The sequence below is a fragment of the Streptomyces hazeniae genome (genome assembly GCF_031845485.1).
GTDB lineage: Bacteria > Actinomycetota > Actinomycetes > Streptomycetales > Streptomycetaceae > Streptomyces > Streptomyces hazeniae.
Map to the genome: position 1 here is coordinate 1 of NZ_JAVREQ010000019.1, position 55913 is coordinate 55913.

At 73.3% G+C, this 55913-nt stretch carries 52 protein-coding genes and 2 pseudogenes (1 of these 54 running past the window's edge); 25 read left to right on the top strand and 29 right to left on the bottom strand.

Annotated features, from left to right (window positions below; translation table 11 throughout):
- Nucleotides 1-366, bottom strand: a pseudogene (locus RM572_RS19825) (transposase); the annotation flags it as partial.
- A 56-nt stretch (nucleotides 367-422) separates the two neighbouring features.
- Here RM572_RS19825 and RM572_RS19830 point away from each other — a divergent pair.
- The 6 genes from RM572_RS19830 (at nucleotide 423) to RM572_RS19855 (ending at nucleotide 8897) form a co-directional block, all read left to right on the top strand.
- A complete protein-coding gene (locus RM572_RS19830) occupies nucleotides 423-755 on the top strand; it encodes a hypothetical protein (RefSeq protein ID WP_311674711.1) in 333 nt (110 codons plus the stop codon).
- Entirely contained in the window at nucleotides 755-1825 is a 1071-nt protein-coding gene (locus RM572_RS19835; protein ID WP_311674712.1) for a WXG100 family type VII secretion target, read from the top strand. The genes RM572_RS19830 and RM572_RS19835 overlap by 1 nt, the downstream gene beginning before the upstream one ends.
- Complete coding sequence (locus RM572_RS19840; protein ID WP_311674713.1) at nucleotides 1822-3216, top strand: hypothetical protein; 1395 nt, start codon at nucleotides 1822-1824, stop codon at nucleotides 3214-3216. Before RM572_RS19835 ends, RM572_RS19840 begins: the two co-directional genes overlap by 4 nt.
- Entirely contained in the window at nucleotides 3213-5168 is a 1956-nt protein-coding gene (locus tag RM572_RS19845) for an ATP-binding protein (protein ID WP_311674714.1), read from the top strand. Before RM572_RS19840 ends, RM572_RS19845 begins: the two co-directional genes overlap by 4 nt.
- A 240-nt stretch (nucleotides 5169-5408) precedes the next feature.
- Nucleotides 5409-7340, top strand: coding sequence for an anthranilate synthase family protein (locus RM572_RS19850; RefSeq protein WP_311674715.1), 1932 nt, complete (start codon nucleotides 5409-5411; stop codon nucleotides 7338-7340).
- Between the two features lie 222 nt (nucleotides 7341-7562).
- On the top strand, nucleotides 7563-8897 hold the full coding sequence (locus tag RM572_RS19855; protein ID WP_311674716.1) for a hypothetical protein: 1335 nt from the start codon (nucleotides 7563-7565) through the stop codon (nucleotides 8895-8897).
- 21 nt (nucleotides 8898-8918) lie between these two features.
- Here RM572_RS19855 and RM572_RS19860 read toward each other — a convergent pair.
- The 6 genes and pseudogenes from RM572_RS19860 to RM572_RS19885 form a co-directional block, all read right to left on the bottom strand.
- Nucleotides 8919-9044 (bottom strand): annotated as a pseudogene (locus RM572_RS19860) (6-phosphofructokinase); the annotation flags it as partial.
- A 143-nt stretch (nucleotides 9045-9187) separates the two neighbouring features.
- Entirely contained in the window at nucleotides 9188-10258 is a 1071-nt protein-coding gene (locus RM572_RS19865; RefSeq protein WP_311674717.1) for a DUF5925 domain-containing protein, read from the bottom strand.
- Between the two features lie 248 nt (nucleotides 10259-10506).
- The gene (locus RM572_RS19870; RefSeq protein ID WP_311674718.1) at nucleotides 10507-11535 is read right to left on the bottom strand and encodes a 6-phosphofructokinase; all 1029 of its coding nucleotides are present in this window, start codon (nucleotides 11533-11535) and stop codon (nucleotides 10507-10509) included.
- 184 nt (nucleotides 11536-11719) lie between these two features.
- Nucleotides 11720-12406, bottom strand: a complete 687-nt coding sequence (locus RM572_RS19875) for a response regulator transcription factor (protein WP_311674719.1) — start codon at nucleotides 12404-12406, stop codon at nucleotides 11720-11722.
- The gene (macS, locus tag RM572_RS19880; protein ID WP_311674828.1) at nucleotides 12399-13589 is read right to left on the bottom strand and encodes a MacS family sensor histidine kinase; all 1191 of its coding nucleotides are present in this window, start codon (nucleotides 13587-13589) and stop codon (nucleotides 12399-12401) included. Before macS ends, RM572_RS19875 begins: the two co-directional genes overlap by 8 nt.
- Nucleotides 13590-13629: 40 nt before the next feature.
- Nucleotides 13630-14502 carry a lysophospholipid acyltransferase family protein gene (locus RM572_RS19885; protein ID WP_311674720.1) on the bottom strand — a complete coding sequence of 291 codons (873 nt, stop codon included), beginning with the start codon at nucleotides 14500-14502 and terminating at the stop codon, nucleotides 13630-13632.
- A 187-nt stretch (nucleotides 14503-14689) separates the two neighbouring features.
- Here RM572_RS19885 and RM572_RS19890 point away from each other — a divergent pair, with 187 nt between their 5' ends.
- Both RM572_RS19890 and RM572_RS19895 read left to right on the top strand, forming a co-directional pair.
- Nucleotides 14690-15460: an alpha/beta hydrolase gene (locus RM572_RS19890; protein WP_311674721.1), complete on the top strand. Its 771-nt coding sequence runs from the start codon at nucleotides 14690-14692 to the stop codon at nucleotides 15458-15460.
- On the top strand, nucleotides 15447-16016 hold the full coding sequence (locus tag RM572_RS19895; RefSeq protein WP_311674722.1) for a hypothetical protein: 570 nt from the start codon (nucleotides 15447-15449) through the stop codon (nucleotides 16014-16016). The genes RM572_RS19890 and RM572_RS19895 overlap by 14 nt, the downstream gene beginning before the upstream one ends.
- A gap of 299 nt (nucleotides 16017-16315) precedes the next feature.
- On the opposite strand, the gene RM572_RS19900 is transcribed toward RM572_RS19895, so the two are convergent.
- The 6 genes from RM572_RS19900 to RM572_RS19925 form a co-directional block, all read right to left on the bottom strand.
- Nucleotides 16316-17143 (bottom strand): endonuclease/exonuclease/phosphatase family protein, encoded by an 828-nt coding sequence (locus RM572_RS19900; RefSeq protein WP_311674723.1) that lies wholly within the window; start codon nucleotides 17141-17143, stop codon nucleotides 16316-16318.
- Between the two features lie 33 nt (nucleotides 17144-17176).
- The gene (locus RM572_RS19905) at nucleotides 17177-18118 is read right to left on the bottom strand and encodes an ROK family glucokinase (protein ID WP_311674724.1); all 942 of its coding nucleotides are present in this window, start codon (nucleotides 18116-18118) and stop codon (nucleotides 17177-17179) included.
- A gap of 129 nt (nucleotides 18119-18247) precedes the next feature.
- A complete protein-coding gene (locus RM572_RS19910; RefSeq protein WP_311674725.1) occupies nucleotides 18248-18814 on the bottom strand; it encodes a DUF5304 family protein in 567 nt (188 codons plus the stop codon).
- 60 nt (nucleotides 18815-18874) lie between these two features.
- Nucleotides 18875-20242 (bottom strand): ArsA family ATPase, encoded by a 1368-nt coding sequence (locus tag RM572_RS19915; protein WP_311674726.1) that lies wholly within the window; start codon nucleotides 20240-20242, stop codon nucleotides 18875-18877.
- On the bottom strand, nucleotides 20239-20685 hold the full coding sequence (locus tag RM572_RS19920; protein ID WP_311674727.1) for an SRPBCC family protein: 447 nt from the start codon (nucleotides 20683-20685) through the stop codon (nucleotides 20239-20241). Before RM572_RS19920 ends, RM572_RS19915 begins: the two co-directional genes overlap by 4 nt.
- Nucleotides 20686-20771: 86 nt before the next feature.
- Nucleotides 20772-21533 carry a metallophosphoesterase family protein gene (locus tag RM572_RS19925; protein ID WP_311674728.1) on the bottom strand — a complete coding sequence of 254 codons (762 nt, stop codon included), beginning with the start codon at nucleotides 21531-21533 and terminating at the stop codon, nucleotides 20772-20774.
- Nucleotides 21534-21712: 179 nt separating this feature from the next.
- On the opposite strand from RM572_RS19925, the gene RM572_RS19930 reads away from it, so the two are divergent.
- The 5 genes from RM572_RS19930 (at nucleotide 21713) to RM572_RS19950 (ending at nucleotide 27860) form a co-directional block, all read left to right on the top strand.
- Nucleotides 21713-23113 (top strand): GNAT family N-acetyltransferase, encoded by a 1401-nt coding sequence (locus RM572_RS19930; protein ID WP_311674729.1) that lies wholly within the window; start codon nucleotides 21713-21715, stop codon nucleotides 23111-23113.
- Nucleotides 23114-23412: 299 nt separating this feature from the next.
- On the top strand, nucleotides 23413-25221 hold the full coding sequence (locus RM572_RS19935; protein ID WP_311674730.1) for an AMP-dependent synthetase/ligase: 1809 nt from the start codon (nucleotides 23413-23415) through the stop codon (nucleotides 25219-25221).
- A gap of 118 nt (nucleotides 25222-25339) precedes the next feature.
- The gene (locus RM572_RS19940; protein WP_027762581.1) at nucleotides 25340-26689 is read left to right on the top strand and encodes a class II 3-deoxy-7-phosphoheptulonate synthase; all 1350 of its coding nucleotides are present in this window, start codon (nucleotides 25340-25342) and stop codon (nucleotides 26687-26689) included.
- Between the two features lie 192 nt (nucleotides 26690-26881).
- Entirely contained in the window at nucleotides 26882-27193 is a 312-nt protein-coding gene (locus RM572_RS19945) for a (2Fe-2S)-binding protein (RefSeq protein ID WP_311674731.1), read from the top strand.
- Nucleotides 27194-27437: 244 nt separating this feature from the next.
- Nucleotides 27438-27860, top strand: coding sequence for a DUF7144 family membrane protein (locus RM572_RS19950; protein WP_051307794.1), 423 nt, complete (start codon nucleotides 27438-27440; stop codon nucleotides 27858-27860).
- Nucleotides 27861-27908: 48 nt separating this feature from the next.
- Here the strand turns inward: RM572_RS19950 and bfr are convergent, their stop codons facing one another.
- A complete protein-coding gene (gene bfr / locus RM572_RS19955) occupies nucleotides 27909-28391 on the bottom strand; it encodes a bacterioferritin (protein ID WP_027762578.1) in 483 nt (160 codons plus the stop codon).
- A gap of 172 nt (nucleotides 28392-28563) precedes the next feature.
- Here bfr and RM572_RS19960 point away from each other — a divergent pair, with 172 nt between their 5' ends.
- Together RM572_RS19960 and RM572_RS19965 are read left to right on the top strand one after the other, a co-directional pair.
- On the top strand, nucleotides 28564-29187 hold the full coding sequence (locus RM572_RS19960) for a sulfite oxidase-like oxidoreductase (RefSeq protein WP_311674732.1): 624 nt from the start codon (nucleotides 28564-28566) through the stop codon (nucleotides 29185-29187).
- A 70-nt stretch (nucleotides 29188-29257) separates the two neighbouring features.
- Complete coding sequence (locus RM572_RS19965) at nucleotides 29258-30115, top strand: alpha/beta fold hydrolase (protein ID WP_311674733.1); 858 nt, start codon at nucleotides 29258-29260, stop codon at nucleotides 30113-30115.
- 37 nt (nucleotides 30116-30152) lie between these two features.
- On the opposite strand, the gene RM572_RS19970 is transcribed toward RM572_RS19965, so the two are convergent.
- Nucleotides 30153-30602 (bottom strand): MarR family winged helix-turn-helix transcriptional regulator, encoded by a 450-nt coding sequence (locus RM572_RS19970; protein WP_311674734.1) that lies wholly within the window; start codon nucleotides 30600-30602, stop codon nucleotides 30153-30155.
- A gap of 185 nt (nucleotides 30603-30787) precedes the next feature.
- Between RM572_RS19970 and RM572_RS19975 the strand changes: the two genes are divergently transcribed.
- The gene (locus RM572_RS19975) at nucleotides 30788-31108 is read left to right on the top strand and encodes a DMT family transporter (RefSeq protein WP_311674735.1); all 321 of its coding nucleotides are present in this window, start codon (nucleotides 30788-30790) and stop codon (nucleotides 31106-31108) included.
- A 47-nt stretch (nucleotides 31109-31155) separates the two neighbouring features.
- Nucleotides 31156-31557, top strand: a complete 402-nt coding sequence (locus tag RM572_RS19980) for a DMT family transporter (protein ID WP_311674736.1) — start codon at nucleotides 31156-31158, stop codon at nucleotides 31555-31557.
- A 72-nt stretch (nucleotides 31558-31629) separates the two neighbouring features.
- On the opposite strand, the gene RM572_RS19985 is transcribed toward RM572_RS19980, so the two are convergent.
- The 7 genes from RM572_RS19985 to thiO form a co-directional block, all read right to left on the bottom strand.
- Nucleotides 31630-32079: a DUF4396 domain-containing protein gene (locus RM572_RS19985; RefSeq protein WP_311674737.1), complete on the bottom strand. Its 450-nt coding sequence runs from the start codon at nucleotides 32077-32079 to the stop codon at nucleotides 31630-31632.
- Between the two features lie 53 nt (nucleotides 32080-32132).
- Nucleotides 32133-33005: a deoxyribonuclease IV gene (locus RM572_RS19990; RefSeq protein WP_311674738.1), complete on the bottom strand. Its 873-nt coding sequence runs from the start codon at nucleotides 33003-33005 to the stop codon at nucleotides 32133-32135.
- Between the two features lie 44 nt (nucleotides 33006-33049).
- The gene (locus RM572_RS19995) at nucleotides 33050-33823 is read right to left on the bottom strand and encodes a transglycosylase SLT domain-containing protein (RefSeq protein WP_311674739.1); all 774 of its coding nucleotides are present in this window, start codon (nucleotides 33821-33823) and stop codon (nucleotides 33050-33052) included.
- Between the two features lie 371 nt (nucleotides 33824-34194).
- The gene (gene pknB, locus RM572_RS20000) at nucleotides 34195-36114 is read right to left on the bottom strand and encodes a Stk1 family PASTA domain-containing Ser/Thr kinase (RefSeq protein WP_311674740.1); all 1920 of its coding nucleotides are present in this window, start codon (nucleotides 36112-36114) and stop codon (nucleotides 34195-34197) included.
- Nucleotides 36115-36284: 170 nt separating this feature from the next.
- Nucleotides 36285-37115, bottom strand: a complete 831-nt coding sequence (locus RM572_RS20005) for a thiazole synthase (protein WP_311674741.1) — start codon at nucleotides 37113-37115, stop codon at nucleotides 36285-36287.
- A gap of 2 nt (nucleotides 37116-37117) precedes the next feature.
- Nucleotides 37118-37342 (bottom strand): sulfur carrier protein ThiS, encoded by a 225-nt coding sequence (gene thiS / locus RM572_RS20010; RefSeq protein WP_311674742.1) that lies wholly within the window; start codon nucleotides 37340-37342, stop codon nucleotides 37118-37120.
- Nucleotides 37339-38508: a glycine oxidase ThiO gene (thiO, locus tag RM572_RS20015; RefSeq protein ID WP_311674743.1), complete on the bottom strand. Its 1170-nt coding sequence runs from the start codon at nucleotides 38506-38508 to the stop codon at nucleotides 37339-37341. Before thiO ends, thiS begins: the two co-directional genes overlap by 4 nt.
- A gap of 259 nt (nucleotides 38509-38767) precedes the next feature.
- Here thiO and RM572_RS20020 point away from each other — a divergent pair, with 259 nt between their 5' ends.
- From RM572_RS20020 to RM572_RS20040, 5 genes are all read left to right on the top strand, one after another.
- Nucleotides 38768-39952 (top strand): NAD(P)/FAD-dependent oxidoreductase, encoded by a 1185-nt coding sequence (locus RM572_RS20020; protein WP_311674829.1) that lies wholly within the window; start codon nucleotides 38768-38770, stop codon nucleotides 39950-39952.
- 33 nt (nucleotides 39953-39985) lie between these two features.
- A complete protein-coding gene (locus tag RM572_RS20025) occupies nucleotides 39986-40351 on the top strand; it encodes an Rv2175c family DNA-binding protein (RefSeq protein WP_311674744.1) in 366 nt (121 codons plus the stop codon).
- Nucleotides 40352-40515: 164 nt separating this feature from the next.
- Nucleotides 40516-41202: a thiamine phosphate synthase gene (gene thiE / locus RM572_RS20030; protein WP_311674745.1), complete on the top strand. Its 687-nt coding sequence runs from the start codon at nucleotides 40516-40518 to the stop codon at nucleotides 41200-41202.
- Between the two features lie 63 nt (nucleotides 41203-41265).
- Nucleotides 41266-42174, top strand: a complete 909-nt coding sequence (gene metF / locus RM572_RS20035) for a methylenetetrahydrofolate reductase [NAD(P)H] (RefSeq protein ID WP_027762562.1) — start codon at nucleotides 41266-41268, stop codon at nucleotides 42172-42174.
- Nucleotides 42175-42248: 74 nt separating this feature from the next.
- The gene (locus RM572_RS20040; RefSeq protein ID WP_311674746.1) at nucleotides 42249-43304 is read left to right on the top strand and encodes a hypothetical protein; all 1056 of its coding nucleotides are present in this window, start codon (nucleotides 42249-42251) and stop codon (nucleotides 43302-43304) included.
- Nucleotides 43305-43400: 96 nt separating this feature from the next.
- On the opposite strand, the gene RM572_RS20045 is transcribed toward RM572_RS20040, so the two are convergent.
- The 4 genes from RM572_RS20045 to RM572_RS20060 all read right to left on the bottom strand — a co-directional run bounded on the left by RM572_RS20045 (nucleotide 43401) and on the right by RM572_RS20060 (nucleotide 48648).
- On the bottom strand, nucleotides 43401-44786 hold the full coding sequence (locus tag RM572_RS20045) for a phytoene desaturase family protein (RefSeq protein WP_311674747.1): 1386 nt from the start codon (nucleotides 44784-44786) through the stop codon (nucleotides 43401-43403).
- A gap of 292 nt (nucleotides 44787-45078) precedes the next feature.
- Nucleotides 45079-45693 (bottom strand): TetR/AcrR family transcriptional regulator, encoded by a 615-nt coding sequence (locus RM572_RS20050; RefSeq protein ID WP_311674748.1) that lies wholly within the window; start codon nucleotides 45691-45693, stop codon nucleotides 45079-45081.
- 52 nt (nucleotides 45694-45745) lie between these two features.
- The gene (locus RM572_RS20055) at nucleotides 45746-47941 is read right to left on the bottom strand and encodes a YhgE/Pip domain-containing protein (RefSeq protein ID WP_311674749.1); all 2196 of its coding nucleotides are present in this window, start codon (nucleotides 47939-47941) and stop codon (nucleotides 45746-45748) included.
- On the bottom strand, nucleotides 47941-48648 hold the full coding sequence (locus RM572_RS20060; protein WP_311674750.1) for an ATP-binding cassette domain-containing protein: 708 nt from the start codon (nucleotides 48646-48648) through the stop codon (nucleotides 47941-47943). The genes RM572_RS20055 and RM572_RS20060 overlap by 1 nt, the downstream gene beginning before the upstream one ends.
- Nucleotides 48649-48865: 217 nt before the next feature.
- Between RM572_RS20060 and RM572_RS20065 the strand changes: the two genes are divergently transcribed.
- From RM572_RS20065 to RM572_RS20075, 3 genes are all read left to right on the top strand, one after another.
- Nucleotides 48866-49342, top strand: a complete 477-nt coding sequence (locus RM572_RS20065) for an SAV_6107 family HEPN domain-containing protein (protein ID WP_311674751.1) — start codon at nucleotides 48866-48868, stop codon at nucleotides 49340-49342.
- Nucleotides 49343-49716: 374 nt separating this feature from the next.
- Entirely contained in the window at nucleotides 49717-50478 is a 762-nt protein-coding gene (locus RM572_RS20070; protein ID WP_311674752.1) for a methyltransferase, read from the top strand.
- A gap of 245 nt (nucleotides 50479-50723) precedes the next feature.
- Complete coding sequence (locus RM572_RS20075) at nucleotides 50724-51137, top strand: DUF3040 domain-containing protein (protein ID WP_311674753.1); 414 nt, start codon at nucleotides 50724-50726, stop codon at nucleotides 51135-51137.
- A 207-nt stretch (nucleotides 51138-51344) separates the two neighbouring features.
- Here the strand turns inward: RM572_RS20075 and RM572_RS20080 are convergent, their stop codons facing one another.
- The 3 genes in view from RM572_RS20080 to RM572_RS20090 are tightly spaced (each overlapping or abutting the next) and all read right to left on the bottom strand, a layout consistent with a single transcriptional unit that may run on beyond the window.
- Nucleotides 51345-53720, bottom strand: a complete 2376-nt coding sequence (locus RM572_RS20080; protein WP_311674754.1) for a transglutaminase TgpA family protein — start codon at nucleotides 53718-53720, stop codon at nucleotides 51345-51347.
- Entirely contained in the window at nucleotides 53717-55045 is a 1329-nt protein-coding gene (locus RM572_RS20085; protein ID WP_311674755.1) for a DUF58 domain-containing protein, read from the bottom strand. The genes RM572_RS20080 and RM572_RS20085 overlap by 4 nt, the downstream gene beginning before the upstream one ends.
- Nucleotides 55045-55913: the 3' portion of an AAA family ATPase gene (locus RM572_RS20090; protein WP_311674756.1), read on the bottom strand. The gene runs 151 nt beyond the window's last position; 869 of the gene's 1020 nt are visible here — the last part of the coding sequence; its start codon lies beyond the right edge, outside the window; it ends in the stop codon at nucleotides 55045-55047. The genes RM572_RS20085 and RM572_RS20090 overlap by 1 nt, the downstream gene beginning before the upstream one ends.

Below are 55913 nucleotides of genomic sequence, written 5' to 3' on the forward strand. Positions count from 1 at the left end.
GCTCGACACCGAACACCTGCTTGAACTCGTCGATGAAGGCTACGAGCGCCTGTGTGGCCGGTCGAGCTCGGCCGCGAAGAAAGCCGATGCGGCCTTGAGGATCTCGTTCGCCCTCTTCAGCTCGGCGTTCTCGGTCTTGAGTCGCTTGATCTCGGCGGCTTCTTCAGAAGTGACCCCCGGTCGCTGGCCGGCGTCGACCTGGGCTTTCCGGACCCAGGTCCGCACGGTCTCCGCCGCACCGATTCCGAGCTTTGCGGCGACCGCTTTCATCGCGGCCCACTCGGTCGGGTAGTTCGGGCGGACCTCCGCGACCATGCGGACCGCACGCTCACGAAGCTCGGGAGGGTAGGGGGACGGACGGGTCATGACTCGATCCTCTCAGGGAATCGAGCCTCCATCAGACCCGGAACGGTTCACACTACATGGCTGATGAGGCGTACTACGCAGACGGAGCCGGTCGCAGTCTGGCCAAGAAGTTCGAGACTCAGGCGTACGATCTGCGCGCCTTTCTCAAGGAGTTCGAGACCAAGACGGGCGAGGAGGCCATCACCGATGGCTTCGGCGTTCTGACCGAATCCGACGAGATCAACAAGGCCTACATCGGGTACTCGGACACTGCCGCTGATGCCGTCAAGTTCATTCACGAGTATCTGGATCAAATAGCCGACTCACTCCGCAAAGTCAACGAGAACACCGAGGTCAACGACGAGGGCATGGCCGCCCTGTTCGGGAAGAAGAACGCGGGGGAGGCCTGATGTCCGGAAACGAGTCCGCTGCCGAGGAGCTGGTCGAACTCGGCATCGAGTTGGTCAACCCCGGTGGCAGGCCCGATGTTCTGCGCGACGCCGCCAAGGCGTGGCGCAAGCTGCAGAAAGACCTCGCCGGCGACGAAGGAATCCTCAAGGCGCTCGAGCGGGACGTCGAGAATACTGTCGGGAACACGTGGCGTGGCGAGGCGGCCGACGCGTTCAAGCTTCACTTCCAGGAGTTCAAGAGTGCCGTGGCGGACTCGGTCGACGAGTTCGATGAGGTCGCCGACGGACTCGACGAAGCAGCCGACGCGATCGAGAAGTGCAACGACGAGATCCATCAGATCTATCTCGAGATAGGCGTCACCGCTGCCGTCGGAGTGGCGACATCGTTCTTCTCCTTCGGCCTCACGGGTGCGGCCGCGGCCGCCAACATCACCCGCCTCGCCGCGCAGGCGGTCCGCATCGCAGGGCGTCTGGGCACACTGCTGCAGAGGATCGCGGCGATCTTCCGCAGGCTTTCCAGCCTGAACAAGGTCCAGAGCACTCTCAAGGGGCTGAAGGGCCTCAAGGACTTCGTCAAGAGCAGCAAACATTTGACTAATCTTGCTGTCAATGCGGGAGCAAATACGGCCGGTAATGTCGTCGCCACGGCCGTGGCCAACGGAGGGAGGATGTCTCCCAAGGATTTTGCGGATGCCGCTTGGCAAGGGGTCGCCGCTTCCGCGTTCGGCACGGGGATCGGCATAAAAATCGGGGGTATGGTGAGCAAGCCCGGTTTGAGCGCCGTCACCGAAGGCGTCGTCGGGAATGTTGCCGGAGGGGCGGGCGTCGACCTCATCAAGTACGGCTCAGGTCAGGACCTGTCAGTGAGGGACTGGGCGTACAACGCACTCGGCAACACCATCGGAGGCGTGGCAGGCGGAGGAATGACCCATGGTGCCAACCAACTCTCGGGCCCCCGGTCGAGCGACAACCCTCACATGGCCTTCGAGGGAATCCTCGGAGGAGTGGCACTGGGAACCGGTGGAGTGGCGAAAGATAAAATCAGGGCGCTGGAGGAGGACTTCGGATGAACACTGGTTCTCGTGCGGTCGCGATGTGGCTGACACTCGCAGCCTTTGGGTTCATCGCAGTGTTCGTGGTGATGTCGGAGCGTTTCTCGGCTGCGACACCGCGCTGGGATCTGATCGCGTGCTTCGCCGTGACAGCAGTCGGCGTGGTCGGATGCCTGGTGACGGTGCGCGGAAAGAGGTTCACTGCTTTCGGCGGAATCGGGTCACTGCCCTGGTGGCCCGACCTGCGTGCTGTGTGGAGGGGGTTGTTCGTACCGGTTTCGCTGATGACGCTTGTGTACTTCGTGGGCGGTATCGTCAACGTGTCGCCTGCCGCCTTGCGGATGGTTGAAGAGGGGCACGTCATCGCGACCGTGGAGGTCGACGACGTCCTGTCGAGCGAGCGTGAACGCGGCAGCCGAGGGGAGAGGTACTACAGCGTCAGAGTGAGAGCTTCGGTGCCCTACAACGACGGCGACACAACCAGGGTTTGGGAGTTCGATTCCCGTCAACGAGTCGAGGCGGGCGACGAGGTCTGGGCGCTGTACGCACCTTCGAGGCCGGATCTGGGAGCCTTCCTGGAAGAGGACCGTGGACAGCTGGAACAGAAGGCTGGAGGGCCACCGGCAAACATTCCCTATATGATCCTGACGATCTTTTCCGCCTTGCTCGTGGCTGCTCTCGCCTACAGTGCTCCCGGGTTGCCGCGACACGTCAGACGGGCGCTTCGGGAAGGACGTGTCCGGCGCATGTCTGTACGGCCGACCGGCGGCACAGCAGTCATGTTCGCGAGTGATTCTGCGAACCGCAACAGGAAGGGTCGGAACGACGAGCCCGAACTGAAGCCGACTCCCTGTCTGTTGCTGTGCGGGCCCGCAGGTGAACGTATCAGGGCGGTGGTCGGCAAGGGCATCGATCCGATCGCTGCGGCCAAGGCCCTGGAGGATCGGCACGACCACACTCCGGTGACAATTCACTGGATTGCGTCCGGCGAGGGTGCGGGCAAGGGAGTGCTGCTTTGGGGGCGCCACTACCTGCGCTGTCGGAGTGTTACCGATGCAGACGGTGAATCGCTCCTCACGGATGGGGAATCGGCCCTGCGCGTCGCTGGGCAGCGGAGGCCGCGGGAGGTTCGTCGGGTCCCGGAGTGGCGGTCCGACCTGCACGTTGTCGGATTCGGCTGGACGCTCTTCATCCTTCTGCTTCTCGGTGTCATCGCGTTCGGTGTCGGCCTCATCGCGACCATAGTTCTTGCCTGCATCGTCGCACTGGCCGGGCTCGTCGTTCTGTACGGCGCTTCAGCGGAACGTGCTGCCGAGTTGTCCAAACTGATTCCCGAGTCGCGGGATGAGGATTCCGGACACGCTTCGGACGAGGGTCCCCCGTCGTCCGCCGGGGAGGGGGCACGGTGAACGATGCGACAGAGCGAAGGGAGGGGTACACGCCCCATCCCTACGTCGGGGGTCGCGACGCGGTGCTGCGTCTGCTGGCCGAATGGGGCGCCGCCCGTCCCGAGGTGCCCCGCAACGTGGTGCTGACGGGTACCCCGGGGACGGGACGGACGCGGTTGATCGCGGGGTTCGTAGCGCTGTGCGATGACGAGCTCCGACGCCGCCTGCCCCTGGACGAGATGGATCCGGCGCTCGTCCCGCCGGTGCCGCCTGTTCCTCCGCTGCTGCCCCAGCCCGGCAGGCTGACGGTGGAGGATTTTCCGCTGATGGTGGCGAGTGCGCTCGGCCTCGAGACGCTCTCTGAAGGCGAAGCGGGAATGGAGGAGCTCGGGGCAGCCCTGAACGCGTCGAGTGAACCGGTGACCATCGTCGTACCGGAGATAGAGCGCGCTGATCGCCGCGCTGCGCGCGGAGCCGAGCGGCTCGTGAACGACGTGCTCAACCCCCTGGCCCGTACGGAGAACGTGCGGTTGCTCCTGGACCTCCCCAGGGATTTCGTTCACCCGCTGACCCGCGATCTCGCCGACGACGCCGTCCTGGTGCTCGACCTGGACCACCCACAGTGGTGGGAGACGGAGGGTCTCGCTGCGCAGGTCGAGGCTGCTCTCGACCCCCGGTCCGGAGCGCCGGAGCTGCCCTTCAGCAGGGACAGCACCGCGAGGGCCGCGGTGGCACAGGCGATCGCCGGGCGAGCGGGTAACAACGTGCTCGTCATGGACCTCGTGGTGAGAAGTCTCTTCGCCGCCCCCGAAGGTTTCGACGCGGCAGACCACGGGGCACTGCCCCGAACTGTGGACGAGGCTCTCACGTGGCATGCCGAGCGCGTCGGGCTCGACCCGGGGACCCTCCGCACCGCCCTGACCCCGCTGGCTCTCAGTACCGCCGACGAGTTGCCCGAGTCCCTCTGGTGCCGACTCCTGGCCGCCCTCGATGATCGGTGCGACGCCTCCGCACTGCTGGGGAGCCCGGCGCTGGAACCCTTTGTCTCCGTTCGGCGGGAGAGCGGTCGGAGGGCCGCCCGACTCGCGCTGACGCACGGCGCCATCGGCACGACAGTCCGGTCGGGCATCGAAGACATACGCGACAGACAGGCCCGCATCGCCGTGTCCTTGCTCGAGGCGGTGCCGGACCAGCAATGGGGCCGGGCCGACCCGTACGTGAGGGACCATATCGCCGACCACACGCTGGAAGCGGGTCTGCTTCCTCAGCTCCTGACCGATCCGGCGCTGTTCGTTCATGCCGATCCGGTGCGACTCCTCGCCGCCGTCTCGGAAGTACCCGCAGAACTCCTCGGCTCCCCGGCCCGCACCTATCTGCGGATCGCGCCGCTCCTCGCCGGAAACGGTGTGTCGGTGCCCGTCCGGGCGGCGCTTCTGGACATGGCGTTCGTCCAGGACGGTCTGCACGAGTACGGGCATGCCGTCCGCCGACTCGGTATCGACCTACCGTGGCAGACCTTGTGGTCCCTGCACCTCCCCTGCGTCCGGGGTGTCTCCGCCGCTACCCTCACTCCGCCCGAAGACCCCGACGGGCGTACTCCGGGCCTCCCGGCGCCGGCCGCCGCCCTGGTGGTCCCCGCCGGAACCGCAGGAGCCCTCCCCCTCGAAGAGGGCAGCGAGGTGGGCCTCCTGGTGCACGACCTCAACCGCCCGGCCCTGCTCGACGACGCGGAGCTCGACCGCCTTACGTTGGCCTCCGGGGAGGCGCGCGCTGCGGCCCCCTTGGCACTGGACCCTCGTCCGCAGGCGATCGAGATCTGGGACCGCGTTGAGGGGCGCGTCGTCACCACCTTCCCCACGGAGCAGTCACTCGTGGACGTCGACCTCTCGCCGGAAGGCGTGCTGCTGGTGGCCACCGAGAGCTCGGTGACGGCTGTCAGTATCCGGCGCGGGCCGAGCCTGGCCCCCCTGTAGTGCGGGTCGTCCGCGTGCATCGGGTACCGGTGTCAGGGCAGGCGGGCGGCGGGGGTGTGTCGTAGGGTGACGGCATGCACGCGCAGCCCGCGATGAACTGGTGGTGGACCGCTCACTCGGCGGCCCACTGACTGCGCGCGCACCACACAGACGACGCGAAGGCCGCCCGAGGGGCGGCCTTCGGCGTGTCCGGCACGACCGGCTCGCGGCCGTTCCCTCCACAGCCCGGAAGGGAACACCGTGAACACCAGCGCCACCCACCTCGTCACCCGGCTCACGGCCGACGACGCTCCGCCGTTCGCCCTGCTCCGCAGGAGAGCCCCGGGGCGGGACCACGACACCGTCGAAGTCCTTGTCGGAGGGGTCCGCGAGGCCGGACGCCTCGCGCAGCTGCCCGACCGCTGCCTCGCACTCGTGCCGTTCCGGCAGATCGCCGAGCGCGGCTACGACGCCGTGGACGACGGCACGCCCCTGTCGGTGCTGGTGGCCGACGAGCAGCACGAGCTGCCCCTGACGGACGTGCTCGCGGCGCTGCCGCGTCACCGCGTCGCCGTGCGGGACGGCGCCTTCGACGTGGACGACGGCGCCTACGCGGACACCGTGCGCCGGGTGCTGCACGACGAGATCGCGACGGGGGAGGGTGCGAACTTCGTCGTACGGCGGACCTACCGTGCCGGGATCGACGGGTTCGGCCGTACGGACGCGCTGGCCCTGTTCCGCCGGATGCTCGCGCACGAGCGCGGCGCGTACTGGACTTTCGTGGTGCACACGGGCGACCGGGTGCTGATCGGGGCGAGCCCGGAGGCCCACGTGCGGATGTCCGGCGGGACGGTGGTGATGAACCCGATCAGCGGCACGTACCGTTATCCGCCCGCCGGACCGAGTGTGGACGGGTTGCTCGACTTCCTCGCCGACCGCAAGGAGACGGAGGAGCTGTCGATGGTCGTCGACGAGGAGCTCAAGATGATGAGCGTCGTCTGCGACCGCGGGGGAGTGGTCGTCGGGCCACGGCTCAAGGAGATGGCGCACCTGGCGCACACCGAGTACGAACTCCGGGGCCGCAGCACCCGGGACGTGCGCGAGGTGCTGCGCGAGACGATGTTCGCCGCGACCGTCACCGGCTCGCCGGTGGAGAACGCCTGCAGGGTGATCCGCCGGCACGAGCAGGGCGGCCGGGGCTACTACGCCGGTGCGCTGGCCCTGCTCGGGCACGACGCCGACGGAGGACCGACGCTCGACTCGCCCATCCTGATCCGCACCGCCGACATCGACGCGGCCACCGGCGCGCTGCGGGTGGGCGTCGGCGCGACGCTCGTCCGGGGCTCGGACCCCTCCTCCGAGGTCGCGGAGACGCACGCCAAGGCGGCCGGCGTCCTCACCGCGCTGGGCGTACGCGAGGCCCCGGCCCGGACGGCGACGGAACGGCCCCGGCTGGCCGACGACCCCCGCGTGCAGGAGGCACTCGCCGCACGGCGCACCGCGCTGGCGCCGTTCTGGCTGCGGATGCAGGAGTCGGACCGGGCGGCGAGCCGTGGCCCGGCCCTCGTCGTCGACGGCGAGGACGCCTTCACGGCGATGCTCGCTCACCTGCTGCGGACGTCCGGCCACGAGGTGACCGTGCGCCGCTACGACGCTCCCGGACTGCGAGAGGAGACGCTGCGTCACCCGGGGCCGGTCGTCCTCGGCCCCGGCCCCGGCGATCCGACGGACACCCGCGACCCGAAGATCCGGCTGCTGGGCGGCCTCGCCTGCGAGCTGCTGGACCGGCGGGCGGCCGGGGAGGGCCCGCCGGTCCTCGGCGTGTGCCTGGGCCACGAGATGCTCGCCGCCGCCCTCGGGATCGCACTCGTCCGGAAGGAACGCCCCTTCCAGGGCGCCCAGGAGACCGTCGACGTCTTCGGCACGCCGCAGACCGTCGGCTTCTACAGCTCCTTCACCGCCCGCTGCGGCGACCGCCACGCGGCCGAACTCGCCGCCCGTGGCGTCGAGATGAGCCGTGACCCCGCCACCGGGGACGTGCACGCGCTGCGCGGACCGGGGTTCGCCGGGGTGCAGTTCCACCCGGAGTCGGTGCTCACCCTCGACGGGTCCGGCATCGTCGCCGCCCTGCTGGCCGACCTGAACCCGGCCCCGGCAGAAGGCCGTTCGGAGAGCGCGGTGACCTCCCCGTAGCTCCTGACACCCGACGCCGAGCGGGGAGAGGCCGCGGGTATCTTCATCCGGCGAAGAAGCGAACGATGCCCACCGGCAGGAGATGCGGGCCGAGAACGAACGGAACGCCGCCGCTGCGCGCGGGCACGCGGACAACACCACCCTTCAGTCGGAGTTCGGATGAGTGGCGACGGGGGTGCCCCGGACCTGTACGGGCGGGGCGCCGGTATGCGGGAGGCAAGGATGAACGCGCCGGACGGCGGGGGAGAGAGCGCGGTCCGGCGGGCCGTGACGTTGGGCCGGGTGGTCGGCGCGCTCGGGACGGCGGCACTGGCCGGGCAGGCGGCGGCATGGCTCTGCGTCGGGGATCCCGCCCTGCGCTCCGCCCTCACGTGGTGGTGCGCCGGTGCCCTCGTCCTGTGCTTCGCCGCCGTGCTTCTGGTGCAGGTCTCGGCCCGGGGCACCGACGTCCGGAGCGCGTACCGGGCCGCGTGGCGCCTCGGGGTGGGGGGTGCGCCGAGTCGCCGGTGGCAGGCGGTGGTTCCCGCGCTGGTCGGCCCTGCCTACCTGGCGCTGCTGGTCGGACTCGGCGCCTCCGCACTGCAGGAGGCGGGCGACGCGGAGAAGATCTCCGCCGCGGGAGCCCGCATCGTCGCCGCGCCCGTCGAGGCCGTGGACCCGCAGGGCAAGACGGGCAAGGGGCGCTACGACGACTATCGCGCCGTCTACGACGTGCGGCTGCCGGTGAGCGGCGTCGGCGGCGCCGAGGCCGCCGACGGGCGCTCGGTCCGCGTCGAGGTGCTCAGCAGCGCGTATCTGGGTGAAGGAGACACCCTGTACGTCGCGTACGCGCCCGAGGACCTCGGACTGCGGCCGGTCGCCGACGAGGAGCGCAGTCAACTGGAACAGGAACTCGCGGGGTTGCCCCTCACCTTCCGTGCGTGGGTGGCGGTACTCGTCGCCTGGGGCGCCGGGACGCTGTGGCTCGCCTTCCGCGCGGTGCGCGGCGCCGCCGGGTTCCGGGCGGAGTCGGCCGCGGGAACGCCGGTGGCCGTGCCCGTAGCGGTCGACGGTCATGTGCAGCACGCCACCGCGCCGGACGGCCCTCCGGGCCTCCTGCTGCGCGGTGACGGTGTGGAGATGCCGTTCGAGCCGGCGGGCGGCTCCGTACGGGCCGCCGCTGCCGCCCTCCAGGGGCAGCAGGGCAGCGTGCTGTGGGAGCCGGCCGGCGAAGGCGGCGACGGCGGCGCCGACGGGAAGGCCCCGGCCGTGTTCGTCGCCGCGGAGGGCCGGCGACTGCACGGATCCGTGGCCGTGGCCAGGTGCCGCGACGTCGAGGCGCGCGGGCAGGCGCGGGCGGTGGCGTCCCAGGCCTCCGGCGGGCGTGACGTCGACTTCGGCCCCGTCTGGCCCCTCGCCACGCGTCCGGGCGTACTCGGGCTCTTCTTCCTGGCGTACGCGCTGCTCACCCCGCTGTTCGTGCTGCCGCACAGCGGCGGCTGGGGCGTCGCATGCGGCGTCGCGAGTGCCGCCGCCGTGGGCGCCGGCTTCCTCTCCCACTGGAACCGGGCGGAATAGCCGGGCGCGGCCGGCGGCCTGTCAGCCGAAGAAGACGCCGGCCTCTTCGTAGAGCGCGGGCGGCACCGTCTTGATCCGGGCCGTGGCGTCGGCCAGCGGCACCCGGACGATGTCGGTGCCGCGCAGCGCGACCATGGTGCCCCAGTCGCCCTCGTGCCCTTCCGGCGGAGTGCGGGACGGCGCTGTCGACGTGGTCGACGTCGCGGCACAGCGACGGTGCCTGCCGGACGAACAGAGCGCGTCCCCGATGATCTTGGTGCACACCACAGACCGGGTGCGATCAGCCCTCCCTAGAGAACCGGGGAAGGGCTCCTCTGCCGGCGGAGCGCGAACAGCTCGGCCAGGGTCGCGCCCTCGGGACCGACACCTTCCTCGGTACCGAGCCAGTCCGTCGCTTCCGCGCGGGTCAGGGGGGCGACATCGATTCGGGCGAGACACCGGCCGGGCCGCACGACCGCAGGGTGGAGACGTTCCAGGTCCTCGTTCGTCGTGATCCCGACCAGGATGTTGCGTCCCTGTCCCAGGAGACCGTCGGTGAGGTTCAGCAGACGGGACAGGGCCTGCCCGGCGGCGTCCTTCGCCTCCCCGCGGATCAGCTCGTCGCAGTCTTCCAGCAGCAGCATCCGCCAGCGTTCGTCGCCCGATTCGTCGTCCTTGCCCACGGCGACGCTCATCAGATAGCCGACGTCGTTGAGGAGCCGCTCCGGGTCGAGTACGCAGTCGACCTGACACCAGCCGCGCAGAGAGCGCGCCAGGGTGCGCAGGGCAGAGGTCTTGCCCGTGCCGGGCGGGCCGTGCAACAGCAGCAGGCGTCCGGTGACGTCGTCCGGGGTGATGCTCATCAGGCTGTCCAGAGCAGTGGCGACCGGGGCCGTGTAGTTGCTGCGTACGTCCTCCCAGGCGCCCGCGGCTATCCGGCGGGTGACCCGCCGGGGTCCGCGCTGCGGCGAGCTGTACCAGAAGCCCATCGCGACCTCGTCGGGCAGCGGCTCGTCCTCCTCCTCCGCGCCACAGGTGGCGGAGCCGAGCACACGCTCCGCCAACTCCTCGGCGACCGCCGTGACCGTGACGTCGGCACCGCCCCCGCCTCCCCGTGCCACCAGCACGGTCCAGCCGTCCCCCTCGGCCAGGACCTCGGTGCGTTTGCCTTCGCGTGACGAACGCAGCACGGTGGCTCCGACGGGTAGCAGCGGGAACTCCTCCCTCACGCCTCTCAGGTGGCACGTACGGGTGTGCGGCTGCTCGCCGCTGGTGAAACGTGCCAGGAGCATGGCTTTGACGGGGGAATCGCTGGAGTCGACGGTGATCACGGGAGCGGGTGTCCGGCCGGGAACGGCGATCTCCGGGTGAGAGGTCGGCATGGCACCCGATGATGCGGCATGGCGGTGGCCGGGGGAAAAGGGTTTTCCCGCGCGCGTCACGGACCTGTGCCGCCGCTCCGCGCGGGCCCAACACGCTGCGCGTCGGCGGTACAAGGACGCCACGAGGTCGTGTGCCTGCGGCGGGAAGCCGGTCAGATGCCGCAACGACGCCCACGTCCGTCAGTGCCGCCGGCGTGTCGTGGGCCGACGCAGGCGTCGCTGCGACCCCGCGTTGCAGTGGCGGCCCGTCAGCCGAAGAAGACGCCGGCCTCCTCGTAGAGCGCGGGCGGCACCGACTTGATCCGGGCCGTGGCGTCGGCCAGCGGCACCCGGACGATGTCGGTGCCGCGCAGCGCGACCATGGTGCCCCAGTCGCCCTCGTGCACGGCGTCGATCGCGTGCAGGCCGAAACGGGTGGCGAGCCAGCGGTCGAACGCGCTCGGCGTGCCGCCGCGCTGGATGTGCCCGAGCACCGTCGTGCGGGCCTCCTTCCCGGTGCGCTGCTCGATCTCCTTGGCCAGCCACTCGCCGACGCCGGACAGGCGCACGTGTCCGAAGGAGTCGAGGGAGTCGTCCTTGAGGACCATGCCGCCGTCCCTCGGGACGGCTCCCTCCGCCACCACCACGATCGGCGCGTAGCTCGCCTTGAACCGCGACCGCACCCAGCCGCACACCTCGTCCACGTCGAACGGGTGCTCCGGGATGAGGATGCAGTTGGCGCCGCCGGCCAGACCCGAGTGCAGCGCGATCCAGCCCGCGTGCCGGCCCATCACCTCCACCACCAACACCCTCATGTGCGACTCGGCCGTGGTGTGCAGCCGGTCGATGGCCTCCGTCGCCACGTGCACGGCGGTGTCGAAGCCGAAGGTGTAGTCCGTCGCCGACAGGTCGTTGTCGATCGTCTTGGGCACGCCCACGCAGCGGACGCCGTACTCGTCGGTGAGCCGGGCAGCGACCCCGAGGGTGTCCTCCCCGCCGATCGCGATCAGTCCGTCGACCTCGGCCTTCGCCAGGTTCTCCTGAATGCGGCGGACGCCGTTCTCCTGCTGGAAGGGGTTGGTGCGCGAGGAGCCCAGGATGGTCCCGCCGCGCGGCAGCGTGCCCCGCACCGCCGGAATGTCCAGCGGCATGGTGTCGCCCTCGACCACGCCGCGCCAGCCGTCCCGGAAGCCGACGAAACGGTGGTCGTACTCCTGGACGCCTTTACGGACCACGGCGCGCATGACCGCGTTCAGGCCGGGGCAGTCGCCCCCGCCGGTGAGCACTCCGACCCGCATGGGATCTCCCTTCTCCGCGTGACCTCTCCGCGTGACCGCCGACGCACAGCGGCCACGCTAGCGGTGATCCAGGTCACAACGGGATGGGGGAGCGCGACATTCCCGGCGCCGGGCGGGAAGGGGGCGCCCGCTCTCACCCGTACGAGCGACCGCGCGCGGCGCCGGGCGGGAGCGGATCGGCGGTTCAGCCGTCGTCGAGGCCGCGCTCGATCGCGTACCGCACCAGCTCCACGCGGTTGTGCAGCTGGAGCTTGCCCAGGGTGTTCTGCACGTGGTTCTGCACCGTGCGGTGCGAGATCACCAGGCGCTCCGCGATCTGCTTGTAGCTCAGCCCCTTGGCGACCAGCCGCAGCACCTCGGTCTCCCGGTCGGTGAGCTGCGGCACCCCCGGCTCGTCCCGCGCCGCGGCGGGCGGTTCGGTGGCCAGGCGGCGGTACTCGCCCAGCACCAGCCCCGCCAGGCCCGGCGTGAACACCGGGTCGCCGGCGGCGGTGCGGCGCACCGCGTCGATCAGCTCCTCGGTGCTCGCCGACTTCACCAGATAGCCGGTGGCGCCCGACTTCACGGCCTCCAGCACGTCCGCGTGCTCCCCGCTCGCCGACAGCACCAGCACCCGCAACGCCGAGTCCGGGCCGACCAGTTCACGGCAGACCTCGACACCGGGCAGCTCCGGCAGGTTCAGGTCCAGGACCAGGACGTCCGGCACGGCCGCCCGCGCCCGACGTACGGCCTGACGGCCGTCGCCCGCGGTCGCGACCACGGCGAAACCCGCCGCCTCCAGATCCCGGGCGACCGCGTCCCGCCACATCGGGTGGTCGTCGACCACCATCACCCGCAGCGGCTCCCGCTCGCCCGTCGCTTCCTCAGCCATCCTTCGGCACCCTCATCTCCACCTCGGTCCCCTGCCCCGGCACCGACACCAGTTCCGCCGTCCCGCCCAGGTCGCGGAGCCGGCCGCGGATGGACAGCGCGACGCCCATCCGGCCCTCCGCCTCGGCCGTGGCCAGACGCCCGGCCGGAATGCCCGGACCGTCGTCCCGGACGGTCACCAGCACCGCGTCCGGCTCGTCCTCCAGCAGGATCCACGTCCTCGCGTCCGCTCCGGCGTGCTGCCGCACATTGTCCAGGGCGGCACCGACAGCCGCGGCCAGTTCGCGTGCCGTCTCCGGCGCCAGCAGCACCGGGGTGCCCGGCTCGGAGAAGGTGACCAGGGCGCCGGCGTGCCGTGCGAGCAGCTTCCGCAGATCGTACGGCTCCCCCGCTTCCACGTCCCCGGCGCCGCCCGCCGCGCCGTGCGGCCCCGGCCCGGCAACGGCCTGCGCCGCGTACGCGGCCGCCGGAGCGGGCAGCGGCGGCGGGCCGCCGGAGACCAGCGCGCGCAGCGCGACCTCCTGCTCGCCCGCCAGGCGTCCCAGCTCCGCCGCCTCCCCGCCCAGCGAACTGCCGCGGCGCTGCACCATGGCCAGCACCTGGAGGACGCCGTCGTGGATGTCGCGGGCGAGCCGCTCGCGTTCGCGGGTGGCCGCCTCGATCTGGAGCGCGCGGGCCAGGGTCCGTTCGCTGGCCCGCGCGACCTCGACGACGTAGCCGATGGCGATGCTCGCGACGCACACCAGCAGCACGTTGTGCACGGTGTCGCGGGACGGTGCGCCGCGCTCGACCACATTGGCGACGCCGACCAGCACCGAGGCGCCCGCCGCCCACCGCCACCCGCCCTTGATCGCGAAGCCCAGCACCGCCCCGGCCGACCAGATGGACGGCAGCGTGTTGATGCCGCTCTCCACCCGCGCCATCGTCTCGGTGAAACGGGTCAGCACGATGCCGGTGAGCGCGATGGTCAGTTCACAGACCAGGAACGGGTAGCCGCACCGGGCGGCGGACACCGTGCGGGTGGCCGTCGCCAGCGTCCACACCACCAGCAGCGCCACGAAGCCGACCGCGAGGTACGGACGCACGTAGTGGTCGTAGGCCAGGACGCACAGGCCCGCCGCGTAGGCCGCGCTCAGCAGGCGGTAGCCCGTCAGGGCCCGCCACAGCGGCTGTTCCACCGACATCCTCGCCGGCATCCGAATCCCCCCTCGTGCACCGCGTGCGCTACGCGGCGTTCCTTCTCTCGCCGTGCTTCCCCGGCTCACCCTGCGGGTCGCGCCCGGCTCGTTCGCCCGCGGCGGGCGTGCCCTCGGGCTTCCGCTCCGGCCGGTCCGCGGCCGGTTCCGCCGTGCCGGCCGCCTGCGCCGACTCCGGTTTCCGGGTCTGCTCGGCCGCCTGCGCCTTCTGCGCCTCTGCCGCCGCCTTCGCCGCGTCCGCGATCTGCCGCTTCGCCGCCGTGGCGTAGATGTCGACGTACTCCTGGCCGGACAGCTTCCAGATCTCGTACATCACCTCGTCGGTGACGGAACGCTGGATGAACCGGTCGTTCTCCATGCCCTGGTAGCGGCTGAAGTCGAGCGGGCGGCCGATGCGGATGCCCGGCCGCATGATCTTGGGCCGGATCTGTCCGGGCGGCTGGATCTTCTCCGTGTCGATCATCGCGACCGGGATCACCGGGGCCCCGGACCGCAGCGCCACCCGCGACAGGCCGCCCGGCTTGCCGCGGTAGAGCCGCCCGTCCGGCGAGCGCGTGCCCTCAGGGTAGATGCCGAACAGCTCGCCCTTCTCCAGCACGCTCAGTCCGCTGCGGATCGCGGCCTCGCCCGCGCCGCGCACCCCGGACCGGTCGACCGGCAGCTGACCGGCGCCCTTGAAGAAGGCCGCGGTGAGCTTCCCCTTCACCCCCGGCGCCGTGAAGTACTCCGCCTTCGCGATGAAGGTGACCTTGCGGTCCAGCACCGCGGGCAGGAAGAAGGAGTCCGAGAACGACAGGTGGTTGCTCGCCAGGATCGCCGGCCCGGTCGCCGGCACGTTCTCCAGCCCTTCCACCCAGGGGCGGAAGACGAGCTTCAGCGAACTGCCGACAGACAGCTTCATCGCTCCGTAGAACACCCGAGGACCTCCTGTACCTGACGGAACCGACCATATCCCGCGCAGCCGCCGGTATCGCCGCGCGCGCTGCGGACACCGCCGCAGGCGGTGTGCTACCCGGGTCACCCCGCGCACGCGTAGGGTGGCACCGTCCGACGTCCTTCCCGCGGTGCGGTGCGAAGGGAGACCCGCGGTGCCGATCCTTCCCGGAGCCGAGCCGATCCGTCACGACGGCTCGCAGACCGGCGTCCTGCTGTGTCACGGTTTCACCGGCTCGCCGCAGTCGCTGCGTCCCTGGGCGCGCCATCTGGCGGACCGCGGATACACCGTGTCGCTGCCGCTGCTGCCCGGTCACGGCACCCGCTGGGAGGACCTCCAGGTCACCGGCTGGGAGGACTGGTACGCGACGGTCGACCGCGAGCTGCGCTCGCTGCGCGCCCGCTGCTCGGAGGTCTTCGTCTGCGGCCTGTCCATGGGCGGCGCGCTGGCGCTGCGCCTGGCCGCCAAGCACGGCGACGACGTCAGCGGCGTGGTCGTGGTCAATCCGGCGAGCACCTTCCCCCGCCTCGAGGGGTACGCGCTGCCGGTCCTGCGGCAGCTGATGCGCTCCACCCGCGGGCTGACCGACGACATCGCCAAGGAGGGTTCGCACGAGATCGGCTACAACCGGGTGCCGCTGCACGCCGCCTACTCGCTGCGGAACCTCTTCCGCCGGCTGCGCACCGAACTCCCGGAGGTCACCCAGCCGCTGCTGCTGCTGCACAGCCGCACCGACCACGTGGTGCCGCCGTCCGACTCGGCACTGATCCTCTCCCTCGTCTCCTCCACGGACGTGACCGAGACGGTGCTGGAGGACAGCTACCACGTGGCGACCCTGGACCACGACGCGGAGCGGATCTTCGCGGACACCCATGGCTTCATCTCCCGGATCTCAGCGAGGACGACGGCACGTGACGGAGCGTAAGGAGGGCGCGGGCGGTCCCGGCGAGGAGCGGGAGCCCGCACTGCCGGCCGACGAGGAGGCGGCGTGGGCGCAGATCGTCGCCGCCTACGGCGACGAGCCCGACGACCGGCCCGGCGACCGGCCCGAGGACGAGTCCGGCGAGGCGCCCGGCGGTGCGGACGAGGACCGCGACGCCCGGGACCGCGAGCGGGCGGGCGAAGCGGAGGAGTCGGAGGCCGGGCCGGCCGACCGGCCCGCTCGCAGCTTCACCGTGTACGCCGCCGGCACCGGCCCCCGCGACTGGGAGCGCCCGGACGCCGAGGACGACGACCACTTCACGCCACCGGAGCCGCCACCGCTGCCGGAGACCGACGCCACCACCAAGTTCGGGTGGCTCGGCGCGCTCGGCGGCCCCCTGCTGCTCATCGGGGCGGTGCTGTTCGACGTCTACATGTCGTGGTGGATCGTCACGCTCGGCGTCGGCGGCTTCCTCGCCGGCTTCGCCACCCTGCTGACCCGGCTCCGCGACGACCACGACGACGACCTGGGCGACCCCGGCGGCGGCGCGGTCGTCTGACCTGCGGCCCTTCCGGATCCGCCCCGGTCCGGCCCGCACGGACGATCCCGGCAGCCGCCGGGCGGCGGACGCTGCCGGTAAACGGAAGTGCGCCGCGGGCCCGTTCCCTGCGACGATGGGGCGCCCGCGGCCGGAGCAGCCGGCGCGGGCGACGGTAGGAGGGGGAACCGACCGTGCTGACCCTGTTGTTCGTCTTCACCGCGGTGGCGCTGCTCACCGGCTGGCTGGTCGCGATCGAACTGCGCCGCGAGCGTGCCCGGGCGGGCGGCGACGGCTGACCGGGCCACACCCGCCCGGCGTCAGCCGTCCGTCGACCGCCCGCCGTCCCCCAACGGGGCAAAGGCCGGTACGCGGAGCGCCGCCAGCACCGGCAGGTGGTCGGTGGCCGCCCGCAGGTCCCGTTCGGTCACGCCCGGCAGCCCCTTCGGGACGCCGCAGCCCAGCACCTCCACCTCCGGCGACGCCAGTACGGCGTCGATGCGCTGGTGTGGGTCCGACGGCGTCGAGGTGTGCTCCCCTCCCCACGGGTTCGTCGCCCAGCCGTCCTGCAGGGCGTCCGTGAGCCGGCGGAAGGCCCGGCCGCGCGGCCGTTCGTTGAGGTCGCCCGCCGCCACGGCGTACGGGGTCCGCCGCCGCATCTCGGTCAGGCGCTCCAGCAGCATGCCGGCCTGCGCGTACCGCTCGTCCTTCTGGAGGCTGAGGTGCGTGCTCAGCACGCCCAGCCGGGCGCACGGTCCTCCGGGCCGCTCCGGTCCGAAGCGGAGCCGCGCGGTGGCGAACCCGCGCCGGTGCAGCCCCGGCGTCAGCGGCAGCAGCAGGTCTTCGGCGTCCTCGACGTGGGCGCGCAGCGACGCCAGGATCATGGGCCCGGCGGCGGTCGCCCCGCCCGTGACGTGGACCAGGCCGGACTCCCGCGCCAGCCGTGCCGCGTGCTTGCGCCAGCGGAAGAAGCGCGGCGCCTCCTGCACGCACACGACGTCGGGGGCGCACGCCCGGATGACCCGGGCGAGCGCCCCCACGTCGTCCCGCAGGGAGCGGACGTTGTAGCTGAGCAGCCGCACCACGGCGGAGCCGTCCGGTTCGGTGCGCGACCCGGGCAGGTCGGCGAGTACCGAAGCAGGTGTCATACGCCGCAGCGTACGCCGTGGCGGGCCGCTCGATCAGCCCTGACGCGCCAGGTCGGCGGCGCCCACCAGGCCCGCCTCACCGCCGAGTTGGGCGGACAGCACCTGCGCGTGCGGGCGCCAGTTGCCGCCGACCAGCCAGCGGCGGAACGACTTGCGGATCGGGTCCAGCACGAGGTCCCCCTCGTCCGAGACGCCGCCGCCCACGATGAACGCGGACGGGTCGAACAGCGAGGCCAGGTCGGCCAGCCCGGCACCGGCCCAGCGCGCCAGCTCGCGGAACGCGTCGACCGCGACGGGGCAGCCCGCCCGTGCGGCCTGGCTGACGTGCCGCCCCTCGATGCCGTCCGGAGTGCCGTCGCCCAGCTTGAGCAGGATCTCGGCGTTCTCGGGAGTCGCGGCCGCCCGCTGCCGCGCGTAGCGCACCAGGGCGCGGCCGGAGGCGTACTGCTCCCAGCAGCCCTGACTGCCGCAGCCGCACAGCAAACCGTCCGGGACGACCCGGATGTGGCCGAACTCCGCCGCCACGCCGAAGCGTCCGCGGTGCAGCCGCCCGCCGATCACGATGCCGCCGCCCAGCCCGGTGCCCAGGGTGATGCACACGACGTCGTCGTGGCCCTGGCCCGCGCCGAAGCGGTACTCGCCCCAGGCCGCGGCGTTCGCGTCGTTCTCCACCACGACCGGCAGGTCGACGCGCTGCTCGACCTTGTCCTTGAGCGCCTCGTGGCGCCAGGCGATGTTGGGGGCGAAGAGGACCGTCGCGCGCTTGTCGTCGACGTACCCTGCGGCGCCGATGCCGACCGCTTCCACCGTGTGTTCCGCGCTGACCGTACGGACCGCGTCCGCGATGGCGTCGACGACGCCTTCGGCGGTGGGCGGGGTCGGAACCTTGCACGTCTCGAGGATCGAGCCCTCTTCGTCGACCACGCCGGCCGCGATCTTCGTACCGCCGATGTCGACGCCGATGGTGAGTCCCATGTGTCCCTCAGTTGTTCCGTCGATCCCCGCTGCGCACGAGGGTACCGGAGGGGTGTGTGGCGCAGCGCACGCCGCCGGGGAGTGGGACGCGGGGGGAGGGACGGGGCGGAAGGAACGGCGGGGTCGCCGTCAGTCGAGGTCGATGCGTTCCGGGCCGTCGGGGCCGTCGTCGTCCCGCCGGTCCGTCGGGCGGGTGCCCTTCGCCCCGTCCGGCCCTTCGGGGCGGTCCACGTCTCCCGGCCGGTCCGGGCCGTCGGGGCGGTCCACGCCTTCGGGCCGGAGCTCGTCGCCGCGCGGCGCGGGGGCCGCGTCCTGCGGGCGCAGGTCCGCCGACCAGCGCTGCTCCTGCCCCTGCACGGCCGCACGGTAGGCGGCCGCGATCTCGTTCCCCGCTGCCGCGAGGTGGTCGAAGATCTGCGGATTGCGCTCGACGACCGGCTCCACCACCGCACGCGCCTGCGCCAGGAACTGCTGGGCGAACCCCTGGGCGGCGAAGCCGCCCGGCGTCCCGGCGAAGGGCTTGCCGATCTCCGTGACCTTCGCGGACACGGCGTCGGCCAGCCGCCGCAGTTCCTCCGACGCGCTGACCGGCTGCGGACCGTATGCGGCACGCCGCCGCTCCCGCTCCGCGGCGAGGTCCTCCTCGCACGCCTCGGCCCAGGCGTCGGCGTCGTTCCGCTCGAAGGCATCGCTCATCGTGGGGCTCCCGTGCTGGGTCGGCTTCTTCCTCCGACGGTACCGGACCCGCCCTCCGGCTCAGCCCTGCGCGGAGTGCTCCGCGGTGCCGTCGGCACCGCGCTCCGTGGGGTCGTCGGGCCGCTCGGGCCACAGCGACGGATCCGGCTCGAACCGCACGCACAGCTCGCCGTTCTCGAACGCGGCCCCGGTCACCCGGCAGCGCCGCAGCGCCGACGGCAGGGGCAGCGTGCGCCGGTGCGGGCCGACGCCGACGACGAGTTCGTCCCCGCGCCGTACCAGCCCGAGTGCTTCCTTCCGCGCGCCCGGCAGCGGCAGCCGCCAGTGCAGCCTCCCCTCGGTGGCGCGTCTGTCCTCCACCGTGCCCGGCGCGCCGCTCTGGCCGGGGACGAACACGCCTCGGGGCGGCTCGGCGACGTCCGGCGAGCGCGCTGGGTCCGGGGAGGCCGCTGGGTCCACGGAGCCGAGGAGGTCCGCCAGCTCCGCCAGGTCCGCCGTCCCCATCGGCGCACGCCCCAGATGCGGCACCTCCCGCACCGGGAGCCCGCGCACCGGGTGCGCGCGCAACGCCTTCAGCGCGGCCTGCTGTTCACCCGACAGCGCGGCCAGGAACGGGTCGCGGGAGCGGGTCGGCAGTACCCGGTTGGCGATCACCGTGTCGCACCGCAGCCCGTACAGGGCCAGTGCGGCCCGCGCCGTGTGCAGCCGCTCCACGGCCGTGTCGCCGGGCTCGGCGACCAGCCGCACGGCCGTCCCCGGTGCCGTCAGCACCCCGGCCACGTCGGCGAGTTCGGCACGGAACCGGTCCGCCCCGGCATACAGGCCCGGCGGCGGCATCGGGACACCCGCCAGCCCGGCCAGCAGCGGGCGCAGCGCACGGGCGGCCTGCTTCTGCGGCGGCAGCAGCCGGTCGAGGTACCGCCGGACCTGGTCCGGGAGCGCGAGTGTCCGCAGAGCCCGTTCCACGGGCGGCAGATCCACCACGACGGCGTCCCACCGCGCCCGGCCCCCGGCTCCCGTCCCCTCCTGGGCCGCGGCCCGTCGCACGGCCCGCAGCACCGCGAACTCCTCCGCGCCGGGCAGGGGCGTGAGCTCGTCGTCGTCCAGCGCCTCCGCGCCGGTGAACCGCAGCAGCGTGTCGCCTCGCTCGCGCAGGAGGGCGGCCAGCGCGCGGACTTCGGCGTCCGGGTCGACACGTGCGGCCCAGAGGCCGGTGCCGGGGTCCGCCTCGGCCGGTTCCCCGGCGGCTGTCCGTGCGCCCAGCACACGTTCGAGGACCCCGTCCTCCTCGGTGCTCAGCAGCAGCGTGCGCGCGCCGCCACGCGCGGCGGCCAGCGCCGTCGCCGCCGCGACGGTGGTGCGTCCGGCGCCGCCGGTGCCCGTGACCAGCAGCAGCCGCGGACGTCCGGAGAGGCCGTCGGCACTCACGTGCCCAGCGCCTCGACCCGCTTCTTCAGCCCGTCCAGGGCGCGGTCGATGATGACCTTCTCCGCCTTGCGCTTGATCATGCCGAGCATGGGGATCTTGACGTCCACGGTCAGCTGGTACGTCACCTCGGTGCGGTCGCCGCCGGCCAACGGGTGCAGCCGGTAGGAGCCGTCCAGGGAACGCAGCATCTGCGACTTCACCAGCGACCAGTGCACCTCGTTCTCGTCGACCCAGTCGTACGCGAGGGTGTGCTCGTCTCTGATGGCCCCGGCGTCGAGGAGCAGCCGGACCTGTTCCGCCCGCCCGAGGTCGTCGGTGGAGACGACCTCCGCCTCCTTCACCTCGCCGGTCCACTCGGGGTAGCGCGCGAAGTCGGAGATCACCCCCATCACCTCGGCGGGTGCCGCCTCGATGGTGATGCTCGAGCTGGTGTGTTCGGCCATCTCCGTGGCTCCTCCGTCGTGCCGCCGCCTGTGGTGTGCGGTGGCAGGCTACCGCCCGGGAGGCGGCCGTCCGTCCGCGACGCCGGTCACCACGTCAGAACCCACGGCGTGCCCGTGGCGTTGAAGTGGCCCACGTTGACGCATTCGGTGCGGCCGATGCGCATCCGGCGGGTCAGCGGCTGGTGGACGTGTCCGAAGAGGTGGTAGCGCGGCCGGACCTCGCGCACCGCCTCCAGGAGCGCCGCGCTGCCCCGTTCGAACCGGCGGGCGACGGTGTCGTAGCACAGCTCCGGAACCTCGGGCGGAATGTGCGAGCACAGCACGTCGACCTGCCCCAGCGCCGCGACCTTGGCCGCGTACGTCTCCTCGTCGATCTCGTACGGCGTCCGCATCGGGGTGGGCAGGCCGCCGCCCACGAAGCCGAACCGGAGGCCGCCGATGTCACAGGTCTCGCCGTCCAGCACCGTCGTGCCCGGCCGGGCGTACTCCGGCCACAGCGGCGGCACGTCCACGTTGCCGTAGGTGGCGTACGTCGGGCTGGGGAAGGCGGCGAACAGCTCGGCGTACTGGCGGCGCACGGCCTCCTCGGTGGCCGCCCGACGGTCGATGCCGGACCACAGCCGGGAGGACAGCGCGCGGGCCTCCTCGAAGCGGCGCGCGGTGCGCAGCGCGACGATGCGGTCCGCGTTCTCGACGCCGAAGAGGTCGGGGAAGATGCCCCGCGCATGGTCGGCGTAGTCGAGGAAGAGGACGAGGTCCCCGAGGCAGAGCAGCGCGTCGGCGCCGTCCCCCGCCTTCGCGAGATCCGTCGCGTTGCCGTGCACGTCGCTCACCACATGGACCCGCATCCCCCCACCCTAGAGGCACCGTGGGCCACAGCCGCCGCCGTTCCACCCCGCGGCCGGAGCGTCCGGAGCACCCGGCAGAGCAGCACGGTGCCCGGGCGCGACCCTGCGGCAGCGATCGTCAACACCGGGGTAACAGGCCGTTAGCACCCCTGGCACACCGTTGCCGGAGGGTGGTGCGCATGGCAGATCCACAGCACCTCCTTCCCCCGTCCCGCGGCCACTCCGGGCTCGGCGGGCACGGCGGGCACTGGCGCCGCGACCTCGTCGAGCTGGCGGCGCTGTTCACCGCCGTGACGGTCACCGACCTCGCTGCCAAGACGATCGTCGGGGGACCGCACGGCGTCGGCCTGCTGGCCGCGTCGGCGCTGGTTCTCGTCTGCACGGCCGGCCTGCACGCATGGTGGTCGCGCCGGCGCGTGCCCGCCGGAACGGCTCCCGCCGCGCCCCCGGCCGTCGCCGACACCGCGCTGTGGCGGCTCCGGACGACCGTCCGCGAGCAGCCGGGCGCGCTCGCCGCGCTCTGCACGTCCCTGGCCGGACTGCGGGTGGACGTGCTCGCGCTGCAGACCCTGCCGCTGGGCCCGGGAGAGCCCGCGGCAGGGCCCGACGGCGGCGCGGAACGCCCGGAAGGGGCCGACCACACCGTGGACGAGCTGTTGGTGAGGGCTCCCGCCGCGGTGGACGCCCCTGAGCTGCGGCGCGCCGTGACGGCCGCCGGCGGACGGGACGTCCTGGTGGAGGAGGCCGACGCGCACGAGCTGGTCGACGGCACCACCCGGGCGCTGGAACTGGCGGCCCGCATCGCCCACGACTCGGCCGAACTCCCTCCCGCGCTGCGCCGGCTGCTGGGACGCTGCACGATCCGCGCGGAGGCCGCCGCCCCGGCGCCGGGCGGTGCGCCGTCCGAACGCCCCGGGGACCGGAACGCGTTCACACCGCGCCGCCTGCGGCTGGCCGACCCGTCCGGCGGCGTGCTCGTCGTGGAGCGGCCCCACGCTCCGTTCACGCCGGGGGAGTACGCCCGTGCCCGCGCTCTGGTGGCACTGGACCGGCGGCTCGGCAGGCGCCTCCCCGCCCAGGTGTGGCCCGCCTCCGCCCGCGACGGAGGCGAGCTGATCCTGCGCCGTGCGGACGGCCGTGACCTGCCCGCCGTGCGCGAGCTGCACGCCCGGTGCTCCCGGCAGACGCTCGCCGAGCGCTACCACGCGCCGGTGGCCGACCCCGGCCGGTACCTGGGCGGGCTGTTGTCCCCGCACGTGGGCCGGACCGTCGTGGCGCAGGACCGGTCCGGACGGACGGTGGCCGTCGGCCACCTGCTCTGGGACGGGGAGGAGACCGAGGTGGCCCTCCTGGTCGAGGACGCGTGGCAGGGGCGCGGAGTGGGCGGTGCGCTGCTGCGCAGGCTGGTGCGCATCGCCGCGGAGAGCGGGTGCGCGGACGTCTACGCCGTCACCTCCCCGGCGAACGCGGCGATGATCGCGGCGATGCGCGGCCTGGGGCTCCCCCTGACCCGGGAGGACCGTGACGGTGCGGTGGTCCTCACGGTGCGGCCGGCCGGGGCGTGGGCGTCCGCGCCCTGAACGCCGGTCGCCGGCGCGCCCGGCCGGGGTGCCCTCCCACTCCGGCCGGGCCGTTCGCTCGCTCCCACCTGCGGGATCCCTCCGGTCGTCGGCGGTGTGCACTAACCTTTCCGGCAGTGCGTCAGCATGTCCGCGTCGTGACGTGTGACGCACGGAACATCTGGCCGCGTCCCCTACCCGGACGGCCTTACCAGTGGGTAACGTCCGGGCCGTCATTCCTTCGGGAGCGCAGCGCGGTCCCGGACACACGCGGACGGGTCCGGCCGCAGGGCCCGCCCGGCGCCGACGAGGAGCAGCAGTTGCGCGAGTTCAGCCTTCCGGCCCTGTACGAGGTCCCCGCGGACGGCAACCTGACGGATCTCATCCGGCGGAACGCCGTGCAGCATCCGGACGTGGCGGTGCTGGCGCGCAAGCGGAACGGCTCCTGGGAGGACGTCACGGCGACCGCGTTCCTCGCCGAGGTGCGCGCCGCGGCCAAGGGCCTGATCGCCGCCGGCGTCCGCCCCGGCGACCGGGTCGGCCTGATGTCGCGCACGCGCTACGAGTGGACGCTCCTCGACTTCGCGGTCTGGAGCGCCGGCGCCGTCACCGTGCCGGTGTACGAGACGAGTTCACCCGAGCAGATCGCCTGGATTCTCGGCGACTCCGGGGCGCGCGCCGTCCTCGTCGAGACCGACGTGCACGAGAAGGCCGTCGCGTCGGTGCGTGAGCGCCTCACCGAACTCGAGCACCTCTGGCGCATCGAGCCCTCCGCGGACGCGCCGGGAGCGGTCGCCGCGCTCACGGCGGCGGGGGCCGAGGTGACCGACGAGGCGGTGGACAAGGCGAGTTCGACCGCGTGCGCCGACGACCCGGCCACCCTCGTCTACACCTCCGGCACCACCGGCCGGCCCAAGGGCTGCGTGCTCACCCACCGCAGCTTCTTCGCCGAGTGCGGCAACGTCGTCGAGCGGCTGCGCGCGCAGTTCGACACCGGCGAGTCCTCGGTGCTGCTCTTCCTGCCGGTGGCGCACGTCTTCGGGCGCCTGGTCGAGGTGGCCGCCGTGATGGCACCGATCAAGCTCGGTCACGTCGCCGACGTCACCACCCTCACCGACGAGCTCGCCTCCTTCCGGCCCACCATGGTCCTGGGCGTGCCGCGGGTCTTCGAGAAGGTCTACAACTCCGCCCGCGCCAAGGCGGCCGCCGACGGCAAGGGACGGATCTTCGACAAGGCGGCCGACACCGCCATCGCCTACAGCAAGGCGCTGGAGACGCCCGGCGGCCCGTCGCTCGCACTGCGGCTGCGGCACCGCCTCTTCGACAAGCTCGTCTACCGCAAGCTCCGCGCGGCCCTCGGCGGCCGCGCGACCCACGCGATCTCCGGCGGCGCCCCGCTGGGGGAACGGCTGGGCCACTTCTACCGCGGCATCGGCTTCTCCGTCCTGGAGGGCTACGGCCTCACCGAGTCCTGCGCGGCCACCGCCTTCAACCCGGCCGACCGGCAGAAGATCGGCACCGTCGGCCAGCCGCTGCCCGGCTCGGTGGTGCGCATCGCCGACGACGGCGAGGTGCTGCTGCACGGCGAGCACCTCTTCACCGGCTACTGGAACAACGAGACCGCGACCGCCGACGCGCTGTCCGACGGCTGGTTCCACACCGGCGACATCGGCACCCTGGACACCGAGGGCTACCTGACGATCACCGGCCGGAAGAAGGAGATCCTGGTCACCGCCGGCGGCAAGAACGTCGCCCCCGCCGTGATCGAGGACCGCATCCGCGCGCACGCGCTGATCGCCGAGTGCATCGTCGTCGGCGACGGCCGCCCGTTCGTCGGGGCGCTGCTGACCGTGGACGAGGAGTTCCTGCCGCGCTGGGCGCAGGAGAACGGCAGGGCCGAGCTCACCCGGGAGGCGCTGCTCGCCGACCCGGCGCTGCTGGCGGAGCTCCAGTCGGCCGTGGAGCTGGGCAACGCCGAGGTGTCCCGTGCGGAGTCGGTGCGGAAGTTCCGGGTGCTGCCCGTCCAGTTCACCGAGGAGTCCGGCCACCTCACGCCCTCCCTCAAGCTCAAGCGGAACGTGGTCGCCAAGGACTTCGCGACCGAGATCGACGACCTCTACGCGGCCTGACCCCTCCCGGCGGGGTGCGCAAGCCCCCCGCCGGGACACGTGGCGAGATCTGGTGGATCGCGTCTCATCAGCCGGTCACGGCCCCTTTCGGCCCGGTGCAGCCCTTAGGCTGGACTGCGTGACCGTGAACGCTGAGACCAGCACCTCGAACGCCACCTGGCGTGATCTTCCCGCGGCGCAGCAGCCGGAATGGCCGGACCACCAGGCTCTGCGCGACGTGATCGCCGAGCTGGAGTCCTATCCGCCGCTCGTCTTCGCCGGCGAGTGCGACCTGCTGAAGCAGCGGCTGGGCGCCGTGGCCCGGGGTGAGGCGTTTCTGCTCCAGGGCGGCGACTGTGCGGAGGCGTTCGACGCCGTGTCCGCGGAGAACATCCGGAACAAGCTGAAGACGCTGCTCCAGATGGGCGCCGTGCTCACCTACGCCGGCTCGGTGCCGGTGGTGAAGGTCGGCCGCATCGCGGGCCAGTACAGCAAGCCGCGGTCCAAGCCGGACGAGACCCGCGACGGCGTCACCCTGCCCAGCTACCGGGGCGACTCGGTCAACGGCTTCGAGTTCACCGAGGCGGCGCGCCGCCCGGACCCGGAGCGGCTGAAGCGCATGTACCACGCGTCGGCGGCGACGCTGAACCTCGTCCGCGCCTTCACCACCGGCGGTTACGCCGACCTGCGGCAGGTGCACGCCTGGAACCGGGACTTCGTGCGGAACTCGCCCTCCGGTCAGCGGTACGAGGCGCTGGCACGGGAGATCGACCAGGCGCTGAAGTTCATGCACGCCTGCGGCACGGACCCGGAGGAGCTCAAGACCGTCGAGTTCTACTCGTCGCACGAGGCGCTGCTGCTCGACTACGAGGGCGCGCTGACGCGTACGGACTCCCGCAGCGGCGACCTGTACGACGTGTCCGGCCACATGCTCTGGATCGGCGAGCGCACACGTCAACTGGACGGCGCGCACGTCGAGTTCGCCTCCCGGGTGCGCAACCCGATCGGAGTGAAGCTCGGCCCGACGACCACGCCCGAGGACGCGCTGACGCTGATCGACCGGCTGGACCCGGACCGCGAGCCGGGCCGGCTCACCTTCATCACGCGGATGGGGGCGGACAAGATCCGCGACCACCTGCCGACCCTGGTGGAGAAGGTCACCGCGTCGGGCGCCCAGGTGGTGTGGGTCAGCGACCCGATGCACGGCAACACCTTCGAGGCGGCCAGCGGGCACAAGACGCGGCGCTTCGACGACGTGCTCGACGAGGTCAAGGGCTTCTTCGAGGTGCACAAGAGCCTGGGCACGCACCCCGGCGGCATCCACGTGGAGCTGACCGGCGACGACGTCACCGAGTGCGTCGGCGGCGGGGACGAGATCTTCGTCGACGACCTGCACCAGCGGTACGAGACCGCCTGTGACCCGCGGCTCAACCGCAGCCAGTCGCTGGACCTGGCGTTCCTCGTCGCCGAGATGTACCGCGACCAGTAGTCGCGCCCGCGTACGTCCCGCTCGGGGCGGCCGTACTTCTGCCCGTGGGGCCCGTGTCGCAGGTGTGACGCGGGCCCCACCGGCGTTCGGTGGACGGCGCCGCACGAGTAAGGTTAGGGTTACCTCACCCCTGGGAATACAGGGGAGGACGCGCCGCGACGGCGGCCGAGCGACCCGACGGAGGTGACCCGCGTGTACGTCTGCTCCTGCTTCGGCATCACCGAGCAGCAGGTCCGCGCACACGCGGCAGCAGGTTCCTGCACTCCCCGGCAGATCGCCTCGGCGTCCAAGGCGGGCACCGACTGCGGCTCCTGCGTCCGCCGCATCCAGGGCATCCTCGGGCGCGGCGACTGCCCCCGGCGCGAGTCCCTCGACCGTGGCGAGCCGGCGCTCGCCCCGGCGGCACGCGCCCTGCGGCCCACCGAGGAAGAGGCTCCCGGCACCCAGGCGCCCCCGCGCGTCGGGCCCGTCCCGGCGACCGCGTTCAGCGCGCCCGCCGCCTGACGCCTCCGTCCGGCCGGTCCCTCCCGACGCCGCCGGGTCCCTCCCCCCTGCGCCTCCTCGCCCGCCTCGCCCACCCGTGTGCGCATGCCCATGCCGATTTGCGCGCCCGCGCAGCGAGCGGAGAATTCACGGTAGAGGCGCCCGTACCCGCGCCCCGTACGAACTGCCGCCTTCCCGACGCGCAGCAGTTCGCCCCGGCTCCCGTACCGCCACAGCGCCTCGCTCGAAGTCCGAGGAGGTAACCATGGCTCACACAGTCCGACAACGGCCGGTGGACTACGGCCTCGCCGCGGGACTCACCGTCTTCGCGGGTGTCATGCTGCTCATCGCGGGCGTGCTCGACCTGCTCCGGGGCGTCATGGCGATCGTCAACGACGACGTCATCGTGACGACTCCCAACTACACCTTCCAGTTCGACACGGAGGGCTGGGGCTGGGTGCACCTCTTCGTGGGTGCCGTGGCCGTCATCGTCTCCCTCGGGCTGTTCCGGGCGAACATGGCCGCACGCGTGGCCGGTGTGGTGATGGCCGCGCTGGTGATCATCTCCAGCTTCCTGTCGCTGCCGTACTACCCCGTGTGGTCGGTGGTGCTCATCGCCATGTGCGGCTTCGTGATCTGGGGCCTGTGCAACGTGCGGGGTGAGGACGTCGCCAGGGGCGGCGACTGACCCGGGAGGCGCCGGCGGACACGTCGCAGGCCGAGTCGCCCTCGGCCGTCAGGCGTCCGCCGGCTGCTCGATCTGCTGGGCCAGGTACAGCGGTTCGCCCAGCTTCTCGATCAGCTCCAGCTGCGTGTCGAGGTAGTCGATGTGGTGCTCCTCGTCGGCGAGGATGTCCTCGAAGATGTTCGCCGAGGTGATGTCGTTCTTGGCGCGCATCACCTCGATCCCGCGCCGGAGGCGGTCGATCGCCTCGACCTCGACCTGCCGGTCGGCCTGGAACATCTCGGTGACCGTCTGGCCCACCCGCACGTGGAAGAGGCGCTGGTAGTTGGGCAGCCCCTCCAGCAGCAGGATGCGGTCGGTCAGCCGCTCGGCGTGCCGCATCTCGTCGAAGGATTCCGAGCGGGTGTACTTCGCGAGCTTGGTCCACCCGAAGTTGTCCTGCATCTTGGCGTGCAGGAAGTACTGGTTGATCGCCGTGAGCTCGGCGGTCAGCTGCTCGTTCAGGAACTCGATGACCTCGGGGTCTCCCTGCATCGCCGCGGGCTCCTTCCAGGGATGAACGGCTGGTTGCCTGCGCATACTCGCACCCTTGTGGCATGCACTTCCAGTAAGCACAGGCTTACCGAAACGCCTGGTCGGCGTACTGCGCCGGGCACGGCGGGGCCCTCGTCGGTGCGGTCGCACGGGGGTCTGACACCATGGGGACATGGGTCAGCCGGAGAGCCACGGAGGGGAGCCCCCACCGCTTCCGCCCGGGCAGCGACTCCAGCGCGGCTGGCCGGTCACCCACTACGGGCCGGTGCCGAAGTTCCGTCCGGAGCGCTGGGAGTTCCGCGTCTTCGGCGCCACCGCGGACGGCCGCAAGCACTGCTGGTCCCACGAGGAGTTCACCGCCCTCCGGTACGAGACGGTGACCGCCGACCTGCACTGCGTCACCAAGTTCAGCATGGTCGGCGCCGAGTGGGGCGGCGTACTCGCCCGGACCCTGCTGGCCCTCGCGCCGCCCGCCCCCGAGGCCGGCCACGTCATGGTGTGGGCCGAGTACGGATTCAGCTCCAACCTGCGGCTCGCCGACTTCACCGCCGACCACACCGTCTTCGCCACCCACCGTGGCGGCGAACTCCTCACCGCGGAACACGGCTTCCCCGTCCGCCTGATCGTCCCGCACCTGTACGCGTGGAAGGGGCCCAAGTGGGTCCGTGGCATCGAGTACATGACCGAGGACCGCCGCGGCTTCTGGGAGGAGCGCGGTTACCACAACGTCGGAGACCCGTGGCGGGAACAGCGCTACAGCTACCAGGAGGACCCCGGCGACGGCCCCGAGCCGTGACCGCCCGGTCGTCCTATCCTCGAAGAAGCGAGTCTCTTCTCCCGCCGTCCCCTTCCCGGAGCGCAGACTCATGGCTTCGACGCGCGCACCCGCCGCACCCGCCGGCGTCGACCGCTACGCCGTCCTGCACGGACTCCGCTTCCACTACCGGGAGTGGGGAGAGCCCGACGCCCCCGCCGTCCTGGTGCTCCACGGTCTGCTCGGCCATTGCCGTGAGTGGGACACCCTGGACGCCGGCCTCGCCCGGCGCTTCCGCGTCCTCGCGCCGGACCAGCGCGGCCACGGCGAGTCCGACCGGACCGCCGCGTACAACGCCGCCGCCCTCGCCGCCGACGTGGCGGACCTGGCCCGGCGGCTGGACCTTCCGCGTCTGCATCTGGTCGGCCATTCGATGGGTGGCCTGGCGGCGCTGCTGACCGCCGCCGACCACCACGACCTGGTCGAACGGCTCGTCCTGCTCGACGTCGGTCCGGACTCCCTCACCACCCCCTGGGCCCGCGAGGCGCTGCCGACGATGCTCCGGGCGCTGCGCGACGTCACGTACGGCGAGCCGGACGAAGCGGTTCGCGACTGGGTGGCCGGCGACCCGCTGGCCCGCGAGGCCCTGGTCCGGCACGTCGTCGCGCACAACCTGGTCCGCCGCGCCGACGGTCGCCTGGCCTGGCGGTTCGACGCGGACGGCCTCACCGGCTTCGTCGCGGGCGCCGCCGGCGAGGACGACCTGTGGCAGGCCGTCGACCGCGTCGCGGCGCCGACCCTGCTGGTCCGCGGCCGGCACAGCGAACTCCTTTCGCAGGACACCGCCGCACGCATGGTCGACCGCCTCGCGGATGCGGCGTTCGCCGAGATTCCCGACGCCGCACACGACCTCGCGGTACAGAACCCGGAGGCCGTCACCACCGCCGTCCTCTCCTTCCTGAGCCGTTGACCGCGCACGCCCGGCTCGGCGGCACCGGCGGACCGGATCAGCCCCGGGCGGTGCGCAGGGCCTGGACGCTGGGGCCCAGTTCCGGGTCGCCGGTGAAGGCGTTCAGGGCCGACGACAGCACCTCGGCGTAGGTGGCGCGTGCGGCCTCGTAGCGCCGGCGTCCCTCGTCCGTGATCACCGCGTAGACGCCGCGCTTGTCGGACGGGCACAGGTCCTTGTACGCGAAACCGGCCGTCTCCAGCCTGCTCACCAGGCGTGTCACCGACGACTGGCCCAGTCCCACCCGGTCGGCGAGGTCCTGCATGCGCAGCTCGCTGGTACCGGAGTGGTACAGGTGCTCCAGGGAGCGGTATTCCGACAGGCCGAGTCCCTGCCTGCGCTGCAGCGCCGCGGCCAGCTCCCGCTCGACGCGCGCGTGCAGGGCGAGTACCCGGTTCCAGACGGCCTGGTCGGAGGTGCCCAGGCGTGCGGCGGGTGAGGTGGTCATGGGCGCAGGCTACATGAGCATGCAAGCTTAAGCCCGGGCCCTTCCCGGGCTTCCGTGGGCTTTCTCCGTGGTTGTCGCAGTGCGGATGCGGGACAGCTAGTTGCACGTACAAGCAACTTGTTGCAGGATCTCCGTGCCGGCGCCACTCCGCAGCGCCGCACTCCGCGCTGCCGAAAGGACCTGCCATGCAGTGGCTCCACCTCGCCGTCGCCGTCGTGTTCGAGATCGCCGTCGCCCTCGCGGCGGGCAAGGCCGAGGGCTTCCGGAACCGTCCCTGGACCGTCGCCACCCTGATCAGCGGCGCCGTCGCCACGTTCTTCCTCAGCAAGGCGCTGCTGACCTTCGACGTCGGGGTCGGCTACGCACTGTGGACCTCCGTCGCCGGTGTCGGCATCACGCTCCTCGGGGTCCTGGTGTTCGGTCAGCGCCTGAACTGGCGCAAGGCGCTCGGCATCGCCGTGATCATCACCGGCGTCGTCGGTCTCCAGCTCAGTGGTGCCGCCTGACCCCTCGCGTCCGCTCCGTCCCGCCCTCCAGGAAAGGAACCGCTCACATGTCCATCTCCGCACGTACCGCCGCACGCTCCTGGCTCATGCTCCTGCTCGCCGGCGTCTTCGAAGTCGGGTACGCCCTCGCCGTCGGCGGAAGCCGCGGCTTCACCCGCGTGTCGTGGTCGCTGGTCGCCGCGGTCTTCTTCCTGCTGACGCTCTGGGCGCTCAGTGCCGCCCTGCGCACCATCGACGTCGGCATCGGCTACGCGGTCTGGGCCGGTATCGGGGCGCTCGGTGCCGCCCTGCTGGGGCCGGTCCTCTTCGACGAGACCCTCACCGCGGCCCAGGCCGGATGGCTGGGCGTCATCATCGCCGGAGTCGTCTGGCTCAAGCTCGCCGACCGGCCGCATGCGCGGCAGGAGGCCGGTGCCGTGCCCCGGGAGGTCCGGGGTGCGGCAGCCTGACCGGTGGCACGGGGCCGTCCTGGCGCTGCGGTGCCGGGACGGCCGAGCCGCAGGGGAGGAGTTCGCCCCGGCTCAGTGGTGGGCGTGTGCGACGGCGTGGCCCTTGCCGCGCGCGATGAGGGAGCGGTTGACCGGGGTCGTGACCAGGAAGGCGACCGCGAAGGCGAAGGCGAGCGTGCCCCAGAAGAGCCCCGAGGTCAGGTGGGCGTCCATCGCGCCGGGGACGAGCAGGATGACGCCGTTGTCCACCAGTTCCATGACGGCGATGGACACGGTGTCGGCGGCCAGGGCGACTTTCACCGCGCCCCGGAGGGGGAGACCGGCGCGGAGCACGGCGACCATGGTGAAGCCGTAGCCGAAGAAGAACGCCAGGGTGATGGCCAGGATCATGGTCGGGATGTCGTGCCAGGCCAGCGCGGTGCCGATGACCAGGCCGAGGACCTCGCCGACGGCGCAGCCGGTGAGGCAGTGCAGGGTCGCGCGGGCGGCCGTGCTCCAGGACCTGTCGTGGTGGTGCGGCATCGGGGTGCCTCCTCGTGGGGAACGGGGCGTTCACCACACGGAACGCTATACCCCTATGGGGTATTCCGCAGGTCCTTGAGGCGGGCGATGTCCGCCGCGTGCCCCGCCTCGCCGCCCGGCGTCTCGATCACCAGGGGGACCCCCTCGGTTGCGGGGTGGCCCATCAGGTCGGCGAAGGGCTCCGCGCCGATGTGGCCGGCGCCGATGTTCTCGTGCCGGTCCTTCGCCGCGCCGCAGACGTCCTTGGAGTCGTTGGCGTGGATCAGCCGGAGGCGGCCCGGGCCGACGGTGCCGACCAGGTCGTCCAACGTCTGCTTCGCTCCGCCGGGGGCTGCCAGGTCGTTGCCGGCGGCGAAGGCGTGGCAGGTGTCCAGGCAGACGCCGAGCTTCGGGTGCCGGTCCAACGCCTCGAAGTACGGGCCCAGTTCGCCGACCAGGGAGCACAGTGAGGAGCCCTGGCCCGCCGTGGGTTCGAGCAGCAGCTGCGGGTCGTCGTCGTGGGTCAGCTCGTCCAGCAGCGGAAGCATCAACTCCCGTGCCTGGGCGAGTGCGACGGCGCGTTCGCGGCCGCCGGTCGCGGAGCCGGTGTGCACCACGACGCCCTCGGCGCCGATCGCACGCCCCCGGCGCAGCGAGTGCCGCAGCGAGACCACCGAGCGGGCCGCCGTCGCCTCCGTGTGCGAACCGAAATTGATCAGGTACGGCGCATGCACGAAAGCGGGAATTCCCCGTGCGGCGCAGCAGGTTCGGAATTCCTCGTCCTGTGCCGGGTTCCCCGGTGGTGTCGCCCAGCCGCGCGGGTTGGCGACGAACACCTGGACGGCTTCGGCGCCGATCCTCTCGGAATGGGAAAGGCCATTGGCGGCCAGTCCGCCTGCTACGGGGACATGGCCGCCAATGGGATTGCGTTGTTCGCGGTTCGTCACGCCGTCCAGTATCGCGGGGCGTGCGACCGGGGCGTCGGCAGGGCTCAGTAGGCCGAGTCGACGTTGTCGATGGTGCCGTAGCGGTCGGCCGCGTAGTTGCAGGCGGCGACGATGTTGGCGACCGGGTCGTACTGGTCGTGGGGCGTGCCCTCGACGTGGTAGGCGTCGAAGGTGGGCTTGATGACCTGCAGCAGACCCTTGGAGGGCACGCCGTTCTGGGCGTTGATGTCCCAGTTGTTGATGGCGCGCGGGTCGCCGGAGGACTCACGGATGATGTTGCGGTGGATGCCCTCGTAGCTGCCGGGGATGCCGTGCTTGGCCATGATGGACCTGGCCTCACGGATCCAGCCGTCCAGGTTGTTCGGGTAGCTCGGGGCGGCGGCCTTCTCGGCCTGGCCGCGCTTGTGGCTGCGGCTGGCCTCCTGCTTGGCCTCCCGCTTCTTCGCGGCCGCGGCGGCAGCCTTCTCCTTCTTGGCCTCGGCGGCCTTCTTGTCGGCCGCGATCTGCTTCTCGACGGAGTCGAGCTGCTGGGCTATGCCGTCGCGCTGCTTGTCGGCCTGCTCGACCGGGCCGGAGAAGGCGACGGGGGCGGAGGAGACCTTGGCGGCGGAGCTCTGGGACTCGTCGCCCGCGTCGGCGGAGCCGGGGACCAGGGTCAGCGCCATGGCGGCGGCGCCGGCCGTGGCGATACCGGCCACGGAGTACTGCTTCGTGCGGGCGGAGGAGCGGAGGGTCTGCAGGTCGACCTTCTTGAGCGTCTGAAGGGACTGCTTCGTCCTGGTGGTCAGGGCGGAGATCGGAAGATTGATGCGAGGCATGGTGCGTGCGGGCCTTTCGAATTGCGTGACGGTCGCCAAGCCGGTGGCGGCGCGCCGCGTTCTGTCTCACGGCGCCATGCGACGCTGGCAATTCTTAGAGGCTCGGAATTCGCGAATCAAAAGTGTGACGTACTATCCCGTTTCGTGAAACTAGCGGCACTCACCTGGTCATAACGGACATGCGGGCCGTTCGGGACGCCGCTCGTGCCACTAAGCGGCTTCGTACGTGACGTGGGTCCTATGTGCGGCCTCACAGTGGGCGGCTTCCGGGCGCACGCCGGGTCCCCCGCCCGCGACCCGCGGTCACCGGAAAACCCGTACAGGTCGGGGCGGGTGGAGCGGCGGGGTCGGCCGGGTCGGGCGGTGGAGGCTCAGCGCACCCAGAGAGTGATCTCGGAGCCGCGCGGAGCCTGCTCCCCGGGGTCCGGGTTCTGGTTGAAGACGGTGTCGCCGAGGAAGATGCGCCGGATCCGCACCTCGAACCCGGCGCCCTCCAGCGTGGAGCGTGCCTCGTCCGCGCTCATGCTCTCCACGTCCGGGACCGCCACCAGGTCCGGGCCCTTGGAGACGGTCAGGGTGACCGTCTCGCCCCCGCCCCGGACGGCGCCGGGCTCCGGCGACTGGACGGCGATGGTCCCCTTCTCCTCCTCGGAGAAGACCCGCTCCGGGGCGATCCGCACGTCCAGCCCCGCCTCGCGCAGCGTTTCCCGTGCAGAGGCCACGTCCTGGCCGGAGACGTCCGGCACCTCGATCTCGCGGCCCTTGGAGACGGTGAGCCGCACGGCGGAGCCCGTGCGGCTCTCGGTGCCCGCGGCCGGCTCGGTGGAGACCACCGCGCCCTGTGCCACCTCCTCGTCGAACCGGCGGATGACCAGGCCGGGCTCCAGGCCCAGGCCCTTCAGCTCCCGCCGGGCGTCGTCGAGCGGTGTGCCGGACAGGTCGGGCACCTTCACCACCTCGGGGCCGCGCGAGACGACGACGGTGACCGCGCCGTTCCGGCGGATGCGCTCGCCCGGGGAGGGGTCGCTCTCCATCACGCGTCCCCGGTCCACGGTGAGGCTGTGGTCGCGCTCCACGCGCACCTCCAGCCCGGCATCCCGCAGCTTCGCGCGGGCGTCGCCCTCCGTCAGGGACAGCACACTCGGGGTGCGGATGAACTGCCCGGAGTTGATGTACCAGACGCCGGTGCCCAGCAGCACCGCCAGCACGGCGCCCAGGACGACGAGCAGCGGACGGCGGGGCCCGCGCCGGCGCGCGGCGCGGTGCCGGGAGCCGTCCGTCTCCTCCGGCGGATCCAGGGGAGGGGAGGGGAAGCGGGCGGTCCGTTCGACCGGCGACGGGTCCCGGTCGTCGTCCACCGGGCGCGGAAGCACGGTGGTGAGGTTCTCCGCACCCGCCTGCGTCCGGTTCCGGGCCTCCGGCGGGACGACGTCGAGCTGGGCGTCGGTCAGGCCCGCCCGTACGCTCCGGACCTCGGAGAGCAGTGCGACCGCGTCCGCCGGGCGCCGTTCCGGGTCGCGGGCGGCCGCGCGGGCCACCAGCGCGTCGAGCGCCGGGGCCAGCCCGGGCACCCGGCCCGAGGGGGCGGCCACGTCGGCCTGGAGGCGCTGGTAGAGGACCTGCGCGGGTGTACCGCCGGAGTGCGGCTTGGAGCCGGTCAGCATCTCGTAGAGCACCACGCCGCACGCGTAGAGGTCGGTGCGGGTGTCGGAGACGCCGTGCTCGATCTGCTCCGGCGCCAGGTAGGAGACCGTGCCCAGGAGGGACTCGGTGTTGGTCGAGGTCTGCCCGTCCACGGCCCCGACCAGGCCGAAGTCGGCGACCTTCACCCGGCCGTCGTCCCCTATCAGGACGTTCTCCGGCTTCATGTCCCGGTGCACCAGGCCGGCCCGGTGGGCGGCGCCCAGCGCGGCCAGCATCGGCTCCAGCACGTCCAGCGCCGCCCGCGGCTGCAGCGCGCCGCGTTCCCGCAGCACGTCCCGCAGGGTGCAGCCGTCGACGTACTCCATCGCCAGGTAGACGTGGCCGCCGTCGGTGCCCTGGTCGAAGACGCCCACCACGTTGTGGTGGGCGAGCCGGGCCGCGGAGCGCGCCTCGCGGATGAACCGCGCCACGAACACCTGGTCGTCCGCCAGCGCGGCGTGCATCACCTTCAGTGCGCACACGCGGTCCAGCCGCATGTCCAGCGCCCGGTAGACCGTCGCCATCCCGCCCACCGCGATCCGCGCGTCCACGCGGTAACGGCCGTCGAGCACATGGCCGATGAGCGGGTCCTGAAGCGTCGTGTCCACCCGCCCGAGTCTACGAGGGGCCCCGCACGGGAGCGGGTACCCCCGCCGCGCCGGGCCCGCTTCGCAGCAGAACGGTGACACGGAGCCGTCCCCTCCGTGACCTGCGCGGGTCGTGCGGCGCCCGCCCGGGCGGCAGGTGACGGCGACTCACCCCACGCCCGGCGCCCGTATCAGGTGAAAGCGGGACGTTCCGGGTCGAATGCAGCGAGGCCCCCGGTGGGGGAGGACGCCTCCGCGTAGTGCCGCCGGGGGATGCGCCCGGCCCGGTGCGCCAGCCGTCCGGCGGCCACCGCGTGCCGCATCGCCCGCGCCATCAGCTCCGGTTCCTGCGCCCGCGTCACCGCCGAGGCCAGCATCACCGCCGCGCAGCCCAGCTCCATGGCCAGCGCGGCGTCCGAGGCGGTGCCGGCCCCCGCATCCAGGACGACCGGCACGGAGGCGCGTTCGGCGATCAGCCGGAAGTTGTGCGGGTTGCGGATGCCCAGGCCCGAGCCGATCGGCGAGCCCAGCGGCATGACCGCCGCACAGCCCGCGTCCTCCAGCCGCCGGGCCAGCACCGGGTCGTCGTTGGTGTACGGCAGTACCGTGAAACCGTCGTCGACCAGCGTCTCAGCGGCCTCCAGCGTCTCCACCGGATCGGGCAGCAGGGTGTGCTCGTCGGCGACGACCTCCAGCTTCACCCAGTCCGTCTCCAGCGCCTCCCGGGCCAGGCGCGCGGTCAGCACCGCCTCGCCCGCGCTGTAGCAGCCGGCGGTGTTCGGCAGCACGCGGATGCCGTGCCGGCGCAGCACCGTCAGCACCGACCCCTGCACGGCCGGGTCGAGCCGGCGCATCGCGACGGTGGTCAGTTCCGTTCCGGAGGCGAGCAGCGCCCGCTCCATCACCTCCAGGCTGGGCGCTCCACCGGTCCCCATGATCAACCGGGAGCCGAACGCGACTCCGTCGATCACCAGCGGATCCGCCGCGGCCTGTTCGACGTCGTCCGCGGTGTGCACGGTCATGGTCAGCCTCCCTGTACGGCGGTCAGCACTTCGACGCGGTCGCCGTCGGCCAGTTCGGTCTCCGGCCACCGGCCGCGTGGCACGACGGCCTCGTTCACGGCCGCCGCCACCCCGGACGGCGCGGTGGTCAGCGTCGCCACCAGACGGTCGAGGGTCTGGCCGCGGGACAGCTCCCGCGGCTCCCCGTTCACGGTCAGCGTCACGGTCGCGGCGTGTGCAGCGGTCATCGGGTGTGCTCCTGGAGGGTGGAGGGGAAGCGGTCCGGGGCGAACGGCCGGGCGTCCTCGGGCAGCCGGCCCGTCGTCAGCACCTCTGCCATCACGTCTCCCGTCACGGGGGTGAGGAGCACGCCGTTGCGGCCGTGGCCGGTGGCGACGTGCAGCCCCGGCAGCGCGGTGGGCCCCAGCACGGGGGCGTTGTCGGGGGAGACCGGGCGCAGGCCGGCGCCGGACTCGGCGAGCGGGAGCTCGGTGACGCCCGGCACCAGCGCCCGCGCGTCCCGCAGCAGTTCGTACACGCCGCCGGCGGTCACGGTGGTGTCCCAGCCCAGCTCCTCGCTCGTCGCCCCCACTACCAGCTCACCGTCCTCCCGGGGCACCAGGTAGACGGGCGTGCCGCGCACCGTGGCCCGGACGGTGCGCGAGAGGAACGGCGCGTACGCGGGCGGTACGCGCAGCCGCAGCACCTGGCCCTTCACCGGCCGCACCGGCGGCAGCACCCCGGGCGGCACGCCGTCCAGCTCCCCGCTCCACGAGCCGGTGGCCAGCACCGTCTGTCCGGCGCGGATCTCGCGGCCGTCCGTGAGCACCGCCCCGGCCGCCCGGTCGCCCGCGACGGTCAGCCGTGCAGCGGCGGCCTCGTGGAGGACGACTCCGGCGCGGGTGCAGGCGGCGAGCAGCGCCGCCGCGAGCCGCCGGGGATCGACCTGGTGGTCGCCGTCCACCCGGACGCCGGCCCGCACCGAGGGAGCCAGCATCGGCTCCAGCCGCCGGCACTCGCGGCCGGTCAGCCACTCGGCCTCCAGGCCGCACCGCTGCTGCAGCGCGTGCACGTCCCGGAGACGGGCGCGGTCGTCCGCGTCGAAGGCGACGGCCAGCGCACCGCAGGCGCGGTGGGCGGTGAGCCGCCCGCTCGCCTCCTCCAGTTCGGCGACGAAGTCCGGATAGCGGCGGGCGGACGCCAGGTTCAGGGCGAGCAACGTCTCCTCGCCGTAGTGGAGTTCGGTGACGGCGGCCAGCATGCCTGCGGCGACCCGGGCGGCGCCGCCGCCCGGCGCGGGGTCGGCCACGGCCGTCCGCAGGCCGCGCTGGGCCGCGCGCCAGGCCGTGACCAGGCCGGACAGTCCACCGCCGAGCACGAGGACGTCCGGGGCGGACGTCTCAGGGGTCGGCACTGCGCGTCTCCTCCCTTCGCCGGAATGACCCGGATCAGGTTCGTACGGTCGGAGGCCGTCCCGCCTCCCTCTCAGCCCGGTCCGCCGGGCTCCCGCGTGCATGACGTATGACCGCCACCCTACTGCGTCCGCCGGGAGCCGTTCCGCGGCGGGCCGGGCGCCCGCGGCCTCCAGGACGCCGGGGCGACCGTGCCGGGTGCCGTCATACAGTGGCGGTGTGACCGAGGACAACGCACGCGTGGTGATCGTCGGCGCCGGGATGGCGGGCGTCCAGACAGCGGTGCAGCTGCGCGAACAGGGCTGGACCGGCCCCGTGCTGCTGCTGGGCGCCGAGCCCCACCAGCCGTACGACCGTCCGCCGCTGTCCAAGGCCGTGCTGCTCGGCACGGCCGAGGGCTCCGCGTTCGACATCGACTTCGACGCGCTCGGCGTGGAACTCGAACTCGGCAACCCCGTCACGGGGTTGGACACCGGGGAGCGGGTGCTGCAGACCGGCCGCGGGCCGGTCCCGTACGACGCCCTGGTGCTCGCCACCGGAGCCGAGCCCCTGACCCTGCCGGGCGGTGAGGGCGCCCCCGGCGTGCATCTGCTGCGCACCCTGGACGATGTCGCCCGGCTCCGGCCCGTGCTCGAGGAGCGCAAGGACGTCGTGGTGGTCGGCGCGGGCTGGATCGGCGCCGAGTTCGCCACCGCGGCCCGCGAGGCCGGCTGCGCCGTCACCGTCGTCGAGAGCGCCGACCGGCCGCTGCCCGGCGCGCTGCCCGCCGACGTCGCGGTGCACATGCGCGACTGGTACGCACAGAGCGGCGCCCGGCTGCGCACCGGTGCCCGGGTGGCGGCCGTCGAACCCGGCGCAGTGGTGCTGGACGACGGCGAGCGCGTGCCCGCCGACGCGGTGGTGGTGGGCATCGGCGCCCGCCCCGCGACCCGTTGGCTCGCCGACTCGGGAGTCGCGCTCTGCGCCGACGGCTCGGTGCGCGGCGACGACCGGCTGCGCACCTCGGTCCCCGGCGTCTACGCGGTGGGGGACTGCGTGTCGTTCCCCTCCGCCCGCTACGGCGCCCGGCTGCTGGTGCACCACTGGGACAACGCCCTGCAGGGCCCGGTGGTGGTCGCCGCCAACGTCGTCGCCGACCTGTGCGGCGGCGGCCCGGCGGAGGAGGCCGTCTACGACCCGGTGCCCTATTTCTGGTCCGAGCAGTTCGGCCGCTTCGTGCAGTACGCGGGGCACCACGCGGGTGCCGACCGGATGCTGCTGCGCGGCGACCCGGGGGAGCCGTCCTGGTCGGTGTGCTGGCTGCGCGGCGAGACGCTGACCGCGCTGCTTGCCGTCGGGCGCCCCCGCGACCTCACCCAGGGCCGCCGGCTCATCCAGCAGGGCGCCGTGCTCGATCCCACCCTGCTGGCGGACGCGTCGGTCGCCCTGAAGAAGGCCGTGCGCTAGTGACTGTCGGCGGCAGGTGGCAGGCTGGTGTCCGTGACCGAGATTGACGCGAAGACCGATGCTCTCGTCCCCGCCTGGCTCACGCTGCCCGACATCGCCGAGCAGTTCGGCGTCGAGGTGACCCGGGTACGGCAGTTGGTCAAGGAGGGCCAGCTGATCGCCGTGCGCCGCGGCGAGAACCGCGCGCTGCACGTCCCCGCCGACTTCGTCGCGGGGGACCGGATCGTGAAGGGCCTGGTCGGCACGCTGACCCTGCTCAAGGACGACGGGTTCACCGACGAGGAGATGCTGGAGTGGCTGTTCACCCCGGACGACAGCCTGCCGGGCACGCCCGCGCAGGCGCTGCGGGAGAACCGCGGCACCGAGGTCAAGCGCCGCGCCCAGGCACTCGCCGTCTGACCACCCGGACCACCAGGATGGGGCGGACCGGCGCGACCGCCGGGCCCGCCGGAGCCGCCCGCGCCGCCTGACGGTGCGTCCGGCCGTCACCACCGCACACATCAGCTCGACGGTGCGCGGGCCGCCCCGGCGCGGCCCGCGCACCCCGACCCGGGGACTCGCCCATGCCACCCACCGCCACCGCCCGGCTCGCCGACGCCCGGCTCTACCTCTGCACCGACGCCCGCAGGGAGCAGGGCGACCTGCCGGAGTTCCTGGACGCCGTGCTCGGCTCGGGCGTGGACATCGTCCAGCTCCGCGACAAAGGCATGGAGGCCGGCGAGGAGCTGGAGCACCTGGAGGTGTTCGCCGACGCGTGCCGCCGCCACGGCAGGCTGCTGGCCGTCAACGACCGGGCCGACGTGGCGCACGCGGCGGGCTCGGACGTGCTGCACCTGGGTCAGGGCGACCTGCCGGTGCCCGCGGCCCGCGCGATCCTCGGCGGCCGGTCCGACGACGTGCTGGTGGGCCGCTCCACGCACGCCGAGGAGGAGGTCGACGCGGCGGCGGCCGAGCCGGGGGTCGACTACTTCTGCACCGGCCCCTGCTGGCCCACCCCGACCAAGCCGGGCCGGCACGCGCCAGGGCTGCCGCTGGTGCGCTACGCGGCGTCGCTCGCGCCCGTCCGCCCCTGGTTCGCCATCGGCGGCATCGACGCCGCGAACCTCGACGAGGTGCTGGACGCCGGTGCGGCGCGGGTCGTCGTCGTGCGGGCGATCACCGCCGCGGACGACCCGGGTGCCGCGGCCGCCGACCTGGCCCGCCGGCTGCGCGAGCGTCCACTTGCCGGACGCGAGTTGTCCGCCATGTGAGCTGTGCGGGCCTCTTGGCGCTGTTCCGGCCGGATGCCCTCTACGGGCGGTTAACCTGCACACATGGCCCTTGGTACCGCTTCCGTCAGGACAGACCGCGCGCCCACGATCCGCGACCTGCTCGCCTCCGGCCGGCGCTCGTACTCGTTCGAGTTCTTCGCGCCGAAAACGGCGAAGGGGGAGCGGACCCTGTGGGACGCGCTCCGTCGGATCGAGGCGGTCTCCCCGACGTTCGTGTCGGTGACCTACGGCGCGGGCGGCAGCTCCCGGGAGGGGACCGTCCGGTCCACCGAGCGCATCGCCAACGAGACGACCCTGACCCCGGTGGCGCACCTGACCGCGGTGAACCACTCGCGGGCCGAGCTGCGCCACGTCATGGGCTGCTACGCCGACGCGGGCATCCGCAACGTGCTGGCGCTGCGCGGCGACCCGCCGGGCGACCCGATGGGGGAGTGGGTCCGGCACCCCGAGGGCGTCAGCTACGCCGCAGAGCTGGTGGAGCTGATCAAGGAAGCCGGCGACTTCTGTGTGGGCGTGGCCGCGTTCCCCGAGATGCACCCGCGGTCCACGGACTGGGACACCGACGTGCGGCACTTCGTCAACAAGTGCCGGGCGGGCGCCGACTACGCCATCACGCAGATGTTCTTCCGCGCCGAGGACTACCTCCGGCTCCGCGACAGCGTGACCGCGGCCGGCTGCGAGACCCCGATCATCCCGGAGATCATGCCGGTCACCAACGTGCGGCAGATCGAGCGGTTCGCCCAGCTGAGCAACGCCACGTTCCCGCCGGAACTCGCGGACCGCATCCTGGCGGTACAGGACGACCCGGCGGCGGTACGCTCGGTCGGAATCGAGTACGCCACGGAGTTGTGCGCGCGCCTGCAGGCCGAGGACGTTCCCGGACTGCACTTCATCACGCTCAACCACTCCACGGCCACGCTCGAGATCCACCAGAATCTGGGACTGCACTAGGGTCTGACCGGACCGGGTCCGGCCGGGACGCGGTTCCACGAGCTGCGCCGAGGGCAGCGGGAAGAGGGGCGGACATGGGCTGGACGGTCCTCTACATAGCGTTCGGAGCCGTCGCGGTCTGGCTCCTGGCCGAAGTGCTGCTCCAGTACAAGGCGCGACTGCGCTGGAGGCTGCTCGCCTTCGCCGGCTTCGCCACCGTCGTGCTCGGCGTCGTCGCCCTCTCCTCGGTGATCGTCATCACGCTGGGCGCCATGGCGTTCGCCGTCGGCCAGACCTTCGTCACCCTCTCCTACCGCCGCGGCTTCTCCACCGGCTGGGCGCTCGGCGGCATGCCCGGCTCCAGCCGCAGGCGCCGTGAGGGCAACGACATGCCCCCGGTCGAGGACGCAGACCCGGTACTCGAGGTGTCCGGAGTCGAGGAGGACCGGCCCGGCGGCGGCCACGGCGACGCGGAGTACGCCGGGGACCCGTACGACACCTCGGCCTACGACCCGCCCGCCTACCACCCGCAGCCGATGCCCGACGACACCGGCGAGTACGGCATCTACGACCGCGACGACGACCGGTCCGTGTTCGCGCCCGCCGCCTCCCACGGCGCGGCGGGAGGCGACGCGCCGTACGGCTACGGCTACGGTGGCGAGGACCCGCAGCAGCAACCGTACGCCGCCTACTCCGACCCGTACATCGGCTACGACACGGGTCCGTACGGCGGCGGCTGGGACAGCCCGGGCGGCGGCTACGGGACGCAACAGGGCTACGGCACGCCGGACTACGGCATGCAGCAGGGGTACGGCGGCCAGGGCGACGGCTACGGCGACGCCGGCTACGGCGCCGGCGGCTACGGCGCCGACGCATACGGCGGCGCATGGGTGCCGCAGCAGCGCGAGTCGGACCAGCAGCCCGTGCCGGAGCAGTCCTACCCGTACCAGGACCCGTACGGCGCCGGCTACGGCGGCGGCTACGGGGATGACGGGCTGGGCACCGACTACGGGTACGGCTACTCCTACGGCGAGGCGGGCTACCCCGCCGAGGGCGGCTACGGACAGGGCCACGACGCGGGACAGGGCTACGACGCCCCCGCGGCCGGAGGCCAGGGCGGCTACCACTACGACGAGCAGCGCGGCTACTGACCGCTACCGCGTCACCGGCCACGACGCGCGGCCGCGGCTCCCGGCCGCGCGCCGGGCCGCCGTCGTCACGTCAGTTGGGTCACCGCCCCGGGCCGGTCACCGCGAGCCGCGCCAGTCGTCGCCCTCCAGCAGCAGCCCGGCCGCCAGCGCGCCGGACATCCCGGCGTGCGCCGTCCCGCCCCCGGGGTGCGCCCAGCCCCCCGCGCGGTACATCCCGCGTGGTGATCCGAGGTTGGCTTCCCGCCGCCAGGCCCCGCCCCCGCCGGCGAGCACCGGCGGGGGCACCGCGCCTCCCGGCGCGTGCGTCGCGGCCGCGTGGTCGAGGGGCGTCCGCACCTCCCGCCACCGCACACGGGACCCGAGGTCCAGCCCCGCCGCGTCCGCCGCGGCGACCAGCGTGTCGGCCAGCCGCTCCGGTTCGGCCACCGGGCCGGCCGGCACCACCGCGGTCAGCACCACCGCCTCGTGCCCGGCGTCCGGGACCAGCGCCGGGTCGTCCGGCCGCAGGACGGTCACCAGCCGGTCCGGGCCGTGCAGCAGCGTGCGGTGCGGCTCCCCCGCCGGGCGGGGGCCGTCCAGCGCGAGCAGCACCGTGAAGCGGGCCCGCGCACCGGGCGCGTGCGCGTCCGCCCGCCCGGGGGCGACGACGGCGTCCGCGTCCAGCACCTCGCCGTCGGCCAGTTCGGCGCCGGTCGCCCGGCCGTCGGCCTCCCGTACCCGCGCCACCTCGGCGCCGAACCGGAACTCCACCCCGCGTGCGACGCACCGGTCGTGCAGCGCGCGCGCCAACTCCCGCATACCGCCGCCGACATACCAGGTGCCGAAGGTCTGCTCCAGGTACGCCAGCACCGCCGCGCTCGCCGGCGCTTCGGCCGGGTCCAGGCCGTAGGACCGGGCGAAACCGCCCAGCAGCGCGGCCAGCCGGGGGTCGCGCAGCTCGTCCTCGGCCACCTCGGCGAGTGTGGGCGGGCGCCGCCGCAGCAGTCCGCGGCGCCGCGACGCCGGGTACGGGTCGGGCGTCGGGCCGCCGTCTCCCGGGCGCGACGGCTCCTCCAGCAGCGGGCGCCGGGTGGCGTCCCAGGCCGTACGCGCCCGCCCCAGCAGGTCGCTCCAGCGTTGCCCGGCACCCGCGCCCAGCGCCTCGTCGAGCGCGGCACGCACGCCGCCGTGCGAGAAGCCCGGCAGCGTGACGGCCGTGCCGTCGGCGAAGACGTGCCGTGCGTCCGGATCGACACGGCGCAGCTCGACGCACTCCTCCAGCGGCTCCCGGCCGGTCTTGACGAACAGGTCCCGGTAGACGGCCGGCAGGTGCAGCAGCCCCGGCCCGGTGTCGAAGGCGAACCCGTCGCGCGCGTAGCGCCGCAGCGCCCCGCCGTAGGTGTCCCCGCGCTCCAGCACCGTGACCCGTCTCCCGGCCACGGCCAGCCGCGCGGCGGCCGCCATGGCGCCCATGCCTGCGCCGATCACCGCGATTCCCGCCATGACGGGCGACTCTATCCAGCGGCGCACCGACCGCCGGGCACCGGCCCGGTCCACGGTGAGCGCCGGCACCCACGGGCTGAGTACGGATACCCAGACGCCGGTTTGAGTACCCGAGCGGATGGGCGCCGACCTGCGCGGACGGCAGAGTACGGGGCGTGGAGGGACGCGGCGCCGGACCGCCGGCACGGGGCGGCGGAACGGCGCGGCACCCGCCACACGGGGGAGGAGGGGGAGACCGTACGGGGGAGGTACGGGGGGGAGACGGGGGAGGGGGAGCGCCGGCGGGTGCGGTCTACGGGCCGCACCCGCCGACGCGTCCCTGCACCAGCAGCGACAGCGCGCCGTGCACCTCGTCCAGGGACCGTTCCGGCTGGAACGCCTGCCAGTCCAGCGCGGCCACCAGCACCATGCCCACCAGCGCGGCGGCCGTCAGCGGGACGTCGACGTCCCCGCTCAGCTCGCCGTCCGTGACACCGTCCCGCAGCACCTGCTCCACCACCTCGACGACCTCCCGACGCACCACGGTGAGGGTGTCCCGCCAGGCGCGGTTGGTCCGCCACAGCTCGGCGACGTAGAGCTGGGTGAAGGCCGGGTAGCGGTCGATGAAGACGAGCCCGGCCCGGATCATCGCGTCCAGGGCGTCCACCCGGCCGCCGCCGGCCGCCGCCGCCTCGTCCGCCGCGCGGCGCAGGTCGTCCCGCAGCAGCTCGACGCCGTGCCGCATCAGCCCCTCGAACAGCTCGGTCTTGCTGGCGAAGTTGTAGTAGACCGTGCCCTTCGCGACGCCCGCGCGTTCGGCGATCTCGTCCACCGTCGTGGCGGAGAAGCCCTGTTCGGCGATGAGCGTGACGGCGGCCTCGTAGAGCTTCTGACGGGTCGCGCTCCGGCGCGTGCTGCCGCGTGCCATGCCGGAGATTGTCACAGACCTCCGCCCCCGCGCCGCCCCCGCCCCGCGGCGCTCACAGCGTGAGCTCCGGATGGAGCCGCTTCATCGTCCACATCTGACCGCGCCGGGCCGTCCAGGCGGTGAGCGCCAGCGCGGCGACCGTGAAGGCGACCAGCACCGCGCACGCCCGCCACACCGGTTCCGGACCGCCGCCGGTGATCAGGTGGCGCAGGCCCTCCACCACGTAGCTCATCGGCAGCAGCGGGTGCAGCACGTTGAAGAAGTCCGGGCTGGTCTGCACGGGGTAGGTGCCGCCGGCCGAGGTCAGCTGGAGTATCAACAACGCCAGCACCAGGATGCGCCCGGCGGGCCCGAAACGTGCGCCCAGGAACTGCACGATCGCCGTGAAGCACAGCGTCACCAGCACCAGGAATCCCGCGGTGCCGGCCCCGCGCGCCATCTGCAGTCCGAGCCCCCAGTGCAGGACGGCCAGCAGCGCGGCGGCCTGCACGGTGCCGATCGCGGCCACCGGCAGCCAGCCGGCCAGCGCGATCCGCCGCCCCGGTGCTCCGGCCGCCAGCGCACGCCGGTTGAGCGGCTGGAGCAGCATGTACGCCACCATCGCGCCCACCCAGAGTGAGAGCGGGATGAAGTACGGCGCGAAGCCGGTGCCGTAGTCGGGGGCGCCGTGCAGCCGGGACGAGGCCAGCCGTACCGGGTCGGCCATCACCTCGCTGCGCTCCGCGCGTTCCTCGTCGTCGTAGTCCGGGATGCGGGCGGCGCCCTTGTGGAGCCCGGCGGCGAGCCGCTCGGAGCCGTCCGCCAGCCGGAACAGCCCGCCGTCCAGCGTGTCCGCGCCGTCGCCCAGCCGTTCCAGACCGCCGTCGAGCCGCTCGGCGCCGTCCTCGGCGCCGCCGAGGCCGGTGTGCAGCCGGGCCGCGCCGTCGGCGACCCTTTGCGCACCCGAGTTCAGCCTGTCGACCTTGCGCACCGCCCGGTCCAGGTCCTCGTCCAGGTCCGGGGCCTCGCGGGCGAGCTTTCCGGCCGCGCGCTCCAGGTCCTCCAGATGGTCGCCGAGTTCGTCGAGGTTCTCGTGGTCCTGCACGAGATCGTGGGTGTCCGCGGCGACGTCGGCGGCGCGTTCGGCGGCGGCCACCGCCTTCTTCAGCTGCGGGCAGCCGCTCGCAGCCGCGTCCGGGGCGGGGGGACCGGACCGCCCCCCGGCGCCCGGGACTTCGGGAGGCGCGGAGCCGTGCGCCGTCGGTCCGGGGAGGGGCCCGTCCGGGGGGACGCTGCCGCCGGGGGCGGCCGTTCCGCCGCAGAGGGCGGTGTGCGCACGGGTCAGCGCGTCGGCCGCTCTGCGGGAGTCCGTCTCGGCGCGCCGCGCGGCTCCGGGCAGGTCGTCGAGGTTCTTCCGCAGGGTCCCGGCCGCGCGCGCCACCTTGCGGGCGGCCTTCGCGATGTCGTCGCCGTGACGGTCGAGCAGCGGCCCGGCCGTGTCGGAGAGGCGGTGCACCTTCGTGGCGAGCTTCCCGGTGCCGTCGGCGACCTTCGCGGCGCCGGACTTCAGCTTCCCCGAGCCGGTGTGCAGCTGCCTGGTCCCGTCCTCCAGGCGTCCGCTGCCCCGCTCCGCCTCGTCCAGGCCGTCGGAGAGTTCCCCGGCGCCCTTGCCGGCCCGGCCGATGCCGCCGTCCAGGTCGGAGGCGCCGTCCGCGGCCTTCTGCGTGCGGTCGTGCAGAGTGGAGAACGACACGAAGATGCGGTCGTAGAAGCGGCGGGAGGCCTTGCTCGACGCGGCGGCCCGCACCTCGGAGAACACCGTGCGGGCGATCTGGCCGACGAGGTAGTTGTTGCTGTCGTCGGTGCGCACCCGCAACGCGCCGGTCGCGGGGCGGTCCCCGGCGCCGGAGGCGAGCCGTTCGCTGAAGTCCTCGGGCACGGTGAGGGACAGGAAGTAGCGTCCCTCCGCGACTCCTTCGCGCGCGTCGGCCGCGTCGGTCTCCCGCCAGTCGAAGGTGTCGCTCTCGTGCAGGCTCTCCACGAGGGACGCGCCCGCCTCGATGCGTTCCCCTCCGGCCTCCGCACCCCGGTCCTCGTCGACCAGCGCCACCGGTATCCGGTCCAGGCGTGCGTGCGGGTCCCAGAACGACCACAGGTACAGCGCGCCGTACAGCAGCGGAAGCAGCATCATCGCGGCCATGGCGGCGCGGGGGAGACGGCCACGGCCGAAACGGCGCAGCTCCAGGGCGGCCAGTCTCGGTGCACGCATCACACGGCCTCCCGGGCACGGTCCGCGGTGCGGACGACGACCAGCGGGACCTCCCCGGCGACGGCGGGTGCCGGGGGCTCCCCGACGGCCAGCACCGTGGTGCCGGCCGCGGCGACGGAGGCGAGCAGTTCCCACACGGCGGTCTCCTTGGCGTCGGTGAGCTTCAGGCCGACGTCGTCCACGGCCAGCAGCCGGGGACGGCCCAGGAGGGCCAGGGCGACGCCCAGCCGGAAGGTCTCGGTACGGGAGAGGTCGCGCCCGCGCGTGCGCATCCCGCGAGGCAGCGCGTCGGGGTCCAGGCCGGCGGCGGCGAGCGCCGCCTCCGCGCGCTCCCGGGCTGCCGCCGCGCGGCGGCGTGGCGAGGCGAGCAGGCCCCGCAGCGGCCCGTCGAACCGGCTGAGCAGCAGGGCGCGTTCGCGCAGCTGCTCGCCGACGGAGTGCGCGGGGTCCGGGTCGGTGATGCCGGGGACGGGGCCGAGCGCGCTCATCCGGCGTACGGCCGCCGCGCCGCGGGGCAGCCGCCGGCCGGCCACCTCGGCCGTGCCGGCGTCCGGCCGCATCCGGCCGGTGAGGGTGAGCAGCAGCGCGGTCCGGCCGGAGCCGGAGGGGCCGTCCACCACGATCAGCGCCCCCTCCGGGGCGCGCAGCTCCACGTCCGCGAAGACGGGGCCGCGCGGTCCGCGCAGTCCCAGTCCTTCGGCGGCCACGGCCGCACCCTCCGTCTGCCGGGGCCTCTGCACGGCGCACCCCCTGATGTGAACTGACTGGTCAGTTCAAAAACTACGCCACCCGTACCGGGGGCCCGTCGCCACCCTGCCCACTCGCGGCGTTTGTGCAGGTCGGCGCGGATTGTCAGTGCCGTGGTCTTTCCTGGACACACAGGAGCGGTCTCACCGGCCGCCGTCCGACGAATGGAGGTTCGCCATGCACGGGCCCCCGAACGACGTCCATCCCGTACTGCGCCGCGCCTCGGCGCCCCCCGCGGCGCTGGACCTGCTCGCCCAGGCGCAGCACGGCCTGGACGAGGCAGCCGAGATGCCGACCGCCAACGAGCGGTTCGCCACGGCTCACCTCGCCGCACTGCGTACGGCCGCGGCGGTGCTGGCGGTGCGCGGACGCCCCGAGCCCGCCCCCCGCCGCCGCACCCGGATACGCAGCGCCTGGGAGGTGCTTCCCGAGGCCGCACCGGAACTGACCGAGTGGAGCGCCCTGTTCGCCGCCGGCGCGCAGCGCCGCGCCCGCGCGGAGGCTGGCATCCAGGGCGCCGCGAGCTGGCGGGACGCGGACGACCTGGTGCGCGAGGCCGGGGTGTTCCTGCGGCTCGTCGAACGGATGCTGGTCTCCCAGCCGGCGCTGCCCCAGCCGCGGGTCCCCCCGGCCGGCGAACCCCGCGCGAGCTGAAGGCCGGCCGCCACCGGCCGTGGGCACGTCGGCACGACCATGCCCGCGCACGAGGGCCTGTCCGGCGGATCTTCTCGGGCCCGCGACGACGGCTACGGCACCTCTCCCCCGTGGCCCTTCGGGCACGGGGGTGCCCCCACCGTTGTCGCCTCGCGCGAGCACGACGAGTACGAGCGGCGATCCTCCGCCTTGCGATGCGTCCCCACGGTCCTGGCGGACCTGGGGAGACCCCAGGCATCCGACGCCGCGGGCTGACCCGCAAGCATCCGCAGGACAGGCCCTAAGCTGGTCCCCCGCCGGCGCCCCCGTCGGCCCAGCGCCCAGCACCCCCAGCACCCAGCAGCCCCAGCACCGCAGCCGCCGAGGAGCACCGCATGTCCCGCCCCAGCGCTTCCCTTCGTAACGCCGTGGTCTGGGAGGTGCTGCGCGGCGGGCTCGACGAACGGGTGAAGTCCACCGGCCGGGACAGCCTCGACGTCCTGGACACCGGCGGCGGCACCGGCAACTTCGCCGTGCCCGTGGCCCGGCTCGGCCACCGGGTCACCGTGGTCGACCCGAGCCCCAACGCGCTGTTCGCGCTGGAGCGCCGCGCGGCGGAGGCCGGCGTCGCGGACCGCGTACGCGGCGTGCAGGGAGACGCCCACGGGCTGTTCGACGTCGCCGAGCGCGGCGCGTCGGACGTGGTGCTCTTCCACGGCGTCCTGGAGTACGTCGACGACCCCGCCGACGCCCTCCGCAACGCCGTGGCCGCGCTGCGGCCCGAAGGCGGGGTGCTCAGCCTGCTCGCCGCCGGCCTCGGCGGCGCGGTGCTCGCCCGCGCCCTGGCCGGCCACTTCACCGAGGCCCGGCAGGCGCTCTCCGCTCCCGACGGCCGCTGGGGCGAAGGCGACCCGATGCCCCGGCGCTTCACCGCGGAGCAGCTCACCGGCCTGGTCGCCGACACCGGGCTCCGGATCGCGGCGATCCACGGGGTTCGGGTCTTCGCGGACCTGGTACCCGGAGCGCTGGTGGACACCGAGCCGGACGCCCTGGACGCGCTGGCCCGGCTGGAGGCGGCCGCGTCCGAGCTGCCGGCGTTCCAGTCGGTGGCCACGCAGCTCCACGTGCTGGCGGAGGTGCCCGCCGCGGACGGGTGAGGCGTGCGGCTGCGCACAGCCCGTCCGCAACGGCCCGGGGCGCCGTATGATCGAGGCACACCGTCCGGCATGACGGAAAGGCGGTGAGGGAATGCACGGAATGCACCGTCCACCACACCGGCCCGGCATCCCGGAAACGGTGGGAGGAATCAGCGTAGAGGGCGGGTTTCACGGGGGCGATTCCCTGCCTATCCTTGAAGGGCCGCATCCGGTCGCCCCCCGCGACCGACGAGTAGGAGGACTCCGTGCCGCTCTCTGAGCACGAGCAGCGCATGCTCGAGCAGATGGAGCGAGCGCTGTACGCCGAAGATCCCAAGTTCGCGACAGCGCTCGAGGGAAGCGAGCTGCGCTCGTACACCCGCAAGCGGGTCTACCAGGCGGTCGCAGGATTTCTGGTGGGCATCGCGCTCCTCATGGCGGGCATGGTCGCGCAGCAGATCTGGGTGAGCGTCGTCGGTTTCCTCGTGATGCTCGGCTGCGCCGTGCTGGCCGTGACCAGCTGGCGCAAGGCCCCCAAGCCCGGTGAAGAGCAGTCCGCCACCGAGCAGGCCGCTCCGGCCGGTGGCGGCCGGCAGACCCGCCGCGCGTCCCGGCCCCGCCGTTCGATGATGAACCGCATCGAGGAACGCTGGCAGCGCCGCCGCGACGAGCGGGGCTGACCGACCGGCCCGGCACGAGCCGCCGCAGGACAGGCGGCAGCCCGTGAGGGGTGGGGGCCACCCCCGGACGTTCCCGCACAGACGGCGTGCACGCGCGAGCGCGTCCCGCCACCCGTCCGTCACGCTGAGCCTCACCCGACTCCGCCCGAGGGGGCGCCACCCGCAGGTGGCGCCCCCTCGGACCGTCGTCCTCCGGCCGTCCCCGGCTCACCGACCCGCGGTACCGGGCCGCAGCATGCCCCGCCACCGACGGTTCCACTCCGTCCTTCGGTCGGCGGCCACCCAGATCACCCGAAGGGCGGAACGCGGCCACAGCAGGGCCCGTGCCCGCCGCCCCCGCGGGGCTCGCTGCACCAACTCCGCACGCACCCGCCGGACGTCCCCCGCCAGGCCGTCGGCCTCCGGCTCCACCGGGGCGTACAGCAGGCGTTCGACGGCGTGCGCGACCCGCTCGGCACCGGCGGCCGCCTCCGTGCCCAGCGCGCCGCGCTCCACCAGCCGTTCCGCGGCGCGGCGCGGCGTCGCCGCCTCGTCGGGCTCGATGCCCAGGTCCCAGCCGGAGTCCAGCATCTCCCGCCAGGCGGCGAGCACCTCTCCGCCGGCCAGCCGCCGGCGCCGGGCCCGCAGCCGCCACAGCATCGGCAGCATCGGCAGCAGCAGGAGGGCCACCAACGCGCCGGACACCGGCACCACGGTCCCCCACGGGACGCCGCCGTCGCCTCCGCCCCCTGCGCCCCCGGCCGCCTCGGGTCCGCCGCAGGTCGGGTCGAGACGCTTCTCGGCCGCCGTGCACTCCGCCGACTCGGACGGGGCAGGCGCCGGTTCCGCCGTGTCGTCCGGCCGTTCCGGCACCAGGCTGTCCCGGTCGCCGCCGCTCCCGTCGATCTCCGGAAGGGAGTAGGCGGGAGAACTGCCGCGGGTCGGCGTCGGTTCGAAGCGGACCCATCCCACGCCGTCGAAGTACAGCTCCGGCCAGGCGTGCGCGTCCTGGAGCCCGACCGCCATCCGGCCGTCGTCCAGCTCCTCCCCGGGCGTGAAACCGACCGCGACGCGGGCCGGGATGCCCAGCGTCCGGGACATCGCCGCCATCGAGAAGGCGAAGTGGACGCAGAAGCCCTCGCGCTGCTTCAGGAAACGGGCGATGGCCGCGGTGCCGCTTCCGGCCCGCACCTCCGTGTCGTAGGTGAAGCCGCCGTCCAGGGTGAACCACTCCTGCAGCTGGACCGCGCGCTCGTAGTCGTTGTCGGCGTTCCGGGTGACCTGCCGCGCGGTCCTCTCCACGACGTCCGGGAGCGAGTTCGGCACCTCGGTGTAGGTGGCCGGGAGCGGGTCGGACGGTTCGCCGGCCTGCGCGAGCTGCTGCGTGGTGGGCTGCACCAGCAGGCTCTCCACCCGGTACCGGGCGCCGCGGGTCGTCTGCCCGTCCTCACCGACCAGGGCCAGGCTCCGCGGCTCGAACCGCCAGCCCCCCTCCACGTCCACACCGGTCGCCGGGTACGGCATCGGCAGCCAGGACTGGGCGTACCAGTCGGCGGCCGACACGGTGGTGGTCACGCGGCGGGTCTTCACCTCCTCCGACAGCCCCGGCGGGGCCGGGAACGACTCGGGAACCCGGGTGATCCGCCGCTCCGAGGCCTCCCACGCCGCGCCGTCGAACCGGTCGAGGGACACGATCCGCAGGTACATGTCGCCCGGATCGGGGTTGTCGGTGCGGTACGTCAGCACCGTGCGGTTCTCCGGCTGGTTCAGGCTGTCCTGCAGCGCCACCAGCGGATCCACGGCGGTCACCGTGCCGTTCCCCGGCCCGAGTCCGGAGCCGGGGCCGCCGAGGGAGTCCAGCAGGCCGCTGTCCAGCGACGGCAGCGCCGCCGGTACGGCCAGCGCGATGCCGAGCGTCAGCGCACCGATGCGCCGGCCGGTGCGCACCGCCGCGACCGGCGAGCCGCCGACGCTGCCCGGCTCGTACGGCCGCCCGGACGGGCCGGGCAGCCGGCCGAAGACCCGTCCCCACTGGGACAGCCGTTCGCGCCCCTCGGCGAGCAGGAGGAGCAGGAACCCCGCCGCGGCGACCAGGAACCACAGCCAGTTCGCCCCGCCGTCGTACAGCCCCGCGGCCACCGAGTACAGCGCGAGCAGCGGTAGCCCGGCGGGGGCGGCGCTGCGGTAGGTCACCGCGAGCGCGTCCACCAGCAGGCCGATCCCGGCCACACCGGCCAGCAGTATCATCCGGATGCCGTCGCTGACGGGCGCCGGGATCGAGTAGCGCCGCACGTCCTGGGCGCCCTCCGTGAAGAGCCCGCCGAACTGCGCGAACGCGTCCGGCCCGGGCAGCACCCAGCCCACCGCCTGGTCGTGGGCGAAGATCAGTGTGAGCAGCATCAGCGTGAGCGCGAGCTGTACCAGCACCGTCAGCGGGCGGGCGAGCGGCACGCGCCGTGCGACGACGCCGGCCACCGTCTGGAGGCCGAGCAGCACGCACGCCTGGAGCAGCCAGGTCGCCCCCGCGGTGAGCGGCAGCATCGCGCACGCCGAGGTCAGTGTCGCGACTCCGGCGCACACCGCCAGCCGGGCACGTCCGGTCATCGTTTCAGCCCTTCCCCGGTCGCCTCGTGCACCTCCTGCCACAGCCCGGGCAGCGTCGTGCCCGGTCCGCCGGCCGTCACCGTCCACCCGGCCTCCCGCAGGGCCGGAGCCGTGTCCTCACCGCCCGGCCCCGGCTGCGCGGTGAACGCCAGCGCCCGGCGGGTGCGTTGCCGCATCCGGGCCACCAGCGCGGCCTGCTCACCGTCCAGCGCGCCGAGGAACGCGATGAGCAGGCCCTCGCGGGTGCCCGGCACGTCGCCGCCGCCGCGCAGCACGTCCCACGCCCGGGACAGACCCGGCTCCGGCGACTGCTCCAGCACGGCGAGGCCGTCCAGCAGCAGCGCCGCCACCTCCGCCGAATCGCCGTCGAAGCCGGAGCCGTCCGTGCCCGTCGCCGGCACACCCGTGTCGGTCAGCAGGCGCACCGCGAATCCCCTCTCCAGCAGGTGCAGGCAGACCGACGCGGCGCCGGACACCGCCCACTCGAACGGCGAGTCCGGCCCGGAGCCGCCGTACGCGGAGCGCCGGGTGTCGAGCAGGACGGTGCAGCGCACCTTCTGCGGCTGCTCCTCGCGCCGGACCATCAGCTCGCCGTGCCGTGCCGTGCTGCGCCAGTGGATGCGCCGCAGGTCGTCGCCGTGCCGGTAGCCGCGGGGGATCACGTCGTCGTCGCCGGCCAGCGCCAGCGACCGCTGCCGGCGGTCGCCGTAGCCGCCGGCCGCCCCGGACAGCCGTACCGGCGGCAGCGCCTCCACCCGCGGCACCACGGTGAGCGTGTCGTAGGCGCTGAACGACCGGGTCAGCTCGCACATCCCGAACGGGTCCGTCAGCCTCAGCTGCAACGGTCCCAGCGGGTAGCGGCCGCGCAGGTCCGAACGCACCCGGTAGGACACCTCGCGCCGGCCCTGCGGCTCGACCCGGTCCAGCACGAACCGCGGGCGCGGGCCCAGCACGTACGGCACCCGGTCCTGCAGCATCAGCAGGCTGGACGGGATCCGGGAGACGTTGTCGAGGCGCAGGTGCACGCGCGCCTCCTCGCGGGCGGGTACCTGCGCGGGGCTCAGCCGGCGGGCGGCGGAGACCCGGTAGCGGGTGCGGTGCAGCACGAGCACGCACACCAGCGGCAGCATCGCGAGCAGCAGACCCACCCGCAGCAGGTCGGACTGGCCCAGCACGTACGCGCAGACGGCGGCGGCGAGCCCCGCGGCGAGGAACGAACGGCCCCGCGTGGTCAGCCCGCCGAGCGAGGCCCGCAGCGAGCCGGCGTTCTCGTCCTGAGGGTTCGGCCGGTGCGGCCGGGCGCCGACGACCGGGCCGGTGGACATCAGAAGCCCCGCGGGCGCCCGTAGCCCTGCGGGCCGGGCGGCACCGAGCCTGGGACGGCGGTCGGCACCGGGGTCTGCTGCACGATCTCGGTGACCACCTGCTCCGCGGTCCGTCTGCCCAGCTGGGCCTGCGCGGTGGGCAGCAGCCGGTGCGCGAGGACCGGCACGGCCAGCTCCTGCACGTCGTCCGGCAGCACGTAGTCCCGCCCGCTGAGCGCGGATGACGCCTTCGCCGCCCGCAGCAGCTGGAGTGTGGCCCGCGGCGAGGCGCCGAGCCGCAGCTCCGGGTGCGAGCGGGTGGCGGAGACCAGCTCCACCGCGTAGCGGCGGACCGGGTCCGCCACGTGGACGCCGCGGACCGCCTCGGTGAGCTTCACGATGTCGTGCAGATGCGCGACGGGCTGGAGGTCATCGAGCGGCGAGGCGGCGCCGTGCACGTCGAGCATCTCCAGCTCCGCCTCCGGGCTGGGGTAGCCGATGGACACCCGCGCCATGAAGCGGTCCCGCTGCGCCTCCGGCAGCGGGTAGGTGCCCTCCATCTCGACCGGGTTCTGGGTGGCGATCACCATGAACGGCTCCGGCAGCGGGTACGTCTGCCCGTCGATGGTGACCTGCCGCTCCTCCATCGACTCCAGCAGCGCCGACTGGGTCTTGGGCGAGGCGCGGTTGATCTCGTCGCCGATCACGATCTGCGAGAAGATCGCCCCCGGCTTGAACTCGAAGTCGCGTCGCTGCTGGTCGTAGACGCTGACGCCCGTGATGTCCGAGGGCAGCAGATCGGGGGTGAACTGGATCCGCCGCACCGAACAGTCGATCGACCGGGCCAGCGCTTTGGCGAGCATGGTCTTGCCCACGCCCGGCACGTCCT

What these genes read in the sequence shown, in the direction of transcription:
- RM572_RS19875 (WP_311674719.1), bottom strand. Translation starts at nt 12,406, where the DNA reads ATGGCTGAGGAAGCGACGGGCGAGCGGGAGCCGCTGCGGGTGATGGTG.
- RM572_RS19840 (WP_311674713.1), top strand. Translation starts at nt 1,822, where the DNA reads ATGAACACTGGTTCTCGTGCGGTCGCGATGTGGCTGACACTCGCAGCC.
- RM572_RS19930 (WP_311674729.1), top strand. Translation starts at nt 21,713, where the DNA reads ATGGCAGATCCACAGCACCTCCTTCCCCCGTCCCGCGGCCACTCCGGG.
- RM572_RS20065 (WP_311674751.1), top strand. Translation starts at nt 48,866, where the DNA reads ATGCACGGGCCCCCGAACGACGTCCATCCCGTACTGCGCCGCGCCTCG.
- RM572_RS19910 (WP_311674725.1), bottom strand. Translation starts at nt 18,814, where the DNA reads ATGAGCGATGCCTTCGAGCGGAACGACGCCGACGCCTGGGCCGAGGCG.
- RM572_RS19970 (WP_311674734.1), bottom strand. Translation starts at nt 30,602, where the DNA reads ATGACCACCTCACCCGCCGCACGCCTGGGCACCTCCGACCAGGCCGTC.
- RM572_RS19865 (WP_311674717.1), bottom strand. Translation starts at nt 10,258, where the DNA reads ATGCCGACCTCTCACCCGGAGATCGCCGTTCCCGGCCGGACACCCGCT.
- RM572_RS19905 (WP_311674724.1), bottom strand. Translation starts at nt 18,118, where the DNA reads ATGGGACTCACCATCGGCGTCGACATCGGCGGTACGAAGATCGCGGCC.
- bfr (WP_027762578.1), bottom strand. Translation starts at nt 28,391, where the DNA reads ATGCAGGGAGACCCCGAGGTCATCGAGTTCCTGAACGAGCAGCTGACC.
- RM572_RS20020 (WP_311674829.1), top strand. Translation starts at nt 38,768, where the DNA reads ATGGCGGGCGTCCAGACAGCGGTGCAGCTGCGCGAACAGGGCTGGACC.
- RM572_RS20005 (WP_311674741.1), bottom strand. Translation starts at nt 37,115, where the DNA reads ATGACCGTGCACACCGCGGACGACGTCGAACAGGCCGCGGCGGATCCG.
- thiE (WP_311674745.1), top strand. Translation starts at nt 40,516, where the DNA reads ATGCCACCCACCGCCACCGCCCGGCTCGCCGACGCCCGGCTCTACCTC.
- RM572_RS19885 (WP_311674720.1), bottom strand. Translation starts at nt 14,502, where the DNA reads ATGAAGCTGTCTGTCGGCAGTTCGCTGAAGCTCGTCTTCCGCCCCTGG.
- macS (WP_311674828.1), bottom strand. Translation starts at nt 13,589, where the DNA reads ATGTCGGTGGAACAGCCGCTGTGGCGGGCCCTGACGGGCTACCGCCTG.
- RM572_RS20045 (WP_311674747.1), bottom strand. Translation starts at nt 44,786, where the DNA reads ATGGCGGGAATCGCGGTGATCGGCGCAGGCATGGGCGCCATGGCGGCC.
- RM572_RS19985 (WP_311674737.1), bottom strand. Translation starts at nt 32,079, where the DNA reads ATGCCGCACCACCACGACAGGTCCTGGAGCACGGCCGCCCGCGCGACC.
- RM572_RS19870 (WP_311674718.1), bottom strand. Translation starts at nt 11,535, where the DNA reads ATGCGGGTCGGAGTGCTCACCGGCGGGGGCGACTGCCCCGGCCTGAAC.
- RM572_RS20080 (WP_311674754.1), bottom strand. Translation starts at nt 53,720, where the DNA reads ATGACCGGACGTGCCCGGCTGGCGGTGTGCGCCGGAGTCGCGACACTG.
- RM572_RS19965 (WP_311674733.1), top strand. Translation starts at nt 29,258, where the DNA reads ATGGCTTCGACGCGCGCACCCGCCGCACCCGCCGGCGTCGACCGCTAC.
- thiS (WP_311674742.1), bottom strand. Translation starts at nt 37,342, where the DNA reads ATGACCGCTGCACACGCCGCGACCGTGACGCTGACCGTGAACGGGGAG.
- RM572_RS19920 (WP_311674727.1), bottom strand. Translation starts at nt 20,685, where the DNA reads ATGGCCGAACACACCAGCTCGAGCATCACCATCGAGGCGGCACCCGCC.
- RM572_RS20070 (WP_311674752.1), top strand. Translation starts at nt 49,717, where the DNA reads ATGTCCCGCCCCAGCGCTTCCCTTCGTAACGCCGTGGTCTGGGAGGTG.
- RM572_RS19830 (WP_311674711.1), top strand. Translation starts at nt 423, where the DNA reads ATGGCTGATGAGGCGTACTACGCAGACGGAGCCGGTCGCAGTCTGGCC.
- RM572_RS19855 (WP_311674716.1), top strand. Translation starts at nt 7,563, where the DNA reads ATGAACGCGCCGGACGGCGGGGGAGAGAGCGCGGTCCGGCGGGCCGTG.
- RM572_RS19980 (WP_311674736.1), top strand. Translation starts at nt 31,156, where the DNA reads ATGTCCATCTCCGCACGTACCGCCGCACGCTCCTGGCTCATGCTCCTG.
- RM572_RS19975 (WP_311674735.1), top strand. Translation starts at nt 30,788, where the DNA reads ATGCAGTGGCTCCACCTCGCCGTCGCCGTCGTGTTCGAGATCGCCGTC.
- RM572_RS19925 (WP_311674728.1), bottom strand. Translation starts at nt 21,533, where the DNA reads ATGCGGGTCCATGTGGTGAGCGACGTGCACGGCAACGCGACGGATCTC.
- RM572_RS20055 (WP_311674749.1), bottom strand. Translation starts at nt 47,941, where the DNA reads ATGCGTGCACCGAGACTGGCCGCCCTGGAGCTGCGCCGTTTCGGCCGT.
- RM572_RS19835 (WP_311674712.1), top strand. Translation starts at nt 755, where the DNA reads ATGTCCGGAAACGAGTCCGCTGCCGAGGAGCTGGTCGAACTCGGCATC.
- RM572_RS19960 (WP_311674732.1), top strand. Translation starts at nt 28,564, where the DNA reads ATGGGTCAGCCGGAGAGCCACGGAGGGGAGCCCCCACCGCTTCCGCCC.
- RM572_RS20050 (WP_311674748.1), bottom strand. Translation starts at nt 45,693, where the DNA reads ATGGCACGCGGCAGCACGCGCCGGAGCGCGACCCGTCAGAAGCTCTAC.
- RM572_RS19900 (WP_311674723.1), bottom strand. Translation starts at nt 17,143, where the DNA reads ATGACACCTGCTTCGGTACTCGCCGACCTGCCCGGGTCGCGCACCGAA.
- RM572_RS19950 (WP_051307794.1), top strand. Translation starts at nt 27,438, where the DNA reads ATGGCTCACACAGTCCGACAACGGCCGGTGGACTACGGCCTCGCCGCG.
- RM572_RS20040 (WP_311674746.1), top strand. Translation starts at nt 42,249, where the DNA reads ATGGGCTGGACGGTCCTCTACATAGCGTTCGGAGCCGTCGCGGTCTGG.
- RM572_RS20085 (WP_311674755.1), bottom strand. Translation starts at nt 55,045, where the DNA reads ATGTCCACCGGCCCGGTCGTCGGCGCCCGGCCGCACCGGCCGAACCCT.
- metF (WP_027762562.1), top strand. Translation starts at nt 41,266, where the DNA reads ATGGCCCTTGGTACCGCTTCCGTCAGGACAGACCGCGCGCCCACGATC.
- RM572_RS19995 (WP_311674739.1), bottom strand. Translation starts at nt 33,823, where the DNA reads ATGCCTCGCATCAATCTTCCGATCTCCGCCCTGACCACCAGGACGAAG.